Source organism: Asticcacaulis currens (genome assembly GCF_028550395.1).
In the GTDB taxonomy this organism is placed as follows: Bacteria; Pseudomonadota; Alphaproteobacteria; order Caulobacterales; family Caulobacteraceae; genus Asticcacaulis; species Asticcacaulis currens.
Genome location: NZ_JAQQKW010000003.1, coordinates 225,478 through 281,094 on the forward strand (window position 1 = coordinate 225,478; position 55,617 = coordinate 281,094).

Consider the following 55,617-nt stretch of genomic DNA (forward strand, 5'->3'; position numbering starts at 1 on the left):
CTGCCGACGGGCTTAGACCCACCTTTTCCCCCAGTTCCGCCGCCGTGGCCCGCGCGTCATTGCGCAAAACCTTGATCAGCTCGCGGTCAAAAGAATCGAGATCGGAAAATTTATCAGCGTTCGCCATGGAATTGAGAATATATCCCGCAAATCGGCAGCACAAGCCACATAATTGCAAGAAAATCCATCGAAATTCGTATCATTATCTACCACATAAGCGCACGCCGAAAAGTGGATCCCGGTTTTCGGGGTTTCGTGCGCGCCGAACTAAAACGTGATCACAAAAGTGACGGAGGAATCCCATGAAAATCAGCGTGCCGAAGGAAATCAAGAACCACGAATACCGCGTCGGGCTGACGCCGGGGAGCGTGGCCGAACTCACCCACCACGGGCATCAGGTGTTTGTCGAAACGCAGGCTGGGGCCGGCATCGGTTTCAGTGATGCCGACTATCAGGCCGCCGGAGCCACGATCGTGGATACCGCCGAAGCGACGTTTGCGGCGGGTGACCTGATCGTCAAGGTCAAGGAACCGCAACTGCACGAATGCGCCTGGCTGAAACCGCATCAGACTCTGTTCACCTATCTGCACCTCGCCGCCGACAAACCGCAGGCCGAGGCGCTGATGGCGTCAGGCGCCACCTGCATCGCCTACGAGACGGTGACCGAGACGCAGGGCGGCCTGCCGTTGCTGCGCCCCATGTCGGAAGTGGCGGGGCGTATTTCGGTGCATGTCGGGGCCAGCTATCTGCACAAGGCCTATGGCGGGCGCGGCGTGCTGATAGGCGGCGTGCCGGGCGTCGAACCGGCGAAGGTCGTCATCATCGGCGCGGGCGTTGCGGGTATCAACGCGGCGCAGATGGCCGCCGGGCTTCAGGCAGACGTGACCGTATTTGACGTCTCGGCGCACAAGCTGATCGAGATCGACCGCCTGTTCCACGGCCGCGTCAAGACCGCCTATTCGGCACGCGCCGCTCTGGCCGCGGCCGTGGCCGAGGCCGATCTGGTCATCGGCGCGGTGCTGATCCCCGGCGCGGCCGCCCCCAAGCTGGTGACGCGCGACATGCTCAAGACCATGAAGCCCGGCGCGGTGATGGTCGATATCGCCATTGATCAGGGCGGCTGCTTTGAAACCTCCCACCCGACCACGCATCAGGATCCGATCTTCCTCGTCGATGGTATTGTGCACTATTGCGTCGCCAACATGCCGGGGGCGGTGGCGCGCACCTCGACTCTGGCGCTCAATAACGCCACCCTGCCCTTCGTGATCAAGATGGCAAAGCTGGGCGTCGCCGAAGCGCTGAGCGCCGATGCGCACCTGAAGGCCGGGCTCAATGTCGCGGGCGGGCATATCCGCCACGCCGCCGTGGCCGAGGCGCTCAGCCTGCCGTTTGTTGCCTGATACCCAGGGTCATTGGAAATGACCCTGGGTATGCCTTTCAAGCCTGTCTCATGTCTTTGATACATATGAGACAGTCTCGGTTTTTCAACGGACGGATGCGGTCAGCATCTTCGGCCGTTGGCATGACAGGGTGCGGCGTCCTGCCGCACCTTCGGGCGGCTTTTTTCACCCGCAAAGTCTGGCAATCCGGCCCGCGCACCCTATCTACAGCTTACCAGTCGGTCAGACGTCCCCCCCCCCTGAACTGTCCGGCTGAAGATGGCGCTTGAGACTTCCCCCCTGGTCTCAAGCGCCTTATTTTTTGCCTTGTCTTCGCCTACCGCGGCCAGGGCGGCAGAGCATGGGTCATCAGGTGCCAAAGGTTATAACGCGCCGCCTGTGCCGGACGCGCATTGTTGCGGTCCGTCGGTTCGGGCAAGACCACGGCGGGCGAGGTCTTCATCGTCTGCCCCGGATAATAGTCCATGTGATCGAAATCACGGTCCACCGCCGGATCGAGCCACAGAAAGGTCGAGGGGATCTGATAATTGGCGACATTGGCCGGGCGCGGGCTGGCCCCTGTTCGCCCCAACGCGGCCGTGAGCGGTGCGTCGATCTCCCCAAAGGCCGTTGCCGCGAAATTACCGGGCGGATAGGCCAGCATCAGCACCTTGTCCGCGCGTGAGGCCAGTACGGAGATCCGTTCGGCCTTAACCTCCACGCCCTTATAGCGCTTGGCAAAGGCGTCGGCATTGACCGCCGGGGCCGTCAGACACACTTCGCGGAAGGGGCGCTTGACCGCCTTGAGGCACTCCAGTCCCACACGCGCCCCCAGACTGTGTGAGATGAAGTTCACCTCCGCCGCCGCACCGCAATGGGTATCGACAAATTCAGCCAGCCGCGTGCCCGCCGCCCTGGCATCCTTGTGCTCCCACATATAGTTGATGGGCGTGGCCGACTCGCCGGGCCACAGTACGCCGATCACCAGATAGCTTTCATTGAGGCTGAGGAACTGCCGCACCCCGGCCAGAGCGTTGAAACTATCCCGGAATCGCACATTGTAGCCGTGTGTCACAAAGACCAGCCGCCGGTTGGCCACATGGGCCGACAGAAGGGCCACATCTGGATAGGTCTGCACCCCGGCGGCGAAGGGCTCGATCACCTTCCCATCCGGTTTGCTGACGTAATGCAGCCGGGCGCTTTTCAGATCAGCCACCGTCGTTGTTCCCGGATCGGGGCCGCCGCGCACATCGAAAAACCACACGGCCTAACCCTTGTTCGTTACGGTTTTCAGGGCATCGCTGGCTGCCCGCAGGGCCGAGGTCAGGTCCTTGGCAATCGGGGCCAGAGGCACAGCCAGCAGGCCGAGAAGGGTCGCGCCCGCCCACACCACGCCGTCCGGCACCGTGGCGTCCGCATAAGCAAAGGCTGCGCCACAAACCAGCGCCAGCAGGATCGACACCCCCGCCGCCGATAACCGGGCCTTGGCGCGATAGTCATGGTCGGCCAGCTCAAACGCCGCCTCCAGCCGCGCCCGCACCAGCGCATCAAACCGCCCCAGTGCATCGAAGGCCTGTTGCGTTTTCACCGGATCAAAGAGAACAGGCGGCACCGCTGCCTCTACACCACCCGCCGGAGAGGGGGGCGGTGGCGGATTGCGGATCAGCGTGACGGCGTCTTTCAGGCTGCTGACATCGACGGCCCCTTCGCCTCTGGCCAGGGTCGCCCCCGCATTCAGCAGACGATCCAGAAGCGCCTGCGGGTTGTCGTCGTTCAGTCCCAGACGCACCATGGCGATGACCGTATTAATCTGCTGATCACGCGGCGTCCCGTTGAGCCAGTAACCCCGCAGCACCGGCTCCCATTGCGGCCCCAGCGCCACGCGCAGCGCCGGCTCCAGCGCCTCATAAACCGCCCGGATATGCCTGTAGCCGCAGGCCGACACGCCTCCATTGGGCAACAGACCGCGCGACGCATCGACCAGCGCCGAGGCGGCCGTGCCGACCGCGCCGGTGGCCAGGATCACGGCTCCGACATGCTCGATAAGCTGAGTAGCGACTGTGGAATCGGCCATGACATCCCCCGCTTGATAAATGCAACCTTAAGATGATAACCCCATTATAAATCGTCTGTAAAGCTTGCTTTGTGGTCTTATCCTTGTCACAGGCTCACACAGGGAGGACAGATAATGACCGATATTTTTGCGGCCACGCTCGACGATCTGCCGCGCGTACAGGCGCTGGCGCGCGACATCTGGCCGGAATGTTTTGCGGGCATCCTGCCGCCCGACCGCATCGGCCCGATGGTCGAGGCCATCTACGCGCTGGACACCCTGCGCGACGACATGCAGGTACGCGGCCATCGCTACTGGCTGGCGCAGGTCGATGGGCACGACGCCGGCTACGTCTCCGCCTATCAGGAGGGTGCGCGCCTGTGGCTGAAGAAGCTTTATCTGCGCCACACCTGCCGCGGCGAAGGCACGGGTAAGGCGCTGATCGCGACCGTCCTGAAGGCTTTTCCCGACGCCCGTGAACTGGCCCTCTATGTCAATGACGGTAATGCGCCGGCCATCGCCTTCTACCAGGCGCAGGGCTTTGAGATAGAGGCCACGGTCCCCGTGCGCATGGGGCCGTTCGACTTCACGGACCATGTTATGCGCAAGGCGCTCTGATCCGATCCGAACACGCCCTGAAATAATATTTCACATGCCGTGAATTTCATGGCACCTTGTCCACAGGCGTACATCGCCAGCATGGAGGAATGGACACAGGGAAGACCTAAAGGCGCCCTGTTCGGGTGGTACGACGCGAGCCGCTGCCCAGGAAACGGAGGTCACAGATGCCGAACCCCCCGAAAATCCGCCGCATTCGCACGGACGAGCTGTTTATCGTGCGCGATCTGGCCATGCTGATCTGGCCGCGCCTCTACCGCAACGTCGTCTCACCCGTGCAGATGGACGCCATTATCAGCGCTCTTTTCGATCTAGACACGCTGGAAGAAGATATGGACGACCGCGGCCATATCTATTGGGTCGCCGAAGTCAACGGCAAGCCCGTGGGTTTCCTGTCCGCCGCTGCCGAAGCCGATCACGTCAGCGTCCATAAGGTCTATGTCCTCGAGGACTACCGCGGCTGCGGCATCGGTAAGGCCCTGATGCAGGCCGCCCTCGGCCATTTCGAAGACACCCGCACCCTGTCACTGATCGTCCCCAAGGACCACGACCACGGTATCGGCTTTTCGCTGAAGTCCGGCTTCACCTTCGATCACGAAGAACCCACCCGCGTCGGCGGCTATGACCTGACCAACTACGTCATGCGCAAAAGCCTTGATACCGCGGTAACATCGTAGGGTCAGAATTCTGGATTTCAGATTCCGGGGTTCAGGTTCTGGGGCCAACTGGCCCCAAACCCCGCAACGCCCCCTTTATACTTCCCTGCCTTTGGCGGGGAGGGGGACCGTGCCGGCAGGGCGGGGTGGTAGGGTGTCTTCCTTCAATAATGCCAGCAGTTCCCAAAAAAATAGCGCTAAGAGCCCGCCCGCGTCAGCGCCTCCAGCGACGGCCCGCCCAGCCAAGCCTTCCAAACGAAGACCAGCGCCCCGTGCAGCAGCACCGCCGGCCATAACGACCCGGTACGCCAGCGCATCAGCGCGCACCCCAGCCCGATCAGCCAGGCATTGAGCAAAAAGGCCGGCTGCAAAAAGAAGCCCGCGCCCGGCAACAACACCAACGCCTCAAACACGTGCCACAGTACGAAGATCAGCGTGGCCATGCCGATCCACAGGACGGGCCGCCTCGTCTCCGCCTGCGCCGGGATCATCAGACCGCGAAAAGCCAGTTCTTCGCTGAATGCCGGAACCAGCATCACACTGAACCACAACCCCAGTAAACCCGCCTGAGGCGACGCGACCCGTAATATACCGCTGCCGAAGCCGATCACCGCCACGGTCAGCGTCACCGCCGCCGACACCCCCGCGCACCACGCCCAGTCCTTCGGCGACGGCCAGACGATCAGGCTGCGCCCGGCGCCCGTTACCCGCTCGCGGATCAGGCGCAAAGGCGTCATTTGTTCGCCTCGGCCTCCTGCGCCGCCTTGTGCACGGCCAGTAGCGCCTTGCCCTTGCTCTTATCGGCCCCGGTCATCTGCCCCTCCAGTGCCTTGAGCTTCTCTTTCGCCTCTTCATTCTTTTTCTCGGCCGACAGGCTGTACCACGCGAAGGCGCTGCCGCGATCCTGCGCCATACCCATGGCGTTTTCTGCCATAATCCCCAGTTGCAGCATGGCCGATCCATGCCCCTTCAACGCCGCCTTTTCAAACCAGCTTTTGGCATCCGAATAAGAGGTCTTTACCGACAACCCTTTGAGGAACATGTAGCCGACATAGTACTGCGCATTGCTATCGTCCTGATCCGCCGCCTTGCGGAACCACTTATAGGCCTGATCATTATCGGCTTCGAGGAACTCGCCGGCAAAGTACATGTAACCAAGGCTGTATTGCGCCTGCGCATTGTCCTGCATGGCCGAGAGGCCGAACCATTTGAAGGCCTCGGCCAGGTCCGGTTCGACGTCCTTACCGTAATAATAGACGTCACCCAGTTCGTACTGCGCGTTGTCATCGCCCAATTTCGCTGCCTTGATCAGCCATTCCCGGCTTTTGGCCGCGTGCTTGCTCAGGCCTCCGCGTCCCTCATCGTAAAAGACAAAAACCTTATAGGCCGCGCCGGCCTGATCCTTGGCGGCCGCCTGCTGATACCATTTCAGCGCCTCGGCATCGCTCTTGTCGCGGCCTTCGCCATATTCGTACATGATCCCCAGATCGTACATGGCGTCGGCGTCACCCTTGTCCGCCGCCGTGCGATAATGCTCATAGGCGGCCGCGAAATCGACCTTTTCACCATGCAGGCCCAGCACCGCAATATTGCCCAGTTGCGCGTGCGCCCCGGCATGACCCTGCGCGGCGGCCTTTTTATACCATTCGATGGCCTTGGCATTGTCTTCGGCGACGCCATAGCCGCCGTCGTAGTAGAAGGCGGTGCGGAACTGCGCTTCGGCCATCCCGGCCTCAGCGGCTTTTTGCGCCCATGTGAAGGCCTCGGTCCAGTTGCGCTCCACCCCCTTGCCCGTGAAATAGAGCAGGCCCAGCGCGTACATCGCCACCGGGTCACCCTTTTCGGCGGCGTCCTTTACGGTCTCAAACGGCTTATCGGAGAAGGCTGTCGGCGCGGGCTTATCAAAGGCCTGAGCGGCCAGCGCCGCATCGCCCACGAACAGGCCACCCGCAATCAACAGCGCGGAACAGAAGATTTTCAGAGACATAGGAGGCTCCCCCCGGAACGATAACACCTCTCCCTTGTGCCAAACCTGCGCCGGAAAATCCAGTCCGATCCGATTAGGGTCTCAGCTTAACAAAAGGTAACCTTGTCCCCCTTTTGCAAGCGCCCAATTTCGCCTATGTGTAGAGCCTACACACCGGGCTTTAAGGGAGCTACCCTCGTGATCAAGCTGAAGCGTATTCTGGGTCTGTTTGCCGTCGCGGCCGCCGCCGTAAGCCTGACGGCCTGCGACGTAAACCGCATCCCCACCCAGGAAGAAAACGCCAAACGTGCCTTCTCCGACGTGCAGGACGCCTATCAGCGCCGCAATGATCTGGTGCCGAACCTCGTCTCGACCGTGCAGGGCGCGGCTATTGCCGAACGCGGCACCCTGACCGAAGTGGTTGAGGCGCGCGCGAAGGCCACCAGCGTTACTGTCGATGCCTCGACCCTAACCGACCCGGCCAAGTTCCAGCAGTTCCAGCAGGCGCAAGACGGCATGTCTTCTGCGCTCGGCCGTCTGATGGTCGTGGTGGAACGTTATCCGGACCTCAAGAGCCAGCAGAACTTCACGACCCTGATGTCGCAGCTTGAAGGCGCGGAAAACCGCATCTCTATCGCGCGCCGCGATTTCAATGCCGCGGCCCAGACCTACAACACCACCCTGCGCTCCTTCCCGCAGAATATCCTGGCCTCGACCATCCATTCCGGCTCCAAGCCGATGGAGTATTTCAAGGCCGCGCCGGGTGCCGACAAGGCCCCGAAGGTGGACTTTTCGGGGCTAAATAACGCCGAAGCCTCCAAGTAAACGCCTGAACGGAAGGCCGTCCCATGTCTCTCCCCGCCTCCGCCCTGCGGATCAGGACCGCATGGACGGCCTTTATACTTGTCTGTCTGGCCCTGTGGGCCTCCGCGGCCTTCGCTGCGCCGGACTTCCCCAAGCTGACCGGGCGCGTCGTCGATCAGGCTGAGCTTCTGACCCCCGAAGTCGAGGCAGACCTGACCGCCAAGCTGGCGGGCCTCGAAAACGCCACCACGGATCAGGTGGTCGTCGTCACGGTCAGCAGCCTTCAGGGCTATGACATCGCCGATTACGGCTATCAGTTGGGCCGCGCCTGGGGCATCGGTCAGAAAGAGGCCCGCGCCACACCGGGCGCCGAGTCCGAAGCGGGCGGCCAGTTCAAGAACAACGGCGTCCTGCTGATCGTTGCGCCTAATGAGCGCAAGGTTCGTATCGAGGTCGGTTACGGCCTCGAACCGGTCATTACCGACGCCTACTCATCGCTGATCATTCAGAATGCTATCCTGCCGGCCTTCCGCGACGGCGATTACCCGACCGGTATCGTCAAGGGCACGGACGAGATCATCGCCCAGCTTTCGGCCGATCGCGGCACCGCCATCGAAAAGGCGCGTCAGATCGAGCATCAGCCGGTCCACAAGGGCGAACGCTTCCCGGTGTGGATCATCATCGTTGTGGTGCTGTTCCTGCTGATCTTCGGGCGCGGCTGGCTGCCCTTCTTCATCCTTGAGGCCCTGCTGCGCGGCGGCGGTGGCGGCGGCTGGAGCGGCGGCGGCGGGGGTGGTGGCTTCAGCGGGGGCGGCGGCAGCTTCGGCGGCGGTGGTTCGTCGGGTAGCTGGTAGAGGGAAAGACGGACATGCCTTTGAACATCGACCACGCCCGCATCAATGCCGCCATAGCCCGCACCGAAACGCAGACGGCCGGTGAAATCACCTGCGTCATCAAGAAAACGGCGCTCGACTATCCGGAAACGCCGCTGATGTGGGCGGCGGCTTCGGCCTTTATCCTCCCGCTGATCTTTTTGGGCTTAGGCATTTGGCCGCACGACTGGCTGGGGCCGGTCTTAAGCGCCCTTGCCGGGTGGAATGCGCCAAATGTCACGGGCGAATTGCTGGCCGCCGAAGCCATCATCTTCTACGCCCTGACGCAGCTTATCCTGTTTGCCGCCGTCTATCTGCTGGTCAGCGTGCCGAAGGTGACGCTGTGGCTGACGCCGCGCTTTATCACCCGCCGCCGCGCCCATAAAAAGGCGCTGGAGCAGTTTCTGGCGCGCGGCCTGCACCTGACCAAAGCCCATACCGGCGTGATGATCTTCTGCGCGCTTGAGGAACGCTTTGTCGATGTGATTGCAGATGAGGGCATCTATTCGCGCGTGGACAAGAGCGAATGGAACGCCACGGTCGCCGCTCTGGTCAGCCATATCAAAAAGGGCGACTTGACGACCGGGTTTGAGGCCGCCGTCGAACGTTGCGGCGTGGTGCTGAGCACGCACTTCCCGCCGGGTGCTGAGAACACTAACGAATCTCCAGACGTGCTGATCGAGATTTAACCCCAGCGCCAGCGTGTTTTCACTATGGCGACAGCAAATCCTATCACGATTAGTGCCACCTCCGACCACACGAGCCAGTCACGCCACGGCTACTCCAGCTTCGCCTGAAGATTCGCTGGATCGCCAAACACAAAGAAAAGCAGCAAACCCTCGAGGACTAACAGGAGCAAGCCTTGCAATCGAACCGGATACAACACCCCCGCTAAGGGATATTTGACCGAATGAAACCATGAGTCATCATGCGTTTGCTCACGGCGCTCCCACAAAGGTGCTGGCTCTTGCATGATTAATCCCCCTTCGGACTGAAAAGGTAATCCTGTTTCCGAAACCCAGCAAAGCGATTTTCACATCGTCGCTCTCTCTCCTCCCTGTTGCGAAACAATGGGGAGGTGGCAGCCCGCCGGGCTGACGGAGGGGGACGGCGCCACAGGCAAGCCAAAGCTCAGTCGCCGATCGTTCGAGCCATCCCCTCCGTCAACTCACTTCGTTTGTCGCCACCTCCCCATGCCTTTGGCATAAGGGAGGAGTGAAGAGGCGAATATGCGACTGGCCTTCCTCACTGATCCCGTGTACACACCGCCGCCCTTTTGTGTGTCTCTGGCGGAACCTCCCATGTCTTTGCGTCCCTATTGCGGTATAGACTTCGGCACCTCCAATTCGGCGGTCAGCGTCGGGCGCGGCGATCAGGTGCAGCTTGTCCCCGTTGAAGGCGATGCCGTCACCCTGCCCTCGGCCCTCTTCTTCAATACCGAAGAAGACCACCTCAGCTTTGGGCGCAAGGCGATTGCCGAATATCTCGATGGCTATGAAGGCCGCCTGATGCGCGCCCTGAAATCCGTGCTAGGCAGCCATCTGATCACTGAGACCACTCAGGTCGGCACCAAGCGCAAAAACTTCCGTGAGATCATTGGCCTCTACATCGCGCACGTGAAACAGGCCGCCGAACGCCACGCCGGTGAGCGCATCGAAGACGTGGTGCTGGGCCGTCCCGTGCACTTTGTCGATGACGATGCGGAGGCCGATCAGCGCGCCGAAAACGAGCTGCGCGGCATTGCCGAGGCGCAAGGCTTCAGGACCATCCGCTTCGAATACGAACCTCTGGCCGCCGCCCGCGATTACGCCAGCCGCCTCAGCGCGCGCGAAACCGTGCTGGTGGTCGATATCGGCGGCGGCACGTCGGACTTTTCGGTCCTCAGCCTGTCGCCCGACCATTCGGATATTCTGGCCAATACGGGCGTGCATATCGGCGGCACCGACTTTGACCGCCTGCTCAGCATGGATACGGCCATGGTCGATATGGGCTGGAAGTCGAAGCTGAAAAGCGGGCTCGACATGCCGGGCCTGACCTATCATCAGCTTTCGACTTGGCACCTCATCAACTTTCTCTACACGCAAAAGGTCATGCACAGTGTGCGCGAACTGCACCATCTGGCCGAACGCCGCGACCTGACGCAGCGCCTGATCAAGGTGCTGGAAGACCGCATGGGCCACGCCATCGCCAGCCGCATCGAAGCGGCCAAGATCGCTTTGTCGGCCGATGAGGTCACGCACATCGACTATGACGATATCGAAGCCGGCTGGGTGTCAGACGTGACGCGCGAGACGCTGATCACGGCCACGGCGCGCGAAGTGGCCAAGGTGGTGGCCACCGCCTTGCTGTGTGTGGAAAAGGCGGACCTTAAGCCGGACGCCATCCATACCCTGTTCATGACCGGCGGTTCGACCGCCATGCCGGGCTTTGAGGCCGCTATGCAGGCTGCCTTCCCGGCTGCCAACATCAATTACGGGGACCGCTTTTCAACGGTGGCGTCGGGTCTGGGTCTGGCGGCAAGGGTGGCCTTTACAACGTGATTGAAGCTTAAATTGCGCAGCCTGTTCAGGCCATGGGAGTTTTGCGGATACTAAAGACAAAGAGTATCAAGAACACAATCACACTGCCTGAGGCGATGTATTTGCCCCATTCGAAGCCGCGTTCGATCAATGCGACACCTGTGCCGACACCGCCACCGATGCAAAGTACTTTCCCCAGAGTCAGCAGATAACCCTGCCAAGTGATCGGCCACCAGAAGCCAAACGGTCCCCACTTGAACAGAAATCATGCCCCTCGAATTTTAGGCGTTGGACGCTCCTGATCCTACAAGGGTTTGGATTTCGAAAATTCAGCCATGAGTGGAGTTTAACTAAGCACGATCCTCTGTCAATGCGCGTGAATAGAGCCAAAACCCGTTCCGGTGCGCTGCTTTACAGACCTTCTCCGATACGGCATTGAGTCACGGCCATAAATTTCAGGTTTCAGGGTTTGAGGCCTTGCCATCCTCCCCCGGCTTCTGTATTAACGCGCTAACACAGTAACACACATGACTGACAAGCCCGCCAAGACCCCGCAATCCTTCGCCGCTGATGAGGCGGAGCTGGTCCGCGCCCTTCTGACGCTCAAAACGCCCGAAGAGGTGCGCGCCTTTCTCGACGACCTGTGTACACCGTCAGAGATCCGGGCCTTTGCCGAACGCTTTAAGGTCGCGCGTCTGCTGGATGAAAACGCCCTCTCCTACCGGGACATCTCGGAACGGACCGGGGCATCGACCACCACCGTCACCCGTGTGGCGCGCTTCCTGCGCGATATGCCGCACAAGGGCTACCGGCTGGTGATCGACCGATTGAAACAAGAAAGTCACTAAAGTCCTATGCCTTCCGAAACCCTCAGACTGCGTATCGCCGTTCAGAAATCCGGCCGTCTGGCCGACCGTTCGCTGGAGCTGATTTCCGGCGCGGGCCTGCGCGTCATGAAGGGCGCCAATGAGCTCCTGTATCGCATCGAGAACCAGCCCATCGACCTCCTGCGCGTGCGCGACGACGACATCCCGACCTTTGTCGCCGATGGCGTCGCCGAACTGGGGATTGTCGGTTACAACGTGCTGGCCGAGCACTTTCCGGAAGATGACCTCGAGGAGCGCATCGTCATGCGCCTCGGCTTCGGCAAGTGCACGCTGAAGATCGCCGTGCCGGACAGCGTCACCTATGAGGGCCCCCAAAGCCTCGAAGGCAAGCGCATCGCCACCTCCTACCCGAATATTCTGGGCAAATGGCTGAAGGACCGGGGCGTCAGCGCCACCATCGTTGAAATGCGCGGCGCGGTCGAGGTGGCCCCGCGTATGAAGATCGCCCACGCCATCTGCGACCTTGTTTCCACCGGCGCGACGCTGGAAGCCAATGGCATGAAGGCCGTCGATCTGGTGCTGGCCTCCGAAGCCGTGCTGATCAAGGCACCGCACGCGCCGCCCGTTGATCTGGCGCACGTCTATGACATGCTGCTGCGCCGTTTCGATGGCGTCACGGCGTCGAACGGGGCCAAATATGTGATGCTCAACGCGCCACGTGAACACCTGAACGAGATTATCGAGCTGATCCCCGGTGCCGACGCCCCGACCATCATGCCTTTGGCCGGACGCGAAGACACGGTGGCGGTCCACGCTGTGTGTCAGGAAAATGTCTTCTGGGACACGCTGGACAAGCTCAAGGCGGCGGGCGCCTCGGCGATCCTCGTCCTGCCGATCGAAAAAATGATGAAGTAGGTGTCGCGGACACCCTTTTAGTTAGGCCTGCGGCACCGCAGGCGGGTATGCACCATGAAGACCTTTATCTGGAACGATCTCAGTGCTTCTGAGCGCAGGACGGCGTTGTCCCGTCCGGAAAACCGGCGGGACGCCCGCGTGCTCGAAACGGTGAAGACCATTTTCGACGACGTCGAAGCGCGTGGGTTTGCCGCCGTCACGGACTGGGCGACGCGGCTCGACGGTCACTCCCCCGTGCGCGTTGAGCTGACGCGCGGTCTGGTCGATGAGGCGCGCGCCAATCTGAGTGCCGAAGACATCGAAGCCATGGAGCTGGCGGTCGAACATGTGCGCGCCTTCCACGCCGCTGAGCTGCCGTCCGCCGGGCCGGTCATCGCGCCATCGCAAGGCCTGTCGCTTCAGCGCGTCTATCGCCCCATCTCGACCGCAGGCCTCTATGTGCCGGGTGGCACCGCGCCGCTGTTTTCGACCCTGATCATGACCGCCGTGCCCGCTCTGGTCGCCGGTGTGCCCAACAGAGTCTGTGTTACGCCACCGGCCAAGGACGGCTCGCTGCACCCCATGATGATCGCCGCCGGGGCCGCTGCTGGTCTTGAGGCCGTGTGGCGCGTCGGCGGGGCGCACGCCATCGCCGCCATGGCTTTGGGCGCGCTGCGCGACGTCCCGGCGGCGGACAAGCTGTTCGGGCCGGGCAACAAGTACGTCGCAGAGGCTAAACGTTACGCCACCGAGCGCATCTCCGGCATCGCCATCGACATGCCTGCCGGGCCTTCGGAGCTGATGGTCATTGCCGACGCCTCGGCCAATGCGAAGCTGATCGCCGCCGACCTTTTGTCGCAGGCCGAACACGACGCCGATGCGCAGGTGGTGCTGGTGACGCTGGAGGCTAATCTGATCGCTGACGTCGCCGCAGAGCTTGAGGCGCAACTGGCGACCCTGCCGCGCGCCGCCATTGCCCGCGCCTCGCTGGAGCAGGCGCGCCTGTTTGTCGTCGATAGCCTTGAGGCCGCAGCCGAAGTCGCCAATCTTTACGGCCCGGAACACCTGGCGCTTCAGGTGGCCGATCTCGACGCCCTGATCCCGCAACTGACCGCCGCCGGCACCGTGTTCGCCGGGACCTATGCCGCCGAAACCTTTGGCGACTATGCGGCGGGTCCCAGCCACGTCCTGCCGACCGATGGCGCAGCACGGGCGTGGGACGGTATCACCATCCGCTCCTTCCTGACCAGCTTTGTGGTGCAGCGCGCCACCAAACAGGGCGCGGCGACCATTGCGCCCGCCGCCGCGCGTCTGGCGCGTCTGGAAGGCCTCGAAGCACACGCGCTGGCGGCAGATTTTCGGCTGGAGGTTTAACCCATGTTCGCGTCTCCCTTCACCGCCCTCAATGCCCAAGGCTCCGGCCTCGAAGCCTCGCCGCCCTCGCTGGAGCCGCTGCGTGAGCGCATGGCCGAGCTTTATGGCGTCGAGCCCTATCAGCTCATGGTCACGCGCGGCGCGTCGCACGCCACCGAAATCCTGATGCGCCGGCTGAAGGTCAATGGCTATGAGGCAGTCTTCACCGAGCCCTGTTATTCGGAGCGGCAGTACCACCTGCAAAGCCTGGCCGACGCCTATGGCCTGACGCTGAAACAGGCGACCAAGCCGCTGATGACGCTGAAGGGCGCGGGTATGTACGTCATCGACAACCCCGCCATGCCGGACGGCAAGGCGTGGGATCTGATCGCGGCGCGCACCCTGGCGGTTGAAATCTTCCCCGCCCTGCTGGTTATTGATGAGAGCTATTTCGACGTCTGCGACGCCCAGAGCCTGATTGAGCTGACCAAATCGGAATCGAACGTGGTCGTTCTGAAAAGCCTGTCCTTCCTGTATGGGCTGTCGGGCGCACGTGTCGGCGCGCTGATCTCCTCAGCCAAGACACTGAACGGTCTGATGCGCTTCTGTGAACCGGTGCCGCTGCCCACGCCGTCGATCCGCGCCGCCGAAGCCGCTCTGGCCCCGTCGCGCGCCTTAAGCGTGCAGGCCCGCATCGACCTGATTCGTGGCGAACAGGCCCGGATGCGCGACGCGCTGGAACAGGCATCCGCTGTGGTGCAGTTTCACGTCAATGACGGCCCCTTTGTGTTTATCAAGCCGAAGGACTTGATCCGCACCCAGACCCACCTGAAGAAATTTGGCGTTACGGCCAAGAACGCCTATGAGGGCCTGATCATGGCGCTGGGCGACAAGGCGCACAATGACCGCATTCTGGCGGCGCTCGGTGTCACTATCGAAGCCGGACGCCCGGCGCGGCGCGGTGAGGTGCTGCGTGATACCAAGGAAACGAAGATTTCGGCGCTGGTCGATCTCGATACGCCCAAGCCGGTCAAGATTCACACCGGCATCGGCTTCTTCGATCACATGCTGGATCAGGTGGCAACGCATGGCGGCTTCTCGCTGCAACTGTCGTGTCAGGGTGATCTGGAAATCGACGGCCACCACACCATCGAAGACTGTATGCTGGCCTTTGGTCAGGCTTTGAAACAGGCGCTGGGCGACCGCGTCGGCATGGCGCGCTTCGGCTTTGTCCTGCCCATGGATGAAACCGAAGCGAAGGTGTCGATCGACATTTCCGGCCGCGCCTTCTGCGTGTTCAAAGGCGAGTTCGAAGCCACTCACATCGGCGACTATCCGACCGAAATGACCGGCCACGCCTTCCGTTCGCTGTCCGAAGCCCTGGGGGCCTCTATCCATGTCGAGGTCGAGGGCGAAAACGACCACCACAAGGTCGAAGCCTGCTTCAAGGCGCTGGGACGTGCCCTGCGCATGGCGACCCGCATCGAAGGCGACGCCCTGCCGTCAACAAAAGGCATGTTGGCATGACCAGGGTCACAGACCCTGGACCCGTAAGTTTTGGAACGCGTTATGACTGATCCCTCTACCGCTAAAGTCGTTGTCATTGAATTAGGCTGCGCCAATACCGCCTCGGTGCTGTTCGCGCTGGAGCGTCTGGGCGCTGAGGCCGTGCTGTCGTCGGACGCGTCCGAAATCAGGGCCGCCCCGCGCGTGGTGCTGCCCGGCGTAGGCGCGGCAGGCTTCGTCATGAGCCGCATCCATGAGCTTGGCCTTTATGACACGATCCGGGGCCTGACCCAGCCGCTGATGGGAGTCTGTCTGGGGCAGCAACTGCTGTTCGACAGCTCCGAAGAGGGCAATGTCGAGTGCCTCGGCCTCATTCCGGGCCGAGTCGTGAAGATGGAAGCCCCTAAACCTCTGGTCGTGCCGCACATGGGTTGGAACCAGCTTCAGGCCGTGCGTGAAGACCCGCTAACGGCGGGTTTGAACGCGGGTGACTACGCCTATTTCGTACATAGTTTCGTCTGCCCGGTCACCGACCATACACTGGCGCAATCGACCTATGGTGCGCCGTTCGCGGCCATGGTGCGCAAGGGGAATGTCTGGGGCTGTCAGTTCCACCCCGAACGCTCCTCGACCGCCGGCGCGAAGATACTCGAAAACTTTCTGACACTTTGATACCTGCAACACTCACCCCGCCCCGACCCCCATTTGCTGCGCAAATGGTCCCCCTCTCCACCCCAGGGTGGGGAGGTAAAAAACGCCGCACGAAGGGCGCAGACCTGAGATGCGGTGGTGGCAGTTCTTCCCTTTTACGCTGCGCCGGAGTTACGGCATGATCCTCTACCCCGCTATCGACCTTATCAACGGTGAATGTGTCCGCCTCGCGCAGGGCCGGTTTGATGCCGTCACCAGGTACGACTCCGACCCGTTCAAGCGTCTCGCACTGTTCAATGAAGAGTTCGCGGAATGGGTGCATATTGTCGATCTCGACGGGGCGCGCGCTGGCTCACCGCAGCAGCACGAACTGATCGGGCGGCTCGCGCAGGCCTCGCGCGCCAAGATCCAGACCGGCGGCGGGGTGCGGTCGCGTGCCCATGTGCAGACCCTGCTCGATCAGGGCGTCTCCGCCGTCGTGGTCGGCTCTGCCGCTGTGAAAGACCCCAAGGAGGTGCGCGGCTGGCTGCGCGACTTCGGCAAGGAGCGTATCACGCTGGCTCTGGACGTTCTACCCACCAAGGACGGTGACTTCGACGCCGCCCTGCACGGCTGGACCGAAGGGTCGGGGATCTCGCTGTGGAAGGTGCTCGATGAATATCCGGTCGGCGTGGCGCAGCGCATCCTCGTCACCGACGTGTCGCGCGACGGCATGTTGATGGGCCCGAACATGGACCTGATGCGCGCCCTGAGACAGAAACGCCCGGACCTCGACATTCAGGCGTCGGGCGGCGTGCGCTCGGTCGAAGACCTTTATGATCTCAAGGCGCTCGGCGTACACGGCGCCATTGTGGGTAAGGCCATCTATGAGGGCCTGATCGATCTCAAAGCCGCGCTGAACGTGGGATAGCTTTTTAGTCGGGCTTTTAGCCCAAAACCGCTTCACACTTTTGGGAAAGCCCTCATATGTTAGCCAGACGCATCATCCCCTGTCTCGACGTCAAGGACGGCAAGGTCGTCAAGGGCGTGCAGTTTGTTGGCCACGAAGTGCTGGGCGACGCCGTCGATATGGCGCTGCGCTACCGCGACGAAGGCGCCGATGAGCTGGTGCTGTACGACATCACCGCCTCTTCCGAAGGGCGCACGGTGGATTACAACTGGGTGCGCGACATTGCCCGCGCGCTCGATATCCCCTTCTGCGTAGCTGGCGGCATCCGTTCGGCGGAGCAAGCCGTGAAGTGCCTCAATTCCGGGGCCGACAAGGTATCGATCAATTCACCCGCACTGGAACGCCCGGACCTGATCAACGAACTGGCCGAAATGGCCGGGTCGCAGTGCGTGGTGGTGGGGGTGGATAGTCGTGAACTGCCCCTCCCGAAAAGTGGGAACCGGTTTTCGGATACAGAGGGGCAGCCCGCTTTGAATAGCGACTATTACGTCCATCAGTATTCCGGTGATCCGGATAAAATCCGCGCCGCCGGGCGTCGCACGCTCGACTGGGTAGTCGAAGCGGCCGAGCGCGGGGCCGGTGAAATCGTGCTCAACTGCATGAATCAGGACGGCGTGCGCAAGGGGTACGACATTCGGCAGTTGCGACTGGTGCGCGACCTGATCGACATTCCGCTGGTGGCCTCTGGCGGGGCCGGTGCACCGGAACACTTTACCGAGGTTTTCGATCAGGCCGACGTCTCGGGCGCTCTGGCGGCCAGCGTCTTCCACAAGAAGATCATCCATATTCCCGACCTCAAACGCGATCTGCAAAAGGCGGGAATCGCGGTTAGGATATAGTTCGCGCCCGTCCAATCGCAGATTGGGCGGAAATAAAGCGAAAAAATCTCGCAGGGCCGCCCCGAGAGATTTCTTCTCAATCTGATAAAACGTGAAAACGTATCGAGGCATAGCCGAGAGACATTGTTCACGAGGAAATTTTATGCCCGAAGCTCACACACTGCCCAATCCCCTGACGCTGGCCGATATCGACGCTCTCGATTTCACCAAGGGCGACGGCCTGATCCCCGCCATTGTGCAGGACGCCGACACGCTTCAGGTGCTGATGCTGGGCTATATGGACCGCGCCGCCCTGAGCGAGACCTTGACCGATCGTCAGGTGACCTTCTTCTCGCGCTCCAAAAATGGCCGCTGGCGCAAGGGTGAGACGTCGGGCGACTTCCTTAATCTGGTCAACGTGACCACCGATTGCGACGAGGACGCGCTGCTGGTGCTGGCCCGTCCCGTCGGTCCGACCTGCCACACCAAGACCACCTCGTGCTTCGGGCATGAGACGGCGCCCGGTATCGGTTTTATGGGCCATTTGGCCGCCGTCGTGAAGGACCGCGCCAAGGCCCCGCCGGCCGACAGCTACACCGCCCGCCTGATGCAGAAGGGTGTCGCCAAGATCGCCCAGAAGGTGGGCGAAGAAGGGCTTGAAACCGCTCTGGCCGGGCGCTGCGGTGACCTCGACGAACTGCATAACGAAGCCGCCGACCTGCTCTATCATCTGTCGGTGCTGCTGATGGCGCGCGAAACAACGCTGGAGGCCGTGCTGGACATCCTGCGTGAGCGCCACGCAGGGCGGTAAGTCCTTTCCGCGTTTTCGGATTCGACAAGTGCTCGCTTGGTGTTAGAACGGGTAGGATAACGCCGATCCGAGCCTGCACATGCGTCGCCCTGCCTTTGCCCTTATCCTGCTTGCCCTTGCCGCGCTTTTGTGTGCGCCGGATATCGCGCGCCGTTTTATGGACATTGACGCGCCATGGCTGGGCTGGCTTCAGGTGGCGCTGATGGCGGCGGGCGTGATCTTGGCCGCCCGCGCGCGCTTGTGCGATGCGGGTAAGCCCGAAGGCTGGCTGTGGCAGGCCCTGCTGATCGTCACCCCCATCTATGCCCTGTTCGCCTCACCGGTGGCGGGCCTGTTGCCCATACCGAGCCAACTCAGCACGCTAGCCCTGATCGGGGCCAATGGCATCGTATTCGGGGGCCTGATACTTCTGGGACTGTTACCCTCAGGGTCGGGCGATAAGACCGCAAAGCCGCGTCACGCGACGGGTTACGGTGAGGTTGATTCGGGCGTGAGCCCCTTTCTGGCGACCTCACCGTCGCACAAAAGCGGTCACACCAGCGACTCGTCTGGTTCTGATGCCCACAGCAGCGCCGATTCAGGGGATGGCGGTGGAGATGGCGGCGGGGGCGACTGAGGTGCCGAGTGACGAAAATGCCACTTCAAGGGGCATTTCAACAGCCCGCAATCGCGCGGCTCGATCCTGACCCAGTATTGCCATAATGGCTCGGCATGAGGATAAGGGGCCACAGTTACGTATAAAAGGGGCGCCCCATACCCTGTTTAACAAGGTACTGGTTGCAATCGCGACCGATTTGCGGCAATGGTTGTCACAGTTCTGCTGTGCGTGCGGGGCGCTTATGGCGTCCGTCAACCCTGCCAGGGTCGGAATGAACCGCACATAGGGTGCTGATTTTTGTAAAGCGTAAGGCTGGCCGGGGCAGACCGGCGGGGAAATTCTGGACGCGCATCCATCATGTCGGCGCTGTTTGACATCATCATCGGCTTTATCACGGCCCTTGTTTCCGCCGCCTTCCTGCATTTTGGTGCCGGGGCCGCGCCGGAACAGCCCAAGCCTGGCCCCGTCAGCCAACCCCAGGCCGCGCCCACCTCCAACCCGTCTCCTTCTCCGACGACTCAAGCCGCTCCGATGACGCAACCGGTCGCCGACGCGGCCTCTACGGATGAGAAGGTCTCTTCGGCCAAGGCGGCCCCGGCCGTGGTTGCGGTCAAAGCCACGCCCAAAACGGGCGAACCGGCGGTTACGGCTCAGGTCGTGCAGGTCCGCGCCACCCATTCCGAACCCCAGGTCGCTCTGTCGCCGGTTGCGCCCGTAGCACCTGCCGCACCGCCTTCGCTGGCGCTGCCGCCCCTGCCGCTTGTGCCTGCCATCCGACTGCATATCGCGCAAATGAGTGCGGAGGATCAGGCGCGTATCGCCAGCGAAGTCGAAAGCGGCCTTCGCGCGGCCGAACACGCCGGTGCCTTTGAAGTGGCGGTTCGCGCCGACGATGTCAGTGTGGTCATCGACACCGCCAAAGCTGTTAAAGCCGTCAAGGCGGCACGCAAGGCCAGTGAGGCGAAACTCAGCGGGCCCTGCCCCGATAGCCATGGCGTACCCTCACCCACGCGCCTGCGCACCATCGTCGCGCAATAATACAGGGGCCACAGATCCTGACTGCATCCGGTCGGTGAAACGCCGTGCTGACTCACACTTGCGTCTGACGGCTCGTCATTTGACCGCGAAGTACAGATTTCCGCTTTTCCGGAAGCGGCGCCACGGATTTGTCGCCTGTTCAGCCCCATAAGCAGTTCCCCCTTTTTCGGAACAGACTCTAAACCATTTGCCTTATCAATGATCTGCGGCTAGCGTTTCCCCTTACGGGAGAACCCGGCTTTCCGGTGGTAAAGACCCTGGCGCAGGACAGTATTCTATGAAATCTCGCATTCGTCCCCCTCTAAACCTCTCGTCTTCCGAGACGCGCGGCCGCAAATCCAGACTGCGCCCGTTATTCGACGAAGAGACGGCCCCGGAGGCAGACGGTGCAGATGATCTCGACATTCCGGCCTCAACTGCGGCAGAGGCGACGGCCATGAGTGACGCCGAAGCGGACGACACCGCCTTGTTTGAACCGGACGCCCTGCCGGTAGCGGACATATTGGACATGCCGCTCGACCACGCCGACACCCCTCCGGCACCGGAGGCACAGGCACCGCAGGCACTGGCGGCGGAAATCGCGGACGCCCCGGCTGCCTCCTTGCCACCGCCCTCGCGCAACGAGACCCCTTCAGCCCTGACCTCGCCGCGCAAGACGGCGCCAGCCACCGCACCGGTCAGCCCGGTCGAGGTCCAGTCCGACGGCATTATGAAACTGTCGGGCGGATCGCCCGTGCCCTTCTGGGGCGGCGTGACGGTGATCAGCCTCGGCTGGGCCCTGTGCCTGACGGCCTTCGTGCTGGGGGCCGAAACCCAGATTTCCGCCTTCACGCTTCAGCCCTTCCGCATCGTTATTCTGGGCGCGCTGGCCCTGTTCCCCATCGGCCTGATCGTCGCCACGGCCTTTGCCTTGCGCCACGCGGCCGCCCTATCGCGCGAAGCCCGCCGCACCGCCGCGCTGGCCGATGCCATGGTCGCCCCGGCGGCCATTGCCGCCACCCAGACGACGGCGCTGGTCGAGTCACTGCGTCAGCAGGTCGAACAGGCGGTGCGCGCCGTGCGCGTCGCCCATAACGACCTCAATGACCTCAGCCTGCGCCTGAAAGGCGAAACGGAGTCCATGCTTGCGGCCGCTGAGCAGGCGCGCCAATCGACCCAGACCATCACCGGAGCCCTGTCCATTGAACGTCAGGCGGCAATGGATATGGGGGCGCAACTGGATGTGCAGGCGCGCGGCGTGATTGATGCCGTGGACCGTCAGGCGCGTATGGTCGCCGATGCCTCCGATCTGGCACAGACGCAGTTGCGCGAAGCCGAGGCCGCACTGGCGGCACGCGCCGCCGACCTCGCCGCCGTGGCCGCCGATACGCAGAATACGGCGCGTACCGTCGCCGAAGACCTTGATCGTCAGACCCTGCGTCTGGAAACCGCCGGGGCCGGCGTCGCCGATCAAATCCGCAGCGTCGAAGAAGGTCTGGGTCAGCAGCGGGCCGGCCTCGTCTCCGCCGCCCTGTCACTGCGCGCCGATCAGGAAGATTTCGCCGTCCATCTGGAAAACCAGCGCGCTCAGTTGTCCGAAGCGCTCAGTGTGACGCGCACCGCCACGATCGAGCTGGGCGAAAGCTCGTCACGCGGCGTCGATATCCTGCGCGATCTGGTGCTACACGCCCAAGAGCAGTTCCGACAGGTGCTCAATGGCGCCGAAAACGAGCGCACGGCGTTTGAAACGCGCATCCATTCGACCCTGTCCAACATCTCGGTCATGGCCGCCGATGCGCGCGATGAGTTGATCAACGAGACGCGTCGTGCGCTGGAACAGCTCAATATCGCCGCCGAAGACGCGCGCCGCGCCGCCGCCGATGCCGCCCAGACGGCGCAGGTCCGCGTCGATCGCCTCAACGAATCCCTGTTTGAGGCGGGCAAGAAGGCCGACGAAGCCTTCGATGCGCGCTTCAATTCGGCCCGCCGCCTGATCGAGGATTCCGCGGCCCTGATCGACGAAGCCGGCCTGACCGCGGCCGAACGTCTCGACACTGCCTTCGGTCATGCGCGGGACGGCATTAAGCAGGTCGAAATGGCCCTGAGCGACATGTCGGCGCGCGCTGATGAATTGCCGCTCCAGGCCAAGTCGCGTCTGGAGGAAATCCGCCGTGCGGTCGAAGACGGCCTGCTGGCCATGACCGAAGCGGCGCGCAAGGCGGCGCTGGAAACCGAAAGCGTCGATCAGGCGTTTCAGGAGCGGGTCAAGCGCAATTACGACATGCTGACGGAAGCGGTGCGCCTGATGGGCGTCATTTCGTCTCAGCCCCTGCCCACGCCACCGCCCGCCCCCAACCCCTATGTCGAACGCTTCGAGCGCCCGCGCGATAGCCTGAGCCCCCGCGCCGCCGAACCCCGCCCGACGCCCGCCCGCACCGAACGGCCTGAGCGTGCGCAACGCGGTCTCGACCCGCTGGAAGCGCCTCTGGATGCACCGCGCCCCCTCACGCCCGCGGCCTCGACGCGCACCGCACAACGCCCCGGGAGCGGCCTGTCGTGGCGCGACCTCCTCAACGGCATGGAAGGCCGTGAACCTGCGCCGCGTCCCGCGCCCGCCGCCCCCAAGCCTGAGCCCGCACCGAATCCCGTGGTGACCGACAATGCGCCGGACAATCTCGACGATCTGATGATTGCCGAAGTCGCCTCGATGGGCGTCGATGCGCAGGCCCTGCTCAACCGCTCGCGCCTCGAAGAAATCATCGCCGCCATCGTCGCCGACGATAACGAAGGCGCGCGTCTGGTGTTGCGCCGTATTGCCCCGGCGGCCATCCGCCGCCTCAGCCGTCGCCTGACGACTGACGCGACCCTGCGCGATCAGGCGCAGGATTTCGTTACCTTTTACGACCGCCAAATCAATATCGCCCTGCTCACCCGTGATCCGCGCAGCGCCCTGACAGAGATACTGGCCACGCCGACGGGGCGCACCTATCTTCTGTTCGACGCCGCCATCAGCGACCTTATCTGATGCTTCTGACCTGTCGCTCCGAAGCCTGGCCCATAGCCGGGCGCTTCACCATAGCCCGCGGCTCCAAGACCGAAGCGCACATCATCTATGTCGAGGTGACGGATGGCGCGTACAGGGGCCACGGCGAGGCGGTGCCCTATGCCCGCTATGGCGAAACGGTCGAAGGTGCGCTGGCCGCGCTTGACGCCGCGCGCCCCGCCATCGAAGCCGGGCAAACACCCGCCTTGACGGGGGCTGCAGCCAATGCGCTCGATTGCGCCCTGTGGGATTTGCGCGCTAAGGCGTCGGGGGTTCCCGCCTGGAAGGCGGCGGGTTTGCGTAGTTTCAGCCCGCTGAAGACCGCCTATACGCTGAGCCTCGATACGCCCGAAGCCATGGGGGCGCAGGCCGCCGCCAATGCCCGCCGCCCGCTGCTGAAACTCAAGATCGGCGGACCGGATGATCTGGCGCGCGTAGAGGCCGTGCGGCGCAATGCCCCCAAAACGCGCCTGATCGTCGATGCCAATGAAGGCCTGACGCGGGATAGCCTCAAGGCGCTGGCCCCCGAACTGAAACGCCTCGGCGTCGTGCTGATCGAACAGCCTTTGAAGGCGGGCGAGGACGACGCACTGGAAGGCTATAAATGCCCTGTCCCGCTGTGCGCCGACGAAAGTCTGCATACGCGCGCCGAACTGGATCGCTGCGCGCGCCTCTATGATGCGGTGAATATCAAGCTCGACAAGACGGGCGGCCTGACCGAGGCTCTGGCGCTGAAACGGGCGGCCAAGGATAAGGGGCTGAGGATCATGGTCGGCTGCATGGTCGCCACCTCGCTCAGCATGGCTCCGGCCATGATCGTGGCGCAGGGAGCCGACTTTGTCGATCTCGACGGGCCGCTGTTGCTGGCCAAAGACCGCGAGCACGGCCTGAAGATCACCGGTTCGATGCTAGAACCGCCCGAACCGGCGCTGTGGGGGTAGATTGGGGGGTTAAGCTCGGTCTTCTTCGCGCAGATACTCATTGACCGCGTAGCGCAATTCCCCGGCGTGCGCCGTCCAGCGTTCGGAGTGAATCGAGGTGTCGCCGATCTCGTCGATCAGGCGTCGAATGTCGGCCGCGTGCTGCCTGTTGCGCTCACCCCCTGCCGGGTGGGCCTCCAGATAGCCCAGCAACGCCGGTTTGAGCTGCTCGTAGGTGACGACGCGCAGAGTATTGTTCACCGTGTCGATCAGGTCGTCGAGCAGGGCCAGAATATTGTCGCGCGTCGGGGCAGTCGAGGTATCGTCGCGGATGAGATCGTCACGAATGGGCATCAGGCGGCCACCGTATCTTCGGCGACGGCGTTTTCGATGCTGCCGGTCAGGTCGCGGTCTTCGGTGACACGAGCAATATCGCCTATGGACACGACGCCGACGATACGACGGTTGGTGTCGAGCACGGCGAGGCGGCGGATCTGCTCGGCCTTCATGTGGCGCGCGGCGACTTCGACATGGTCGCTGTCCATGCAATAGACGATCCGATCGGTCATCACTTCGGACACCGGCGCGTCGGGGTTCAGCCCTTCGGCCAGACCGCGCACCACGATGTCGCGGTCGGTGACGGCCCCTTTCAGCCGGTCGTCTTCGCCCACGGGCAGGTAGCCGCAGTCGCAATCGCGCATCAGTCGCGCCGCGACGGCCAGCGGGGTATCCGGGCGGATAATCTTGATGTCCCGGCACATGACGTCCTTGATCAGCATGGTCCTCTCCTTTGGCGTTGAACCCAGAGGATAGGCGTGACCGCATAAGGTCTCGCCGTGGCGGCTATGGACTGAGCTAAGGTTCGGACAAAACGGCGATTTAGGGATTTTTGATCTTAAGCCGCGGAGCCAGAAAGGCGCAGACTATCAGTTGCAACTGATGGAATAGCATGATCGGCAACAGGATCGGCCCCAGTACGGCAGGGGGGAACAGGGTCCCGGCCATCGGCACGCCTGAGGCCAGCGACTTCTTCGATCCGCAGAACAGCACCACCACGCGGTCTTCGTGCGACAGGCCCATGCGCCCGGAAACCCACCAGGTGCCGCCCATGACAATGGCCAGAAGCCCGGCCCCGATGACGAAGATCAGGCCCAGATCGCCGAGTCCCACCTTCGACCACAGGCCTTCGACCACCGATGCGGAAAAGGCCGTATAGACGACCAGCAGGATCGACCCGCGATCGACCCGCCCTACAAGCATCTTGTGCCGGTCGAGATAGCCTTTCAGCCACGGCCGCATCAGGTGCCCGACTACAAAGGGCAGCAGCAGTTGCAGGGCGATATCCAAGATCGAGTCAAACGACACGCCCCCTCCCGTCGCATTCATCAGCAGCGCGACCAGCAGCGGCGTAATCACAATCCCCAGAATATTGGACAGGGAGGCGCTGCACACCGCCGCGGCGACATTGCCACCCGCTATGGCCGTGAAGGCGATGGACGACTGCACGGTCGAAGGCAGCAGGCAGAGGAACAGCACGCCCGACAGGATCATCGGGTCCATCACCGGTTTCAGCGCCACCTGCACCCCCAGCCCCAGCAGCGGAAACACGGCAAAGGTGGTCAGAAACACCACCAGATGCACCTTCCACGCCATCAGCCCGGCGAAGATGGCTTCGCGCGACAGCTTGGCCCCGTGCAGGAAGAACAGCAGCACAATGGCCGCGTCCTTGACCCAGCCAGCGACCACAGCGCTGTCGCCCCGCACCGGCAGGACGGAGGCCAGCCCCACCATGCCCAGCAGGGCCAGGATGTAGGGATCGAAGGTCTTGATCAGGTTACGGAGCGTAAAAGCAGGAGCATCGGTCATGCCCCCTTGTCGGCGTCTTTGGGCCGATAATCAAGCCGGCACGCCCACCTTTTGCGCCGCCAGCAGCGGCACGATCAGGTCGCTGACCGGTGTCGGGATGCCGTGCGCACGCCCTTTGCGCGCGATGACGGCGTTGCGCGCGTCCCATTCGGTTTCGCGTCCGGCGGCGCGATCGTCGTACATTGAATTGGTGTCGTCGGGCGCAGCGGCCATAAACCGTGCCATTTGGGCCTCAATCAGATCGTCGGGCAGGTCCGCCCCTTCGGCCCGCCCCACGGCCACACATTCGGACAGGATGGCGCGCGCGATTTCGGCAATACCCGGCTGATGGAAGACCTGCATGGTTTGTCCGGTCAAGGCCAGTATGGCCCCGCCCGGCGCGTTGACGCACAGTTTCTTCCAGTTTTCGCTCACATAGTCAGGCGTCGGGCACGCCGTGACAAAGCTGCCCGTAAACAGGCCGCAGAAGGCCTGCCCTTCCGGCGTATCGGCGGTCAGCAAGCCCGCCCGCCCCCGCCACTCGGCCACACCCGGTGCCGAGCGTCCTGCCGGAATATCCACCACCACCGGCACCAGCACAGTCCCTACGGGAACCACCGGCGTTACCCGCTCACGGTGCTCGACGCCGTTTTGCAGGATGGCGACGCGGGTGTGCGGCCCGACCGTGGCGTCGAGCCACGCCTTTGCCCCTTCGACCTGATGCGCCTTGACGCACAACAGCACCCAATCGGGGGGCGTAAGCGCCTCTGGCGCCGTCACCACGGTTGCCCGGCGGCGCGGCGCCATCTCACCGGCTTTGGCGACCTTAAGCGGCGCGAAGGCCTGCCGGGCGGCAAACACCACCTGATGACCGGCGTCGATCAGGGCCGCCCCGACGCTCAGACCGACCGCGCCGGGCCCGATGATGACAATGTTCGCCATTTTTTGAATATCCTTCCCCAGCGTGACGCTATCGTCGCTGACAATTTGACGATAACGTAAACTTCTTCTGCGGGGTGTGTGATGACCGACTTTGCCAAACGTTTCAAGCTGATCAACTATTATCCGCCGTTTATCGGGGCGGGCATCCGCGTCGTGCGCACCAATTCTGATTTCACCGAGATCGAGGTGCAGATGAAGCTGCGCTGGTGGAACCGCAATGTGGTCGGCACGCAGTTCGGCGGCTCGCTTTATATGATGTGCGACCCGTTCTTTATGGCCATTCTAATGACGCATCTGGGGCGCGGCTATATCGTCTGGGACAAGGCAGCGCGCATCGACTTCCTCAAGCCCGGCCGCGGGCGGGTCACGGCCATTTTCCGCATTGCCCTGGAAGAAATCGCGCGAATCCGCGCCGATGCCGACAGCCAGCCCAAGCTGGAGCCGGAATTTGAGGTTGATGTGGTGGACGACGCCGGCGTGGTGGTGGCGCGCGTGCACAAGACGCTGTATGTGAGGAAAAAGCCTCCGAAATAGCCGCACGAGTGACGAATGGTCTGGTTCGCCAGCGACAATACCGCCCCCATGCACCCCGCCGTTCTGGCTGCCCTCGGCGCCGCCAACGAAGGCCACGCGGCCTCCTACGGCGCGGATGACATCACGGCGCGCCTCAATGCCCGCCTGCGCGAGGTGTTTGGCAATCCGCACCTGAGAGCCTTCCCGACCTTCAATGGCTCGGCGACAAATGGCGTGGCGCTGGCCTCGATCATGCGGCCGTTCGAGGCGACGATTGCCACCCGCGACGCCCATATCCAGAACGACGAATGCGGCCTGCCGGAGTTTTTCACCGGGGCCAAGATTCTGATTGCGCCGGACGTGCTGGGCAAGCTGACGAGCGAAGGGATCGAGGCCATCGTCGCCCTGTCGCAGGATCACGCGCCGCACGCCGCGCGCCCGAAGGTGATCAGCCTGACCCAATCGACGGAGATCGGCACGGTCTATAGCGTCGAAGAGTTGCGCGCGCTGCGGGCTGTGGCCGACCGGCACGGCTTGCTGATCCATATGGACGGAGCGCGGCTGGCCAACGGCGTGGCGGCGCTGGGCGTATCGCCGGCCAAAGCCGTGACCGGCGTGGATATTCTGTCGTTTGGCGGCACCAAGGCGGGCGCAGCCCTGGCCGAAGCGGTGGTGATTTTGAACCCTGCCCTGATCCGCGACTTTGAATACTGGCACAAGCGCATGGGGCAGTTGCCGTCCAAGATGCGTTTCGTGTCGGCGCAGTTGCTGGCCCTGCTCGAAGACGATCTGTGGCTGACACTGGCAAGGCACGCCAATGGCATGGCGCAGCGTCTGGCCGAAGGTCTGAGCCAGCTTGCGGGGGTATCACTGGTCTATCCACAGGCGGCCAATGCCCTGTTTGTCACCCTGCCCCCGGCTCTGGCGGAGACCTTGCAGGCCGCCGGACACCGCTTCTATCCGTGGTCTCTGGCGGGGGAACATGTCTATCGGCTGGTTTGCAGCTTCGCCACGACGGAGGACGAGGTCACGGCGTTTCTGACGGATTGCCAGACGCACCTCCCCGGCCGCTGAGACCTTATCATGTCCAAAACCACCGCCGCAACCGCCGCCCTGCAAAAGGCCGGGATCGCCTTCGATCTCCACCCCTATGCCTATGACCCGGACGCGCCGCGCGTCGGCCTGCAGGCCGCCGAAGCACTGGGCGTCGATCCGTCGCAGACCTTCAAGACCCTGATGGCCGAGGTCGATGGCAAGGGCGTCTGCGTCGTCGTGCCCTCAGATGGCGAAGTGTCGATGAAGAAGCTGGCGGCGCATTTCAAGGGCAAGTCGGCGCAGATGATGAAGGTGCCCGATGCCGAAAAGGTGACGGGCTTCAAGGTCGGCGGCATCTCCCCTTTCGGCCAGCGCAAGACCCACCCGACCGCCATAGACGAGACGGCGCAGCTTTATGACCGCATCTATATCAATGCCGGTCAGCGCGGTCTGCTGCTCTCGATTGCACCCGACGACGCCGCGCATGTCCTTAATGCCGGATATGTGGATGTGATGGCGGAATAACACAACCCGTGATAGTGTCCCTGTGGTCTATCAGGAGGCACATATGGCGGATGGTAACCCCTTCTTCGATCCCTTCGGATTGTGGCGATTTGCGCCGCACAGCCTGACGCAGGACATATTGCGCGGCTGGTCGCTGATCAGCATTACTGAGAACAATTCGTCAGCGCCCGACACCGAAAGACGTATTGTCGAACAGGAAAGCTATGGCCGCCAGATCGGTAAGCTAAGCGCGGCAGTGCGGTGTCTGATCGACGACCTGCCCGCCGATCAGCGCGATAAGGAGGCCTATACGGAACTGCGGGCCTTGGTAGATCGCATCGACAAGTTGAAGGCCGAGAGCGCCTCCCAACGGCTAGACCGCTGGAAGGACGATCTGGCACGGCTGAAAACCCTCAATCCGGCGGAATATGAGCGACAAATCCGCGAGCTGAAGGCGCTGCTTGGATAAACAGACTGGCCTGCGCGCGAGGCGGCAATCACGTCGCCGTCTTGCCGACCGTCATGCCCTTTTGCACTGCCGGGCGTGTGCCGACCTTATCGAACCACGCCCGGATATGCGGCGTGTCGGTGAGCAGGGCCTCCTGCTGATAGAAGGTGCGCAGCGTATTGATCCACGGATAGATGGCCATATCGGCGATGGTGAAGTCATCACCCGCCACATAGGCATGTTTCGACAACTGCGTTTCCAGCACACCCAGCAGGCGTTTGGCTTCGTTGGTATAGCGGTTCAGCGCATAGGGCACTTTCTCCGGCGCAAAAACCGCAAAATGCCCCAGCTGACCGAACATCGGCCCCAGCCCGCCCATCTGCCAGTTCAGCCACTCCAGCACCTTATAACGGCCTTCGCCCGACGCCGGCAGGAATTTCCCCGTCTTTTCGGCCAGATAGACGAGGATCGCGCCGGTTTCAAAGACACTGATGCCCGTCTCTTCATCGACAATGGCCGGGATCTTGTTGTTGGGGGAGATTTTCAGAAAGTCCGGATGGAACTGCTCATCCGCGCCGATATTGACCGGCCTCACCTTATACGGCAGGCCCATTTCTTCGAGGGCGATGGAGGCCTTGAAGCCGTTGGGCGTGGTCCAGGTGTGCAGAACGATCATGGTCTTTTCCCTCAGTAGGTCTAAAGCGCTTTCCGAAAAGTGGGACGCACTTTTCGGATAAAAAAGCGCGTTCAAACAAAAATTTAGAGCGCTATTTCGATTCAGTCTGAACGAAATACGCTCTAATATGCCGAAGACATGGTCATGAAACCGCAAACGTCAAGGTTACGGTTTGACGACCATCAGATAGAAAACCACCACAATCGCCGGAAAGGCCAGCGCCCCAAGGCTCACCCACCACCGCTCATAGGTCCAGTAGAGCGGCGGCAGGGGCTCACCCGACGCATAGGCGACGTTCGCCAGATCGCGCATCCGTATCTGTATCCACACCACCGGCAACCAGCACGCCCCGGCAAAGAGATATAGCATCAATCCCCCCAGCACCCAGCCACCAAACAGCTCCAGCCCTCCCAGATGCACCAGCCACAGACCGCTCAAAAGCTGCACGATGACGGCGGGCGTGGTGAACAGCCAGTCGGCTATGACCACATGCCGCGAGGCAAAAGCGATGCCCGGCACCTCTTTGCGGCGATTGGCCATGAACATGAAAAAAGCCGTGCCTATGCCGGTGCCGAACAGGATGGTCGAGGAGACCACATGCACCCACTTTACCCACAGATATAGCATTGATCCCCCTCGTCTTCGCGCCTAGACTCCCTGTCATAGAGGCAGGGGATCGAATGGACAAGTCAGCGAAAACACCGCGCTCCTCCCCTGAGATCAGGGAGGACGCTCATACCCTGTGGCTGGTCTATGATGGCGACTGCGTGCTGTGCCGCTCCGGTGCGCTTGGTTATCGCGTCAACCGGGCCGTGGGGCGGCTGAAGACGCTCGATGCGCGCGGCGACCCCGACCACCCTATCCTGAAAGAGATTCGCGCCCGTCAGCTTGACCTCAATCAGGGCATCGTCGTGATCTATGGCCATCAGTGGCACCACGGGGCCGAGGCGCTTAACCGGCTGGCGCTTCTGGGGTCGAACAGCGATGGTCTCAACCGTTTCATTGCCTGGATGTTCCGTTCGCCGCGCCGCACGCGCTGGCTCTATCCGCTGCTGCGGGCAGGGCGCAATCTCAGCCTCAGACTGGCCGGAAAGACGCAGATATGAGGCCCACCTTCGCCGCCATCTTTGCCGAGCAGTGGGAGGCCCTGCCCCCGGCGCTCAAGGCCCACTACGCCAACCGCCCGTTTACGGGCGACCACGTGATCGTCGAAGGGACGCTGGATATTGAAATGCACCCGTTGCTGCGGCGGTTTTCCTGGCTGATCAAGGCGACGGGCATGTTGACGCCCTATGAGGGCAAGGCCGTACCGGTAAAAGTGCATTTCCGCTCCGAACCCGACAGCGATGCCTTTGTGTTTGAGCGCATCTTCCGTTTCGCGGGGCGCGATCCCGTGACCTTCCGCTCGCGCATGATGTCGAAACGCCCGCACCACGTGACGGAATACATGGCCACCGGCATAGGCTGGCAGGCCCATTACGATTATCACGAGGGGCGCGTGCGGTTGCGACACGCCGGCTATGTCTGGCGCTTGTTCGGCCTCGACATTCCCCTGCCGATCAGCGGTCTGGCCGGACGCGGCGATGCGTGGGAAGAGGCCACAGGCGACGAGCGTTTCCGCATGCATATGGAGCTGCGCCACCCGTGGCTCGGTAAGCTCTACAGCTATGGCGGGGCCTTTCGCGTGACGGAGATGCGTCTTGACGGGTAAGGTGCTGATCCTAGGCGGCTATGGCAATTTCGGCAAGCGCATCGCTGCGGGCCTGATCCGCCGCGACGTGCCGGTGATCATCGCCGGGCGCGATGCCAATAAGGCCGAAGCCTGCGCCCGGTCGATGGGGGCGCAATGGGCGGCCTTCGACCTCAATAGAGGTTTGTCCGAAGCCCTGCGCACGCATAAGACCAGCGTCGTGGTGCACACCGCCGGGCCGTATCAGAACGCCGACTACGGCGTAGCCGAAGTCTGCATCGCGGCGGGGGTACACTATGTCGATCTGTCGGACGCGCGGGATTTCGTGGTGGGCTTTAACCGGCTGGACGCCGCAGCCAAGGCGGCGGGCGTGGTGGCCATCAGCGGCGCTTCGACCGTTCCGTGCCTGTCCTCGGCCGTACTGAACCATTTCCGCGACCGCTTTGCGACACTTGAGGCGCTCGATTTCGGCATCTGCCCCGGTCAGGGGGCCGAGCGCGGGCTGGCGACCACGGCGGCCATCCTGTCCTATGTGGGTCAGCCGCTGAAACCCTTTGCGGGGCATCCGAAGGCCTATGGCTGGCAAGGCTTGCGGCGGCACGTCTTCCCTGATCTGGGGCCGCGCCTGATGGGCGATTGCGATATTCCCGATCTCGACCTGCTGCCCGCCGCCTATGGCCTACGCTCGATCCGTTTCGGCGCCGGGCTGGAACTGGGTTTCATACACCTCGGCCTGTGGGCCCTGTCTTGGGGCGTGCGCTGGAAGCTGCTGCCATTCCCGCTGCCGAAGCTGGCAAGGCCCCTGCTGAAGGCCGCCGACCTGTTCGATCCGCTGGGCTCCGACGATGGCGGCATGTTTATGGTCGTGTCGGGTACAGGGCTGGACGGGCAGCCGCTCCGCCTCGACTGGCACATCATTGCGCGCAATGGCGACGGGCCGCACATCCCCTCGGTCCCGGCCATCCTGCTGGCCGAACGTCTGGCCAAAGGGAGCGGCCCCGCCCCCGGCGCGCGCTCCAGCCTTGGTCAGATTAGCCTCTCCGACTATCTGGCGGCGCTGGAACCATTTGATATTGTCACGGCTTAGATTTCTGAGCCCGCATCTGCTGGATATACAGGAGTTCGTTCTTGGCCAGTTGACTGCTTCCATCAAACTTCAAAGAGTCCTTATAGGCAAACTCGGCTTCATCCCATTTTTGAAGCTCAACGAGGGCATAGCCCTTGTGTCGCAAAACCTTCGCCCGTGTGTAATCCGTCAGATTAAAGAAAGGATTCTCAAGCGCCTTTTCGGCCTCTGCCAGACTTTCCGCATTTCGGCCACTCTGTGCCAAACAAAAGAGATATTCGCTCAGAATAGCTTCGTTCCATGGATCACGCTGGCGACCATCAACCAGAATCGTCACACAGCGAGTGTAGTCCTTGCGGTCCGCATAAACCCAAGCCAATCCGTAAGAAATAAGGGCAAAGGGCGACGCGGGTTTTGCGACAATCTCTAACTTCTTGCCATCAGGGTTTGCGTTCTTTTTAGCCGCAGTTTCAAGCAACACGCCTAATACGAGTTGCGAAGGAAGATTATCGCTGTAAATAAAAAGGCGTGTATCGCATTTTTCCGCATAATACGGCGGAAGCGGTGCTTCGCCGATGGCCGTTTCCATTTCCGGAGCCAAAGCCCTGAGCGCCGAGACATCGGCCTTAACGAAAGCCTTTTGAAGTTTTTCGGCTACTTTCGCCGCCCGTGCTTCCGCCTTTTCGTTGTGTGTCTGACAGGGCGCGATATTTAGAAAATCAGACTGCGGCGTCTCTTCTGCGCGCACCGTGGCCGTAGTCAGACAGAGGCCGATAACCGCCCAGGAAGTGATAGCCAATTTCATAGAAAAGCCCCCCGTTTGTTAAAACAGGAGGCTAAACTCATCCCGGAAGGGTGGCAAGTGTACTTACAACCCGCCGCGCAGATAGTCCGTCTTACCCAGTTCGACGCCGTAGTGACGCAGGATGGCGTAGGCGGTCGTCACGTGGAATAACAGGTTGGGAAGGACAAACCCGACCACATAGCTGTAGCCCGTAAAAGGGATTTCGCGGTTCGGCAGTTTCAGCACCACGTCGCGGCTTTCGGCGCCGTCAAACAGGGCCGGATCGACGGATTCGATATAGGCAATGGTTTTGGCCAGACGGTCTTTCAACTCGGCAAAGCTCGTTTCCGTATCAGCCATGGACGGAATCTCCGTGCCGGTCAGGCGCGCCACAGCCCCCTTGGCCGTATCCGACACCGACTGGATCTGACGGCGCAGAGGGTGCATGTCGAGCGCCAGACGCGCCTCGATGACGACCGACGGGTCGATCTTTTTCGCTTCGGCAAACGCCTCGGCCTTGCTGAGGATATGGGTCAGGTTCTTCATCGCGTTGATAAGAACGGGCACGGTCATCGAATAGATGGAAACAGGCGGTATCTGGGTCATGGACAGTCTCTTAGGGGTGCCCGGTGCGGCACTTCACCCCAGATGGGCAGGGACCGATTACAATCAAGGCCTCTAGATCATTATGCTTTCCGGTGGAAACATAATGATCCAGATTTTGTTTAGTCCCTCGCCGGGCGGTGGCTCCGCCACCTTGGCCGCCGCCTCAATGGCGGCTTGAGGGGAATGATCAGAGCGATCATTCCGCTCTAATCTAATCAGACGACAGAAATCACCTTCAGCGGCCCGACGCGATCGGCCTCAGCCTGAGCGGCGAAGGTGCCATCGACCGTGACCTTGTACTCCCGCGCGGTGATGGTCGAAACCGACACCCACTCGCCCGTCGCCGCTTCCGGTGTTAGAGTCAGGCGCACAAAGCCGTTGCGGTCGGTCGAGGCGGCCAGCACTTCGTCGTTCTGATCCGCCAGCACCTTGGCGAGGCTGAAATTGGGCAGCAGATGATCGAACCATACGGTCGGGCTCGAAATCGCTGTAACGCCCAGCTCGACCGCCACGCGCTCGCCTTTGGCGTCATGCAGTTCATTGGCCCAGGCCTGATGGCTGTCGCCCGACAGCACCACGGCGCGCGCCCTGGCGTCGCGGATCAGGCCATAGAGGCGCTCGCGCTCCGCCGGATAGCCGTCCCAGGCGTCGAGATTTAGCGGCAGCGGGTCTTCCGTCTGGCTGAACAGGTCGATCATCGGTCCGATCACACCCGCGACATTGGCCGGCAACATCTTCAGCATGGCCGCGATGCGCTCTTCGCCATAGAGCGCCTTGAGGTCCGGGCCCTTGACCTTGGCCATCACCACCTGATTGCCGAACACCTGCCAGCGCACGCCATCGGCCACCGAGGCTTTCAGGCCCGTCTGAAGCCACTGACGCTGCGTGGCCCCCAGCAGTTCGCGCGACGGCGCATTCAGTTCGGCGCGGAAGGCGGCGTAATCGGCCTTGCCCGCCGCATCGCGCTTGAGATCGGTCTGGTAATCGAGCTGCTTGGAACGCGCCAGAAAGCGCGTCTCGATCATGAACAGTTCGGCCAGTTGCCCGAAGCGGAACGAGCGGTAGATAGCCTCAGACAGCATACCCGGCTGCGGGTCACGAATGGGCATCCATTCGCGGTAGGCCTTCAGCGCGGCGGCCTTACGCACATCGAAGTCGCCTTCGGTATCCGGCTGATGGTTTTCGGCCCCATGCATCCACGGATCGTTGCACATTTCGTGGTCGTCAAAGACGCAGATCCACGCGGCGCGGGCGTGCGCCGCCTGAAGGTCGGCGTCGGCCTTGTACTGGGCGTGGCGCGTGCGATAGTCGGCCAGAGTGACGATCTCGTGCGGCGGCTCAGGGATACGGCCCAGCAGACGACCATTGCCCATGCCGTAGTCGTTCAGGCCCGCGCCGTATTCGTAGATGTAGTCGCCCAGGTGCAGGACGGCATCGACCTCTTTCAGATCGGCGATGGCGCGATAGGCGTTGAAATAGCCGTTGGAGAACAGCGAGCACGACGCAACCGCCAGCACGACGCGATCGGTCTGCATCGGCAGGGTCCTGGCCTGACCGACAGGCGAGGTCACGCCCTGACAGACAAAGCGGTAATAATAGGTCCGGGCGGGCTTAAGACCGGTCGCATCGAGCTTGACTGTATAGTCACGGCCGGCATCAGTGACCAGACGACCGGTGCCGGTCAGCTTGCGGAAATCGTCGTGCTCGGACATCTGCCATACGACTTCGGTAGCGGCCTCAAGGCCCGACACGCGCGTCCACAGGATCAGGCGGTCGCTCAAGGGGTCGCCCGCCGCCACGCCGTGCGCAAAATGCGCGCCCTTGATCGGGGCCAGACCGGAACCGGATACGGCCGGAGCCGCCCCCATCAGACCGAAAGCCATCAGCGCCTTACGGCGGCTTACCTTATATGTCGCGCTCATCTGTGCCGTCCCCTGCCATGAGTACAGGACCGCCCATAAGCCGCTTCGGTGACAGGGTTATTGCGCCTGCGTGACAGTTTTGTTCACAGACTTATACACAGGGCAGATGCCTCTGAATGGGTACGCCCCCGACTGGCAGGTGCGGGCCGTCGGTGCGAGTGAAACGCACAGACGTGGGAGCCACGAGCCGCGCACAGGCTGTGCTGGCAGACCCCCACCACCGCATCTAGCCGCGTAAACGCGGCGTCGTGCGGTCCCCCTCCCCAGTAAACTGGGGAGGTATAAGGGGGGCTAGTAATTGATGCGCAGCGTCACGCCGACCATGCGCGGTTCACCGGCGATAAAGGTTGCGATACCGAGGTTGTCGCCCGTATTGCCCGCATCCTTGATATAGGCTTCGTCGGTGACATTATCGGCGAAGACTTCGACCGACCACGGCGCGTTCAGCGGCGCGTAGCCCAGACGCAGGTTCAGGAGGCCATAGGCGTCCTGTTTCTCGTCCTGCTTCGTGTCGGCCACCGGACGCAGGCCCGGCACCGCCGGCTGATACTTCGGCAGGTCGTTATTGTCGTCAAAGACGATTTCCGACTGCCACGTATAGGTCGGGGTGAACCAGAAGCGGGCGTTTTGCGTGTTGAACTTGAAGCGCCCGCCCAGCGACAGGCTGTGATCCGGGTTCAGGCGGAAGTGGTTGCCTTCATAGAGGCCGTTGCCGAAGCGGGCGTGGCTGTAGGCATAGGTGACAAACAGATCCGCCCCCGGCGTCAGGCGATAATAGGCCTGGGTCTCAAGGCCATAGGCATCGGCCTTGCCGGCGCTGACCGTGATCAGCCCGCCGCTTTGCGTTGCCACCTGCGTCTGGAAGTTCTCGTACTTATAGCCATAGACCGCCGTGTCCCAGCTCAGACGACCGTCCAGCAGGCGCGTCTTCAGGCCCAGTTCAAGGCTATCGACGGTTTCGGCATCGGCATAAGTAAACTTCGGCGCGGCCAGCGGCGTGCTGCCCGAATCGCCGCTGAGCACCTTGGGCTGACGGCCGCGCGCCGCCGAGACGTAGGCATTGAACGTATCGCTGAAGGCATAGCGGGCGACGAGGCGGTAGGTGATGCCGTCGTCCGAAAAGCTCTGATCGACGCGGGTGCCATTGCCCGGCGTCGACTGCTTGAAGATACCGACCGGCGGCAGGCCCGCGACCACGGCCCGCACCACAAGCGGCGTCACCTGCGCGGTCCAGGCGTTGATCTGCGCCGCCGACGGCGCGGTGCCCGTAGCCTGCACGTACTGGGTGACCAGTTGCGTCACCTGCGTTTGCACATTGGCCGTGATCACCGGCGTAACGGCCGAGGACGCCGCCAGCACAGAAGGGGTTTCGACCGAGGCCGCATAGCCCGACACCTTGTCGTCCTTGGTGTAGCGCAGACCGGCACTCAGTTCGAGCTTCGGCGTCACGCGCCAGGTGAGGTCGGCATAGGCGTCAATGGACTCGGTCTTGCCGAAGTTGGTCGAGGATTCGCGGTGCGCCGGGTCGATATAGGGGGCCAGCGGACCGAAGGCGGTCGGAGCCACCGCCGCAACCACCGGCAGCGGCAGGGCGTTCGGACGCGGCAGGTTGTTGGTCAGGAACAGGCCCGCGACGCGCTCATCAAACTGCATCGGCACGGCCGTCGAGGCCTCTTCCTTGAAATAGCTCAGGCCCGCAAACCACGAAACGGCCCCGCCCGCATCATAGTTGAGGCGCAGTTCCTGCGACCATTGCTTGCCCTTTGCGTCTTCGGCGACCGCCAGAATGGGCAAGGACATGCCGTCCGGATCAAACACTTCGGAGGCCGAGAAGCGGCGATAGGCGCTGATCGACGACAGGCGATAGGCGTCCGACAGACGCCATTCGCCCAGAAGCGTCGTACCGCTCACCGTGCGCTCCAGACCCAGATTGCGGTTCTTGAACCCGGCGCCATTGGCCAGGGCCGCGCCGGAGGTCGGCGACAGGTCGCCGATAATGGCCCCCGTGGTCGGATCGGTCGGGGCAAAGGTGCCCGACTTAAAGCCTGTTCCCGGCGCCGAATCCTTCTGATAGTTGGTGATCAGGTCGAAACGCAGAGCCTCGGTCGGACGCCAGGCGGCGGTAAAGCGCAGGGCATCGCTGCCCAGACCGTTGAAGTCATCACCGCCCAGCAGGTTTTCGGTATAACCGTCGCGGTGCTTGGCGCGGCCGGATAGGCGCACGGCCAGTTGGTCGTTCAGCGGCACATTAACCATGGCATCAACCATACGATAATTATAGTCGCCCACGCTGATCGCCGCCTTACCATCCAGCACCGGCTTGGCCTTGGCCTGAATGATATTGACGGCCCCGATCAGAGCACCGCGCCCGAACAGGGTCGATTGCGGGCCCTTGGCCACTTCGACGCGGTCGAGGTCGAACAGCTCGACATATGCTCCGCGCGAGCGCGAGATCGACACGCCGTCCTGAAACACCGAAACGCGCGCTTCGCCGGTCGCTGCGCCCGAATCGGAGGTGATGCCGCGCATCACGAAGCCGGGATTGTTCGGCGACTGATCCTGCACCTCAAAGCCCGGCACGAACAGAGACAGCTCGGCAAAATCCGTGACGCCGACATCGGTCAGGAAAGACGCGTTAAGACCCGTCACCGCCGCCGGCACGTTGAGCAGTTTCTGCTCGCGCTTTTGCAGCGTCACCACGATTTCCGGCACGCTGCCTTCCTCGGCACCCGCGCTCGTCCGGGTTTGGGCCACGGCAGGCGCGGCCAGCATCAGGGCCAAAAAAGAAACAGAGGCAAGGCGCAGAGCAGACATGGACAGCTTCCTTCGTCAGGTCGAAACGACAATGTGAAGACCGCTTTATCGAACGCTTATGACAGTGAGGTTGCAGCCGTCACAATTACGCCCCCTTCTTGCAGATTGCTGCGGCCTGTCACGCAAAAGCGACAATTGCTGTGGCAAGTGTGAACCCCGGCCTCGCCGAGTCGTACTAGATAGTCTCGTTATTTTTTCGCATTCCCCTCTTGCCAGTGGAAACCGTAACTCTTATAGTTACGCTTATCGCAAATCTTTCTCTCAAAGGAGCCCGCCATGCGTCACGTCTTTAAGTCCACCCTGCTCGCCGCTGCCCTGCTCGCCGGCTCGCTGACCCCGGCCTTCGCTGCCCCGGAAACCTATGCGCTCGAAGCGACCCACACCGAAGTCGTCTTCTCGTGGACGCACTTTGGCTTCTCCAAGCCCACCGCCAAGTTCATGAACGCCGTCGGCACGCTGGTGCTGGACGAAGCCGCTCCGGCCGCCTCGTCGGTCGAAGTCAGCTTCGCCATCGACGGCCTGAACACCGGCGTCGCCGCGCTGGACGGTCACCTGAAGTCGAAGGACTTCTTTGACGCCGCCACCTACCCGACCGCGACCTTCAAATCGACCAAGGTCGATGTGACGGGCAAGGACACGGCCAATGTCACCGGCAACCTGACCATCCACGGCGTCACCAAGCCCGTCACCCTGGCCGTCAAGCTGAACAAGATCGGTGCCAATATGAAGGGCGTGAAGACCGCCGGCTTTAGCGCCACGGGCCAGATCAAGCGTTCGGACTTCGGCATGGGCGCCTATGTCCCGGCGGTGAGCGACGAAATCACCCTCGTCATCACGGCCGAAGCCAACAAGAAGTAAGACCGGTTTACGGTACGTTTTTTCAGGGGGTGCGGTCACGGCCGCGCCCCTTTGTTTTATTCAGGTGTCCCATGACGTCGCAACATCCTCTGCCGACCCTCTATATTCCGCATGGCGGCGGCCCGTGCTTCTTTATGGAGTGGAACCCGCCGCACCTGTGGGACCGCATGGGCGACTATCTGCGCGACATCCCTCATCAGGTGGGGCAGCGCCCGAAGGCCATACTGGTCATCTCGGCGCACTGGATGACCGAACGCTTCACGGTGCAGACCAAGGCGAAGCCGGGGATGTTGTTCGACTATTACGGCTTTCCGGACCATACCTATCGGCTGAGCTATCCCGCCCCCGGCTCGCCTGAACTGGCCGAGCGCGTCATTGCGCTGGCGGCAGAGGCGGATATCCCGGTCGATCGTGACGCCACCCGCGACTACGACCACGGCGTGTTCGTGCCCTTCCTGCTGATGTACCCCGACGCCGACATTCCGGTGGTGCAGCTTTCGATCAAAAGCAACTGGGACCCGCAGGACCATATCGCGCTAGGCAAGGCGCTGGCCCCGCTGCGCGACGAAGGCGTGCTGATCGTCGCCTCAGGCATGAGCTTCCACGACCTCAAGGCGTTGATCCGCCTGAGTCTGGCCCATGAGCCGGTCAATGGCTCCCACCATTTTAATGACTGGCTGAACGACACGCTGACGGCCCACACGGGTGAGGCGCGCGAAGCCTTATTGCGCGACTGGTCAAAGGGCGCAGGCGCGCGTATCGCCCACCCGCACGAGGACCATCTGGTGCCGCTCTTCGTGGCCGCCGGTGCCGCCAGCGACGCGAAGGCGGTGCGGACCTATGACGAGACGCTGCGCCCCATGAACACAGCGGTCAGCGGCTTTCAGTTCGGCTAGAGCATTCGTCGGCTAAGTTGAGCCGCCGAATGCTCTAAGTTTTTGTTTGGTCGCGCAATTTTTCCGAAAAGTGCCAAGACGCTTTTATGGCACTTTGTCGGATTGCGCTCTAGCTTGGCAGCTTTTATACGATGAGCGTCAGTTTCGCCACTTCCGGGTTTGCGTATGGGCGGCCATAATCCGTGTATGAACGGAGGTGTCGCATGTACGATCTTTATATCGCCAATAAGAACTATTCCTCGTGGTCGCTGCGCCCTTGGGTGCTGCTGAAAACGCTGGGGATTCCGTTTACGGAACACCTGCACTATTTCTCGACCCCCATCGGCGAGAATGTGCAGTTTAAGGCTTTTTCACCTTCATCTCTGGTGCCCGCTCTGCATGATCAGGGCCTGACTATCTGGGACTCGCTGGCCATAGCGGAGTATGTTTATGAGGCGCATCCCGCAGTGTGGCCTGCGGATCGTGAGGCGCGCGCCTTTGCCCGTTCAGCCGCGGCAGAGATGCATTCCGGCTTTTCCGTTTTGCGCACCATCTGCACCATGACCTGCGGACTGCGGGTGAAACTGCACACGATCAGCCCGGCGCTTCAGCGCAATATCGACCGCCTGGATGCGCTGTTCAGCGAAGGGCTGAGCCGCTTTGGCGGGCCGTTTCTGGCGGGAGACACCTTCACCGCGGTGGATGCGTTTTACTGCCCCGTGGCCTTCCGCGTGCAGACCTATGGCCTGACGCTGAGCCCTCCCGCGCAGGCCTACATCGAGCGCCTGCTGGCCCTGCCCTCCATGCAGGACTGGTACGCAGCGGCGTTGGCCGAAACGGCGCGCGAACCGGAGCACGAGGCCGAGGTGGCCGAGGTCGGCGTCGTGCTGGCCGACTATCGCGCGGTTTAAAAAGAGTTTGGCGGGAGGCTATCCGGACCTCCCGCCACGGCAGGAAACCTGCCGTTACACGCCGCAGCAAAAACGGCGCGTAATGCGGATCACGGTTTCGAGGAAACCGATCAGACCGGAAGTCTGGGGAGGGAGATAGATTTCAGAGGGAGTAGCTGCGCGCGCTGAAGGCGCAGGCCGGGCGCCCGGCGCGGACAGATCAGGCCGCGGCAATGGAGCGGCAGACGGGTCGGGGGTACGCATACTGATTACGCCTTGCACGGGGTTGCAAACAGGTACGCCATACTTAGCATACCGTATAATCCAGAATAATGACGTTCTCTTAATGTGCGATTAATGCGCGGAAAGGTTGAGACATCGCTATACCGATCACCCGGTCGGGATTGACTCCGAAGTCTATTTTGTTATATAGCAAAATACCGAAATAGAGAAGGGATGGCGCTATGCACCGCATCTGGGGATTTTTCGCGGCAGGCGTGCTGCTGGCCACGACGACCCATGCCGAGGAAGCCGCCGGGATATGGCGCGGCAAGCTGATGGGGCAACTGACGATCATCGTGCGCATTGAAAAGGAGGGTCAGGGCTATAAGGGCACGCTGCAAAGCCCGGATCAGTCGAAGGCCCTGCTGCCGCTGGATACAATCAGCGCCACCGCCGATACCCTCAGTTTTGATCTCAAACGCATCAATGGCCACTATGAGGGCCATTGGGATGACGCACAGAAGGCCTGGGTCGGCACCTGGTCGCAGGGGCAATCCCTGCCGCTTAGCCTCAGCCGCATCAACGAAAGCGATTTGAGCGTCAGTCACCGTCCGCAGGTGGACGCGGCCGAGGCGGCGCTGGCGCAATATCACGTCGAAAGCGTGCAGATCGCCACCCCGACGCCCGGCGTCACCCTGGCCGGCACCTATAGCGCACCAAAGGGCAATGGCCCCTTCCCCGCCGTGGTCCTGATCGCCGGTTCGGGGCCGAATACGCGCGACGAAACCGTGGCCGGTCACAAGGTTTTTCTGGTGCTGGCCGACGCCCTCAACCGTGCAGGGATCGCCGTGCTGCGCTACGATAAGCGCGGCATCGGCGGCTCGACCGGTGCCTATGCACAGGCCACCACCGCCGACTTTGCCGATGACGCTCAGGCCGCGGCTCACTGGCTGGGCGCGCGTAAGGACGTGAAGACGATCGGCCTGATCGGTCATTCCGAAGGCGGGATCATCGCCCCCCTCGTTGCCAACCGCACGCCGCAGGTGCAGTTTGTCGGGCTTCTGGCCGGTAGCGCGGTGCGCGGCGATCATCTGCTGCTCAGCCAGCAGGTCCTGATCGGACGTGCCAATGGTATGGACGAAGCGGCTTTGAGCCGGGCGCAGGCCACCAACCGCAAAATCTACGACGCGATTATCGCCGACCCGGCGCACGCCGAAACCACGCTACGCGCCATAGTCGCCGCCGAATGGCCCGCGGGAACGCCGGCCGACCCGGCGGTGATCGACGCTATCGTCAAGCCGGTTACCTCGCCGTGGATGAGCTGGTTCCTGCGCTATGACCCGCAAGTCGAACTGAAAATGCTGAAGATACCCGTACTGGCACTCACGGGCGAAAAGGACCTTCAGGTCGCCGCCCGTGACAATCTACCCGTCATGAAAGCCGCATTGGCGGGCAACCCAGATGCCACCCTCCGCGAATTGCCGGGCCTCAACCACCTGTTCCAGACGGCCGGGACCGGTGCGCCGTCCGAATATGGCGATATAGAGGAAACGTTCGCGCCCTCGGCTTTGAAAATAGTGACCGACTGGGTCAGTGAACGGACGCGGTAGAACTCTTTTTCAGCTCGTCTTCCAGCCACTCCATATCCTCGTCGCTGAGGCCGAAATGATGCCCGGCCTCGTGGATCAGGATATGGGCGACCAGATCAACCAGCGGCACGCCGGTTTCGGCCCATTCATCGAGGATCGGGCGGCGGAAAAGGTGGATCATCGGCGGCAGGTCGCCTGTGAACGTCTCGGTTTCCGCCGGTCGGCCAGTATAGAGGCCGGTCAGTTCAAACGGGTCTTCGATGCCCAGATCGGCCAGCAGGTCTTCGGCGGGGAAGTCCTCGACGATCAGCACCACGTCGCGCAGATACCCGGCAAAGGGCTCCGGCAGTTTGCTCAGCGTATCTCTGGCCAAGGCCTCGATGTCGTCCAGCGACGGCGGCGGTCCAAACGCGGTCTGGTTCATTCGGCGGCCGGACGATCGACAGCGTTTTCGGGATAAACCTCGACCGGCTTTTCGCCGTCCCACACCACCCAGTACTGCCCCAGCCGCCGTTTCCGCTCAATGGCTTCGGACACGGCTTCACGCAGCACCGTCAGGGCATGATTTGCGTAAGCCGACATATCTTCGCGGTTCATTTCACCTGCCCTGAGAAACGCTTCAACCCATCGAAAAGAGACGGGCTCGCCACCTGGCAATCCTCACCGGATTGATGAAAGATCACCTCTGCGCGGCCATCATCGTTCATGTAGCACACGCAGACGTCAGCCTTCATTCTATAATCAATCAGCAGATTGCGCAAACTACGCGGGAAAAGCCGTTCTATATCGGTCTGAGGTATATCATGTCCGCCATGCGCAACACGCTCAGCCACGCGCCGTTTAGAAACCGAAACGTCAGGCAACGCTAAATAATGAAGCTCAACCGTCCAGCCTTTGGCCCTTAACTGTTCGATCAGCCTCAGATAGGTTTTGCCGGACAGCGTCGTCTCAAATGCAAAATCCTCACGCACGGCAATCCGCGCCTCCATTTCTATCAGGAACAGCCGTGCCGCTGCTGCGGTCTGCTGCTCCGGATGAAAGGGCGACAGACCCGACGCGATGAGGCCGGCATTGATGGAATGTGCCACACCCACCGCAGGCAGGTACTTCAACGCAAATGTGGTTTTCCCTGCGCCATTCGGTCCGGCAATGATCAGACATCTGGGCATAGGCAACGCCTAAAACGCAAACGCCGCCGGGACAAGTCGTCCTGACGGCGTTCAAGGTGAGACTGTTCAGGCAGCGCTTAGGCGTCAATATCCTCAGGCAACCCCACCACATGGAAGCCCGCGTCGACGTGCACCACTTCGCCGGTGGTGGACAGGCCGAGGTCCGATGCCAGCCACAGGGCCGCCCCGGCGACGCCTTCCATAGAGGTTTCTTCTTTCAGCAGCGAGAACTGCCCCGACTTGGCGTGCAGCGAACGCCCACCGGAGATACCGGCCAGGCTGAGGGTACGCATGGCGCCCGCCGAAATGGCGTTGACGCGGATCTTCTTGGGGCCGAGGTCGCGGGCGATATAGCGCGTCGAGGCCTCAAGCGCCGCCTTGGCCACGCCCATGGTGTTGTAGTTCGGAATGACGCGCTCAGAGCCCAGATAGCTCAGCGTCACCAGCGAGCCGCCGTTCGGCATCAGCTCAGCGGCGCGGCGCGACACATCGACGAAGGAGAAGGCCGACACATTCATAGCCAGCAGGAAGCCTTCGCGGGTGGTGTTTTCGACGAACGAGCCTTGCAGTTCGTTCTTGTTGGCGAAGGCCACCGAATGGATCACGAAGTCGATTTCGCCGTAAATTTCTTTCAGCTTGGCAAAGGCCGCATCCATCGACGCGTCGTCGGTGACGTCGCATTCGATCAGGTGCTTGACGCCGATGGATTCGGCCAGCGGCCCGACGCGGCGCAGCAGGCTTTCGCCCATATAGGAGAAGGCCATGTCCGCGCCCTGCGCCGCCAGTTGCGAGGCGATGCCCCAGGCAATGGACTTGTCATTGGCAACGCCCATGACGAGGCCCTTCTTGCCCTTCATCAGCTCGCCCTTGGGGAATTTCCAGCCGTCTTCAGCCATATGTCTAATCCTATGAATACACCCACCCCGCTGCGCAGGGAGGGATGTGAATTACAAATCCGCCTGCGACAGGATAATCGAACCGTTGGTGCCGCCAAAGCCGAACGAGTTCGACATCACGGTCTCCAGCGCGCCGTCGCGGCGCTCCCTCAGGATCGGCATACCGTCAAAGGCCGGGTCGAGTTCCTCGATATGCGCGCTCTTGGCCGCGAAACCGTGCTGCATCATCAGCAGGCAGTAGATCACTTCCTGTGCGCCTGCCGCGCCCAGCGAGTGGCCGGTCAGCGACTTGGTCGAGGAGATCAGCGGAGACGCTTCGCCAAAGACGTTGCGCACTGCCCCCATTTCGCGCTCATCGCCCACCGGGGTCGAGGTGCCGTGCGGGTTGAGGTAGTCGATCTTACGGCCACCGGCCTGACGCAGGGCCTCACGCATACAGCGCTCCGCCCCTTCGCCCGACGGCGCCACCATGTCGTAGCCGTCCGAATTGGCACAGTAACCGACGATTTCGGCCAGAATATTGGCCCCGCGTGCCTTGGCCCGCTCATAGTCTTCCAGCACAACCGCGCCCGCACCCCCGGCGATGACGAAGCCGTCGCGGTTCTTGTCATAGGCGCGCGATGCGACTGACGGCGTGTCGTTGAAGTTCGAGGACATGGCGCCCATGGCGTCGAACAGATTGGACAGGGTCCAGTCCAGTTCTTCGGTGCCGCCAGCGAACATCACGTCCTGACGGCCCAGCATGATCTGCTCGGCCGCCGCCCCGATGCAATGCACCGAGGTGGCGCAGGCCGAAGAGATCGAATAGTTGATGCCGCGAATCTTGAACCAGGTGGCCAGCACCGCCGAAGGGCCCGACGACATGGCCTTGGGCACCGCGAATGGCCCGATGCGCTTGGGCGACTTCTTTTCGCGCGTCGTATCGGCGGCTTCGACGATGGTGCGGGTCGAAGGGCCGCCCGCGCCGAAGATGATGCCCGTGCGCTCGTTGGAAATATCGCTCTCTTCCAGACCGGCTGACTTTATCGCCTGCTCCAGCGACACGTGCCCGTAGGCCAGACCGTCCGACAGGAAGCGCGCCGCACGGCGATCAACCAGAGGCGTCCAGTCGCCGATGGTCGGTTTGGCGTGCACCTGACACTTGAAACCCAGCTCGGCATATTCCGGCGCGGCAACGATGCCCGATCTGGCGTCACGCAGCGAGGCCGCAACCTCATCTGCGCCCGTGCCGATGGATGAGACGATACCAAGACCGGTGATAACAACTCTACGCATAGTTCGCTTCCCTGTAGTCAGAGGGGTGCTTTTGATCAGACCAGATCCTTGGCGTCGAACAGGCCGACGCGCAGGCCCGACGCCGAATAGATCGGCTTGTCGTCAGCCAGCACCACGCCTTCGCCGATGCCCATGATCAGCTTGCCCGTCATGACCCGCTTCATATCTATCTTATAGGTCACCTTTTTGACCGACGGCGTGACCTGACCGGTAAATTTGACGTCGCCTACGCCCAGTGCGCGACCGCGGCCCGGATTGCCCGACCAGCCGAGGAAGAAGCCGACCAGTTGCCACATGGCGTCAAGGCCCAGGCAGCCCGGCATGACCGGATCGCCGATAAAGTGGCAGGCGAAGAACCACAGGTCGGGGTTGATGTCGAGTTCGGCTTCGATATAGCCCTTGTTGAAGGCCCCGCCATCCTGCGTGATCTGCGTGATACGATCCATCATCAGCATCGGCGGTGCCGGCAACTGGGCATTGCCCGGACCGTACATTTCCCCGCGCGAACAGGCCAGAAGGGCTTCATAATCGAAAGACGAAGGACGGTCGCTCATTGGGGCTCCGGATAGAATCTCACACACATATAGCTGTTATGCGGCGCTTAATGGCGCGTTCGTAACAGGCTGTAAAGATGCGTTACACGCATAGAGGCCGCGGCTCAATGGCTTTTCTTGTGAAATTTTACGGGCATTTGGCGTTTAACGCACGCCTTGCGAGGCACCCAGCCGCGTGAAGGGGTCCGGGCGTTTGCACGCCGCGCCCTCTTGCGCCCCCCACAGGCGATCCTGCGGTGCCCAGCCATCGACATTGCCGACCGACACCTTGCAATAACCCTTCTTGCACTTGTCGAGCGTCGCCAGAGAGCGTGGATTAAGCCGCGCCTTGACCTTGGCCGTGGACTTGGCCCCGCTCAGCAGGTCGATCTTCTGCGTACCCATCGACACCACGCTGCGCTGCGACTTCAGCATCGAGCGGTTCACCCAGGCAATGCCGCCGTCCGGATCGCAGATCATGCGCCATTCGCGGGTTTCGGAAATTATCTGCACCGGCAGATTTTTCTGACGATAGGTCCACAGGACCTTGTTTTCCTTGGTCGGGCCGGAGCGCGCATAGACTTCGTTGGACCGCAGCGACGCCCAGCGCGGCACCGGCTGCTTCGACGGCGTGTCGAAGGCCTCTTCGTCAGCGCTGCCCGCCTGCGCCAGCCCCGTCCCCGTCCCGACAAGGCCTGCCGCCAAAACAACCGCCCTCAGCCACCCCGACTTGACGCGGGGGCACGGCCTATGGTGTGGTGATTTTACTGCAAAAAATGGACTGAACAGGGTCGGCATCGGCAAAAGCGGACGATTGAAGGAGGCGTGGAAAGGTCTCAGACAGTTGCGTCGCAATGCTTCAGATTTGGTTAACCACGCCCTGAAAATCAGCCCCACAGACAGAAATGCCGCCAGAGGGTAAACGCATATTATGAACAAGAAACTGAAGGTCGTCATGACCGTGAAACTGCCCGACGGGGTGGAAACGCGGTTTCGCGAACTGTTCAACACCACGCTCTGGCTCAATAAGGACCCGATGCCGCGCGACAAGATGATCGAGGCGGCGCAAACCGCCGAAGTCCTCGTCTCTTCGATCAACGACCGCATCGACGCGGACTTTATCGACGCCTGCGGCGAGCAGCTCAAGATGATCGCCAATTTCGGCGTCGGCTATGACCATATCGACGTCGCCAGAGCGGTCGAAAAGGGCATCATCGTCACCAATACGCCGGGCGTGCTGACCGAAGACACGGCCGAAATGACCATGGGCCTGATCATCGCCGTAGCCCGCCGTTTCGTCGAAGGCGCTGAAACCGTGCAACGCGGTGAATTTTCCGCCTGGTCGCCGACATTCATGATGGGTCGCCGCATCTATGGCAAACGGCTGGGTATCGTCGGCATGGGCCGCATCGGTCAGGCTCTGGCGCGGCGGGCCCGCGCCTTCGGGATGCAGGTGCACTATCATAACCGCAAACCGGTGTCGCAGCGCATTTCGGACGAGCTTGAGGCCACCTACTGGGACGATCTGGACCAGATGCTGTCGCGCATGGACGTGGTGTCCATCAATGCGCCCGGCGGTCCCAACACCTTTCACCTTCTCGATGCCGAGCGCCTGTCGAAACTTCAGCCGCACGCCATCCTCGTCAACACGGCGCGCGGGCAGATCGTCGATGAAGAGGCGCTGGCGCACCTCTTGCGCGGCAATAAGATCGCCGGCGTCGGCCTTGACGTCTATGAGCGCTTGCCCGGCATCAATCCGGAACTGTTCGGCCTGCCCAATGCGGTACTGCTGCCGCATATGGCGTCTTCGACCATCGAAGCGCGCACCGATATGGGCGACCGGGTGATCCTCAATATCAAGACGCTTCAGGACGGCCACCGCCCACCCGATCGCGTCATCCCGGCGATGCTATAGTTACTCATGAAAACGTTTTGGCCTGCGGCCAAATACGTTTTTCATGGGTCGAGTATGAGAAAAAGACCCTCGGGGCGGCCCGTCGGGTCTTTTTCGCTTTTTATCCTCTCTCCCCGTGCACGGGGAGAGGGCCGGGCTGAGGGGCATGAAATGGCAAGTCCCCTGAAAATGCGTCGAAAAAAGTTTTTCACAGCTTTCCGAAAAATGCCCCTTGCAAAGGCCGCGGGCTTTTGTCTATAAGGCGCACCTCTTCGGCGGACACGCCGGTGGATAACAGAAACGAGCGGGTGTAGCTCAGCGGTAGAGCGCCACCTTGCCAAGGTGGATGTCGAGAGTTCGATCCTCTTCACCCGCTCCAATCTGTTTACAAAGCACAAAAGGCCGGATCGCTGATCCGGCCTTTTGTGCTTTGATACCCCCAACCCTTTACCGCTTATCCCCAGTCGCCGGATTGACAGTGTCTGTCATTCGCAGGAGGTTGGCGGGCAGAAAAGGGGGCCTTTCATGACATCGCCGAACACACGTCAGCTTCCGTTCGCTATCGCGTTTAGTGTCTTGTCTTTTATAACCGTGGCGCTGGGGGCGCTGACAATGCAACAGGCGGGGCTGAGCGCCGGGCTGTGGCTGCGTAACCCGGTGGCGTGGCTAATTGGCGGGGGTCTGTTCCTCGGCCTGAGCCGCGTTGTACGCCCGTCCGTGGCGCTTCTCTGGCCCGCCCTTATCCTTCTGGGTCTCTGTTTTGTCTTTCCGGGGCAAGACGGCGTTCACCGCTGGCTTTCCTTCGGTCCCGTTCAGCTCAATGCCGCCGCCCTGATCCTGCCGCTGGTGCTGACCGCCACCCCACCGGACAGACCGTCGCCGCAGTGGTTGATCGGTCTGGGCCTGATCGGCGCCTGTCTGGCGTGGCAGCCCGACCGTTCGCAACTGCTGGCCTTTGGCGTCGCTGCGCTGGTCCTGATCGCGCAGGTTTATGGCCCGCGTGCCCTGCTGTGGGCGGCGCCGGTTGCCGCACTGGCCCTTGGTCTGTGCCTGTGGCGGCCCGATCCGCTCCTGCCGGTCGCACACGTCGAAGGCGTGATCCACATGGCCGCCGCGCAGTCGCCGCTGCTGGCCGCCGCCCTTATGGCCGCTCTGGCCCTCACCGCCTTGAGCCCTCTGTGGCTGTGGCCCAACGAAAGCCGTCGCCCGCAGGCCCTGGCGCTAAGCCTCTATTTTGCCCTGAGCGCTGTGGCATGGCTTTACGGAGCCTATCCCGTGCCGCTGGCCGGGTACGGCCTCAGCTTTGTCCTCGGCTGGTGGCTTGGCCTTGCCGGGCTTTTTGCTAGATCGCGCAACGAAACCGCTTAAACACCGCTTGCGCCCCCCCTCAAAACGGGTACGTTTGTTGCAGCCGCTAAGTCCGGTAAAGACCGTCTTGGGCGCATTGTGTGCCGAAACGGGTCAGGTGGGAGTTTGTGCGCGCGATGCTTCTGGAAAGCGAAGCCGATTTGGTTGTGGTTCTGGGCATTCTGGCGGCGCTGCTGCTGGGCGTTGCGATCGTCGCCGGCATTATCGCCATCATCAAAACCTCACAGGTCCGTCAGTTTCAGGACCTTCTATTCAAGGCCGAGCGCAAGATAGATCAGCTTGAGCGGCGCATGTTCAATGTGCTCAACGCCGTGCCGGTGGCGCTGGTCGAAACCGATGCCTCGGGCAAGTTCATCTTCGCCAACAAGACCGCGCACCAGCTTCTGGGCCGTAAGGACAATGAGCTGATCGGTTTGCGTTTCCATTCGGCCACCTGGGGCATCACCTATCCCGACGGCCGCGTCATTCCGCCCGATCTCCTGCCCATTGCACGCACCCTGCGCGGTCAGACGGTGAAGGGCTTTCAGCACCTGATCGTCAATCACGGCAGCCGCACCAAGGTGCTGGTCTCCGTCACCTCCATGCCGATCATGAACACCAATGGCGAAGTGATTGGCTCAACCACGGCACTGGTCGAGATCGAAACTCAGACCGGCGAAGGCGTGGGCGACATCTCCGGCGTGTGGCGCGGTCACTGGTTCACGGCGGCACCGGTCCCCTTCTGGGGTCTGGATCAGAACGGGACGGTGCTCGACCTCAATCCGCGCGTCGGCAGCCTGCTCGATACACCGCGCGATCAGGCGATGAACGCCAATTGGGCCAAAGTCTTCGTGGCCGATGCCGACTTCCAGAAGGCCGTCGATTTCCTCGCCGACCTGCCGCCCGAAGGTCAGGGCAATGGTCGCCCCTCTTCCATCAACCTGTCGCTGAAGGACGTGCGCGGTCAGACGCACCCGGTCATCCTCACCGCCTGGATCGTCCATACGCAGGACGGCGAAGCGCAGGGCATTACGGTGGCCGCCATCCCGACCACGCAGACCCTTGCGCTCAGCGAAGCCCCCGCCCTGACCGCGCCTGCGGCCCCGGCCCTGTCCGACGATGCGCAGCAGGCGCTCGAAGACCTGCAAAAGGCCGAACTGGCGCGCGCCGCCCTCGGTGTCGGCGTGTGGTCCTACGACCCGGCATCGGATTCGATCGTCGAGGACGAAGGGATGCGCCGTCTGATCGGTCGCGAATTTGACGGTGGCCCGACGCGCATCACGGCCGAAGACCAGTTGCGCGCCAATGAGGTGTTCGGTCAGCTTATGTCGGGGCAGAGCGATACGCTTGATCTCGACCTGACCATTCCGCAGCCGGACGGTTCGGTTCGCCACGTCTCGCTCAAGGGGCAGGCGCAGATGGTCGATGGTCGCCGCGAGCTGTTCGGCGTTGCGCTTGACGTCACCCACGCGAAAGCCGCCGCGACGGTTGCCGTGCCCGTGCCAGAGCCGGTGATTATCGAAGACACGGCGAAGATCGAAGCGCTTCAGGCCGATCTGGCGGCGCTTGACACCGCCCGCAGTGACGCCGAGGCCGAACGCGATGCCCTGCGCGATGAACTGGAAGCCCTGAAAGACGCAGCTTCCAAGGCCGAAACCGCGGAACCCGGCGAAAATCCGGAACTGGAAGCCCTGCGCGCCGAGCTGGAAGCGCTGAAAGCCGAACCCAAGTCGGAACCCGAAGAGAGCCCGCTGAGCGCGGCCCTCGAAGCCTCTCTGGCGGAAATCGAAACGCTCAAGGCACGCGCCAGTGAGCTGACGGCGCTGGAAAACGAACTGGAAACCCTGCGGCAGGATTATGCAACCCTGGCCCAAAGCGCCGCCGAAGCTCAGTCAGATACACGCGATGCTGAAATCGAGGCCCTGAAGGCCGAGGTCGCCGAGTTGCAAGGCCTCAAGGCTCTGGAAGGCGAACTGAGCGCGCTGAAAGACGAAAAGGCCGAACTGGAGGCCGAATTTGCCGCGCTTCAGGCCGCGCCCGCTCCAGAAGCCAAGCCGGAACGCCAACTGAGCGACATCGCCGGAGACCTCAGCCCGCTGCACCGTCAGTGGAAGAGCGACGGCACCCTCACGCGGCTTTCGACCGGCTGGCAGGCCCTGACCGGTTGCGGCGCGCCTGAATTCTTTGGCGAAGGCTGGCTCGACAGCCTGCACCCGGACGATCAGGATCGCATCCATGCCGAGCTGGCCATGCATCTGGCGCAAAAGACGGCGGGTGAACTGTCCTATCGCGTCAAAACGCCCGCCGGTTTTGCTCCGGTGCTGGAACGACTGAGCCCGGTCATGGCGGACGGACAGTTCGAAGGGCTGCTGGGGGTGGCGTTCGACCTGTCAGCGCACCTGCCACCGCCGCCGCCACCGGAAACCGAGGCCGGACCGGACCGTCTGGAATATCTGACGCTGAAAGCCCGCACCGGACAGCTTGAACTGGAGATCGCTCAGTTACAGCTCGCCAAGCTGGAACTGGAGCGTCAGGCCGAACGCCTCGATACGGCACTGATCCTGTCGCAACGCTATGAAACGGTCGGGCGTCTGGCGGGCGATGTGGCCGCCGACTTCTCACAAATGCTGAACGTCATGAACGCCGCGCTCGACATGATCGGGCGTCAGGCCGACAGCCCGGACCTGCGCCGCCTGTCAGAAGCCGCCCTGGCGGCGGGCAAGCGCGGCGAGCGCCTGACGCGGCAATTGCTGGCCTTTACCACCGACGCCAAAGAGAAGGCGTAAGCCGGCGCGGCTGCTATAAAACCGTCGCAAAAACGGCCTATGGGCGGAGGTCTCAACCGTTACGCAGGATCGTTCATGACCGACAGCGCGCCGCTTACCTTTGGCTGGGAAGAATGGGTCGGCCTGCCCGACCTGGCCCTGCCCGCCATCAAGGCCAAGGTCGATACCGGGGCGCGCACCTCGGCCCTGCATGCGGTGGATATCGAGGTGTTCGGCACGCCGGAACGCCCGCGCGTGCGCTTCGTCGTCAATCCCGTGCCCGGCCGCTATGACATCGAGGTCGCCTGTTCCGCCGACCTCAAGGATCAGCGCGAAATCACCTCCTCCAATGGGGAGACGGAGTGGCGCTACGTCATCGAAACGCTTATTTCGATCAACGGGGTCAATCACCCGATAGAGGTGTCGCTGACCAACCGCGCCAATATGGCCTACCGTATGCTGATCGGGCGTCAGGCGCTGGAAAGCCTCGGCGCCCTGGTCGATCCGACGGCGGGGCAACGCCTGCCGGTTCTGTCCTACGACGTCTACAGCCGCGCCGATGCGCCCAAGGCCGTGAAACGCCCCCTGCGTCTGGCCGTGCTGACGCAGGATGCCGGCAACTATTCGATCCGCGCCCTGATCAAGGCGGCGCAGAACCGCGATCACGTCATCGAGGCCATCGAAACCTCGCGCTGTTATATGAACATCAATGTGACGCGCCCCGAAGTGCATTATGACGGCAAGCCGCTGCCGCAGTTCGACGCCATCATCCCGCGCATCGGTGTGCCGATGACCAGCTATGGCCTGGCTGTGGTGCGGCAGTTTGAGACGACGGGCGCCTATTGCCTCAACCGGTCTTCGGCAATCTCCGCCTCACGCGACAAGCTGCACGCGCTTCAGGTGCTGGCGCGCAAGGGCATCCCCATGCCGGTGACGGCCTTTGCCAAATCGCCCAAGGACACCGACTTTGTGGTGCAACTGGTCGGCGGCGCGCCGCTGGTCATCAAGCTGACCAAGGGGGCGCAGGGGCGCGGCGTGGTGCTGGCCGACACGCATCTGGCCGCTGCCTCGGTCATTTCGGCCTTCCGCGACCTCGATGCCGAACTGCTGACGCAGGAATTTATACGCGAGGCCGACGGCGAAGACCTGCGCTGCCTCGTCATCGGTTCAAAGGTCGTCGCGGCCATGAAGCGCAAGGCCAAGATCGGCGATTTCCGCGCCAACCTGCATCAGGGCGGCAAGGCCCTGTCGGTCGAAATCACGCCGGAAGAAGCCGACATCGCGGTGAAGGCCGCCCGCGCCTTGGGCCTTCAGGTGGCAGGCGTGGATATTCTGCGTTCGCATTCGGGGCCGAAGGTGCTGGAAGTCAATTCCTCGCCCGGCCTTCAGGGGATCGAAAAGGCCTCCGGTGTCGATGTGGCCGACCTGATCATCCGCCATGTCGAGAGCAAGCTGCGCCCGGTGCAGCACCTGCCGAAACAAAACCCGCGCGCCAAACGCCGGGAGTGAAACGAGCGGGGACGGGGTGGAAACCCTCTTTCCCCCTGCCCCACTCCATGCCATTTAAGCCCTATGAAGCGCTTTGGCCTAAAGGACGAGGATCTGAAACTGTGGCATCTGGTGACGGCCACGGTGCGTCCGCACGCGCTCAGCAAAAAGAAGCCCGCACCGGTCAAGCCACCCTTCGCCCAGCCTGAGATCGAGACGGTTACCATCAAGGGCCTGCCCGAAGGGCAGAACACCCTCTCCGCCCCGCGTATCGAGCGCCCCCTGCCGTTGGTGCCGTTCAAAATCGGTGAGGCCGTGCGCCCACAGAGCGGCTTTCGCCTGAGCGAAGCGACCTCTTTCGCGCCCGACCCGATCGAGCCCAAACGCAAGCGCCGCATCAGCCGCGAACGCGACCCCATCGAAGCGCGCCTCGACCTGCACGGCCTGAACCAGATTCAGGCCGAACAGCGCCTCAAAGCCTTTGTGCAGCAGGCCTGGGCCAATGACTATCGCGCCGTTCTGGTCATTACGGGCAAGGGCATGGCCGAAAACGGGATATTGAAACGCAACGCACCGGATTGGCTGTCCGATCCGGCGCTGGCGCACATAGTGGCCGGGATTTCACAGGCCCACGCCCGCCACGGCGGCTCCGGTGCGCTCTATGTGGCGTTGAAGCGACGTCAGGGCTGAACGACGACGCCCGACTCGTCTTCCGAC

General features: G+C 62.3%; 58 protein-coding genes and 1 tRNA gene (2 of these 59 cut by a window edge). 36 read left to right on the top strand and 23 right to left on the bottom strand.

The window, feature by feature from the left end; all coding sequences use genetic code 11:
- Positions 1-127 carry the 5' portion of an Lrp/AsnC family transcriptional regulator gene (locus tag PQU94_RS06445; RefSeq protein WP_013479302.1) on the bottom strand. 338 nt of this gene lie to the left of the window's left edge, so only the first 127 of its 465 coding nucleotides appear in the window; the start codon lies at positions 125-127; the stop codon falls past the left edge of the window.
- 175 nt (positions 128-302) lie between these two features.
- Between PQU94_RS06445 and ald the strand changes: the two genes are divergently transcribed.
- The gene (gene ald, locus PQU94_RS06450; RefSeq protein ID WP_272740646.1) at positions 303-1,400 is read left to right on the top strand and encodes an alanine dehydrogenase; all 1,098 of its coding nucleotides are present in this window, start codon (positions 303-305) and stop codon (positions 1,398-1,400) included.
- A gap of 316 nt (positions 1,401-1,716) precedes the next feature.
- On the opposite strand, the gene PQU94_RS06455 is transcribed toward ald, so the two are convergent.
- Complete coding sequence (locus PQU94_RS06455; protein ID WP_272740647.1) at positions 1,717-2,643, bottom strand: alpha/beta hydrolase; 927 nt, start codon at positions 2,641-2,643, stop codon at positions 1,717-1,719.
- A gap of 3 nt (positions 2,644-2,646) precedes the next feature.
- Positions 2,647-3,453, bottom strand: coding sequence for a hypothetical protein (locus PQU94_RS06460; RefSeq protein ID WP_272740648.1), 807 nt, complete (start codon positions 3,451-3,453; stop codon positions 2,647-2,649).
- A 114-nt stretch (positions 3,454-3,567) separates the two neighbouring features.
- On the opposite strand from PQU94_RS06460, the gene PQU94_RS06465 reads away from it, so the two are divergent.
- Positions 3,568-4,050, top strand: coding sequence for a GNAT family N-acetyltransferase (locus tag PQU94_RS06465; protein WP_272740649.1), 483 nt, complete (start codon positions 3,568-3,570; stop codon positions 4,048-4,050).
- Positions 4,051-4,217: 167 nt separating this feature from the next.
- On the top strand, positions 4,218-4,727 hold the full coding sequence (locus PQU94_RS06470; protein WP_272740650.1) for a GNAT family N-acetyltransferase: 510 nt from the start codon (positions 4,218-4,220) through the stop codon (positions 4,725-4,727).
- 176 nt (positions 4,728-4,903) lie between these two features.
- Here PQU94_RS06470 and PQU94_RS06475 read toward each other — a convergent pair whose 3' ends face one another.
- Both PQU94_RS06475 and PQU94_RS06480 read right to left on the bottom strand, forming a co-directional pair.
- Entirely contained in the window at positions 4,904-5,443 is a 540-nt protein-coding gene (locus PQU94_RS06475; protein ID WP_272740651.1) for a CPBP family glutamic-type intramembrane protease, read from the bottom strand.
- Entirely contained in the window at positions 5,440-6,693 is a 1,254-nt protein-coding gene (locus PQU94_RS06480; protein ID WP_272740652.1) for an SEL1-like repeat protein, read from the bottom strand. Before PQU94_RS06480 ends, PQU94_RS06475 begins: the two co-directional genes overlap by 4 nt.
- Positions 6,694-6,870: 177 nt before the next feature.
- Between PQU94_RS06480 and PQU94_RS06485 the strand changes: the two genes are divergently transcribed.
- From PQU94_RS06485 to dgcA, 16 genes are all read left to right on the top strand, one after another.
- Positions 6,871-7,497, top strand: a complete 627-nt coding sequence (locus PQU94_RS06485; RefSeq protein ID WP_272740653.1) for a LemA family protein — start codon at positions 6,871-6,873, stop codon at positions 7,495-7,497.
- A 23-nt stretch (positions 7,498-7,520) separates the two neighbouring features.
- Positions 7,521-8,330, top strand: coding sequence for a TPM domain-containing protein (locus PQU94_RS06490; RefSeq protein ID WP_272740654.1), 810 nt, complete (start codon positions 7,521-7,523; stop codon positions 8,328-8,330).
- Between the two features lie 14 nt (positions 8,331-8,344).
- Entirely contained in the window at positions 8,345-9,037 is a 693-nt protein-coding gene (locus PQU94_RS06495) for a TPM domain-containing protein (protein WP_272740655.1), read from the top strand.
- Between the two features lie 612 nt (positions 9,038-9,649).
- On the top strand, positions 9,650-10,888 hold the full coding sequence (locus tag PQU94_RS06500; protein ID WP_272740656.1) for an Hsp70 family protein: 1,239 nt from the start codon (positions 9,650-9,652) through the stop codon (positions 10,886-10,888).
- Positions 10,889-11,394: 506 nt separating this feature from the next.
- Positions 11,395-11,715 (top strand): YerC/YecD family TrpR-related protein, encoded by a 321-nt coding sequence (locus PQU94_RS06505; protein ID WP_272740657.1) that lies wholly within the window; start codon positions 11,395-11,397, stop codon positions 11,713-11,715.
- 6 nt (positions 11,716-11,721) lie between these two features.
- Positions 11,722-12,609, top strand: coding sequence for an ATP phosphoribosyltransferase (gene hisG / locus PQU94_RS06510; protein WP_272740658.1), 888 nt, complete (start codon positions 11,722-11,724; stop codon positions 12,607-12,609).
- Positions 12,610-12,663: 54 nt separating this feature from the next.
- A complete protein-coding gene (gene hisD / locus PQU94_RS06515) occupies positions 12,664-13,962 on the top strand; it encodes a histidinol dehydrogenase (protein ID WP_272740659.1) in 1,299 nt (432 codons plus the stop codon).
- Between the two features lie 3 nt (positions 13,963-13,965).
- Complete coding sequence (gene hisB / locus PQU94_RS06520) at positions 13,966-15,468, top strand: imidazoleglycerol-phosphate dehydratase HisB (protein ID WP_272740660.1); 1,503 nt, start codon at positions 13,966-13,968, stop codon at positions 15,466-15,468.
- A gap of 42 nt (positions 15,469-15,510) precedes the next feature.
- Entirely contained in the window at positions 15,511-16,119 is a 609-nt protein-coding gene (gene hisH / locus PQU94_RS06525) for an imidazole glycerol phosphate synthase subunit HisH (protein ID WP_272740661.1), read from the top strand.
- A 157-nt stretch (positions 16,120-16,276) separates the two neighbouring features.
- Positions 16,277-17,008: a 1-(5-phosphoribosyl)-5-[(5-phosphoribosylamino)methylideneamino]imidazole-4-carboxamide isomerase gene (gene hisA / locus PQU94_RS06530; protein WP_272740662.1), complete on the top strand. Its 732-nt coding sequence runs from the start codon at positions 16,277-16,279 to the stop codon at positions 17,006-17,008.
- Between the two features lie 56 nt (positions 17,009-17,064).
- Positions 17,065-17,886: an imidazole glycerol phosphate synthase subunit HisF gene (gene hisF, locus PQU94_RS06535; protein ID WP_272740663.1), complete on the top strand. Its 822-nt coding sequence runs from the start codon at positions 17,065-17,067 to the stop codon at positions 17,884-17,886.
- A gap of 142 nt (positions 17,887-18,028) precedes the next feature.
- The gene (gene hisIE / locus PQU94_RS06540; RefSeq protein ID WP_272740664.1) at positions 18,029-18,676 is read left to right on the top strand and encodes a bifunctional phosphoribosyl-AMP cyclohydrolase/phosphoribosyl-ATP diphosphatase HisIE; all 648 of its coding nucleotides are present in this window, start codon (positions 18,029-18,031) and stop codon (positions 18,674-18,676) included.
- A gap of 79 nt (positions 18,677-18,755) precedes the next feature.
- The gene (locus PQU94_RS06545) at positions 18,756-19,292 is read left to right on the top strand and encodes a hypothetical protein (protein ID WP_272740665.1); all 537 of its coding nucleotides are present in this window, start codon (positions 18,756-18,758) and stop codon (positions 19,290-19,292) included.
- A 339-nt stretch (positions 19,293-19,631) separates the two neighbouring features.
- Positions 19,632-20,312, top strand: a complete 681-nt coding sequence (locus PQU94_RS06550) for a hypothetical protein (RefSeq protein ID WP_272740666.1) — start codon at positions 19,632-19,634, stop codon at positions 20,310-20,312.
- A 277-nt stretch (positions 20,313-20,589) separates the two neighbouring features.
- Complete coding sequence (locus PQU94_RS06555) at positions 20,590-23,316, top strand: coiled-coil domain-containing protein (RefSeq protein ID WP_272740667.1); 2,727 nt, start codon at positions 20,590-20,592, stop codon at positions 23,314-23,316.
- Entirely contained in the window at positions 23,316-24,275 is a 960-nt protein-coding gene (gene dgcA, locus PQU94_RS06560) for an N-acetyl-D-Glu racemase DgcA (RefSeq protein ID WP_272740668.1), read from the top strand. The genes PQU94_RS06555 and dgcA overlap by 1 nt, the downstream gene beginning before the upstream one ends.
- A 9-nt stretch (positions 24,276-24,284) precedes the next feature.
- Here the strand turns inward: dgcA and PQU94_RS06565 are convergent, their stop codons facing one another.
- The 4 genes from PQU94_RS06565 to PQU94_RS06580 all read right to left on the bottom strand — a co-directional run bounded on the left by PQU94_RS06565 (position 24,285) and on the right by PQU94_RS06580 (position 27,041).
- The gene (locus tag PQU94_RS06565; protein WP_272740669.1) at positions 24,285-24,608 is read right to left on the bottom strand and encodes a hypothetical protein; all 324 of its coding nucleotides are present in this window, start codon (positions 24,606-24,608) and stop codon (positions 24,285-24,287) included.
- Positions 24,608-25,033, bottom strand: a complete 426-nt coding sequence (locus PQU94_RS06570) for a CBS domain-containing protein (protein ID WP_272740670.1) — start codon at positions 25,031-25,033, stop codon at positions 24,608-24,610. The genes PQU94_RS06565 and PQU94_RS06570 overlap by 1 nt, the downstream gene beginning before the upstream one ends.
- A 100-nt stretch (positions 25,034-25,133) precedes the next feature.
- Complete coding sequence (locus tag PQU94_RS06575; RefSeq protein WP_272740671.1) at positions 25,134-26,120, bottom strand: bile acid:sodium symporter family protein; 987 nt, start codon at positions 26,118-26,120, stop codon at positions 25,134-25,136.
- 30 nt (positions 26,121-26,150) lie between these two features.
- Positions 26,151-27,041 (bottom strand): 2-dehydropantoate 2-reductase, encoded by an 891-nt coding sequence (locus tag PQU94_RS06580; protein WP_272740672.1) that lies wholly within the window; start codon positions 27,039-27,041, stop codon positions 26,151-26,153.
- A gap of 81 nt (positions 27,042-27,122) precedes the next feature.
- Between PQU94_RS06580 and PQU94_RS06585 the strand changes: the two genes are divergently transcribed.
- From PQU94_RS06585 to PQU94_RS06600, 4 genes are read left to right on the top strand one after another with little or no spacing between them, the layout of a single operon-like run.
- Positions 27,123-27,575 (top strand): DUF4442 domain-containing protein, encoded by a 453-nt coding sequence (locus tag PQU94_RS06585; RefSeq protein WP_272740673.1) that lies wholly within the window; start codon positions 27,123-27,125, stop codon positions 27,573-27,575.
- A gap of 15 nt (positions 27,576-27,590) precedes the next feature.
- Complete coding sequence (locus PQU94_RS06590; RefSeq protein ID WP_272740674.1) at positions 27,591-28,628, top strand: threonine aldolase family protein; 1,038 nt, start codon at positions 27,591-27,593, stop codon at positions 28,626-28,628.
- A 9-nt stretch (positions 28,629-28,637) separates the two neighbouring features.
- Positions 28,638-29,114, top strand: coding sequence for a Cys-tRNA(Pro) deacylase (gene ybaK, locus PQU94_RS06595; RefSeq protein ID WP_272740675.1), 477 nt, complete (start codon positions 28,638-28,640; stop codon positions 29,112-29,114).
- A 43-nt stretch (positions 29,115-29,157) separates the two neighbouring features.
- Positions 29,158-29,562, top strand: coding sequence for a hypothetical protein (locus PQU94_RS06600; protein ID WP_272740676.1), 405 nt, complete (start codon positions 29,158-29,160; stop codon positions 29,560-29,562).
- Between the two features lie 28 nt (positions 29,563-29,590).
- On the opposite strand, the gene PQU94_RS06605 is transcribed toward PQU94_RS06600, so the two are convergent.
- The gene (locus PQU94_RS06605; protein WP_272740677.1) at positions 29,591-30,217 is read right to left on the bottom strand and encodes a glutathione S-transferase family protein; all 627 of its coding nucleotides are present in this window, start codon (positions 30,215-30,217) and stop codon (positions 29,591-29,593) included.
- A gap of 165 nt (positions 30,218-30,382) precedes the next feature.
- Positions 30,383-30,844 (bottom strand): DUF2269 family protein, encoded by a 462-nt coding sequence (locus tag PQU94_RS06610; RefSeq protein WP_272740678.1) that lies wholly within the window; start codon positions 30,842-30,844, stop codon positions 30,383-30,385.
- A 53-nt stretch (positions 30,845-30,897) separates the two neighbouring features.
- Here PQU94_RS06610 and PQU94_RS06615 point away from each other — a divergent pair, with 53 nt between their 5' ends.
- Genes PQU94_RS06615 through PQU94_RS06625 form a run of 3 tightly spaced genes read left to right on the top strand, consistent with a single transcriptional unit; the run spans position 30,898 to position 32,994 of the window.
- Positions 30,898-31,323 (top strand): DCC1-like thiol-disulfide oxidoreductase family protein, encoded by a 426-nt coding sequence (locus PQU94_RS06615; protein WP_272740679.1) that lies wholly within the window; start codon positions 30,898-30,900, stop codon positions 31,321-31,323.
- Positions 31,320-31,928, top strand: a complete 609-nt coding sequence (locus PQU94_RS06620; RefSeq protein WP_272740680.1) for a DUF4166 domain-containing protein — start codon at positions 31,320-31,322, stop codon at positions 31,926-31,928. Before PQU94_RS06615 ends, PQU94_RS06620 begins: the two co-directional genes overlap by 4 nt.
- The gene (locus PQU94_RS06625) at positions 31,918-32,994 is read left to right on the top strand and encodes a saccharopine dehydrogenase family protein (RefSeq protein WP_272740681.1); all 1,077 of its coding nucleotides are present in this window, start codon (positions 31,918-31,920) and stop codon (positions 32,992-32,994) included. Before PQU94_RS06620 ends, PQU94_RS06625 begins: the two co-directional genes overlap by 11 nt.
- Here the strand turns inward: PQU94_RS06625 and PQU94_RS06630 are convergent.
- From PQU94_RS06630 to PQU94_RS06645, 4 genes are all read right to left on the bottom strand, one after another.
- On the bottom strand, positions 32,984-33,778 hold the full coding sequence (locus PQU94_RS06630; protein WP_272740682.1) for a tetratricopeptide repeat protein: 795 nt from the start codon (positions 33,776-33,778) through the stop codon (positions 32,984-32,986). The two genes, PQU94_RS06625 and PQU94_RS06630, sit on opposite strands and share 11 nt — an antisense overlap.
- A 63-nt stretch (positions 33,779-33,841) precedes the next feature.
- Positions 33,842-34,363: a DUF1993 domain-containing protein gene (locus PQU94_RS06635; RefSeq protein ID WP_272740683.1), complete on the bottom strand. Its 522-nt coding sequence runs from the start codon at positions 34,361-34,363 to the stop codon at positions 33,842-33,844.
- Between the two features lie 215 nt (positions 34,364-34,578).
- Positions 34,579-36,285 carry an alkaline phosphatase D family protein gene (locus PQU94_RS06640; protein WP_272740684.1) on the bottom strand — a complete coding sequence of 569 codons (1,707 nt, stop codon included), beginning with the start codon at positions 36,283-36,285 and terminating at the stop codon, positions 34,579-34,581.
- Positions 36,286-36,576: 291 nt separating this feature from the next.
- Positions 36,577-39,099, bottom strand: coding sequence for a TonB-dependent receptor (locus PQU94_RS06645; RefSeq protein ID WP_272740685.1), 2,523 nt, complete (start codon positions 39,097-39,099; stop codon positions 36,577-36,579).
- A 276-nt stretch (positions 39,100-39,375) separates the two neighbouring features.
- On the opposite strand from PQU94_RS06645, the gene PQU94_RS06650 reads away from it, so the two are divergent.
- The 4 genes from PQU94_RS06650 (at position 39,376) to PQU94_RS06665 (ending at position 43,554) form a co-directional block, all read left to right on the top strand.
- Positions 39,376-39,957, top strand: coding sequence for a YceI family protein (locus PQU94_RS06650; protein ID WP_272740686.1), 582 nt, complete (start codon positions 39,376-39,378; stop codon positions 39,955-39,957).
- 71 nt (positions 39,958-40,028) lie between these two features.
- The gene (locus PQU94_RS06655) at positions 40,029-40,853 is read left to right on the top strand and encodes a DODA-type extradiol aromatic ring-opening family dioxygenase (protein ID WP_272740687.1); all 825 of its coding nucleotides are present in this window, start codon (positions 40,029-40,031) and stop codon (positions 40,851-40,853) included.
- Positions 40,854-41,056: 203 nt separating this feature from the next.
- On the top strand, positions 41,057-41,743 hold the full coding sequence (locus tag PQU94_RS06660) for a glutathione S-transferase family protein (RefSeq protein WP_272740688.1): 687 nt from the start codon (positions 41,057-41,059) through the stop codon (positions 41,741-41,743).
- Between the two features lie 443 nt (positions 41,744-42,186).
- Entirely contained in the window at positions 42,187-43,554 is a 1,368-nt protein-coding gene (locus tag PQU94_RS06665) for an alpha/beta hydrolase family protein (protein ID WP_272740689.1), read from the top strand.
- Here the strand turns inward: PQU94_RS06665 and PQU94_RS06670 are convergent.
- From PQU94_RS06670 to PQU94_RS06700, 7 genes are all read right to left on the bottom strand, one after another.
- Positions 43,535-43,957 (bottom strand): metallopeptidase family protein, encoded by a 423-nt coding sequence (locus tag PQU94_RS06670; RefSeq protein ID WP_272740690.1) that lies wholly within the window; start codon positions 43,955-43,957, stop codon positions 43,535-43,537. The two genes, PQU94_RS06665 and PQU94_RS06670, sit on opposite strands and share 20 nt — an antisense overlap.
- On the bottom strand, positions 43,954-44,130 hold the full coding sequence (locus tag PQU94_RS06675; RefSeq protein WP_272740691.1) for a hypothetical protein: 177 nt from the start codon (positions 44,128-44,130) through the stop codon (positions 43,954-43,956). Before PQU94_RS06675 ends, PQU94_RS06670 begins: the two co-directional genes overlap by 4 nt.
- Positions 44,127-44,702: an ATPase gene (locus PQU94_RS06680; protein WP_272740692.1), complete on the bottom strand. Its 576-nt coding sequence runs from the start codon at positions 44,700-44,702 to the stop codon at positions 44,127-44,129. The genes PQU94_RS06675 and PQU94_RS06680 overlap by 4 nt, the downstream gene beginning before the upstream one ends.
- A 77-nt stretch (positions 44,703-44,779) precedes the next feature.
- Entirely contained in the window at positions 44,780-45,598 is an 819-nt protein-coding gene (locus tag PQU94_RS06685; protein WP_272740693.1) for an enoyl-ACP reductase FabI, read from the bottom strand.
- Between the two features lie 51 nt (positions 45,599-45,649).
- Positions 45,650-46,873: a beta-ketoacyl-ACP synthase I gene (gene fabB / locus PQU94_RS06690; RefSeq protein WP_272740694.1), complete on the bottom strand. Its 1,224-nt coding sequence runs from the start codon at positions 46,871-46,873 to the stop codon at positions 45,650-45,652.
- A gap of 35 nt (positions 46,874-46,908) precedes the next feature.
- Positions 46,909-47,427 carry a 3-hydroxyacyl-[acyl-carrier-protein] dehydratase FabA gene (gene fabA / locus PQU94_RS06695; protein WP_126419517.1) on the bottom strand — a complete coding sequence of 173 codons (519 nt, stop codon included), beginning with the start codon at positions 47,425-47,427 and terminating at the stop codon, positions 46,909-46,911.
- 144 nt (positions 47,428-47,571) lie between these two features.
- Complete coding sequence (locus PQU94_RS06700; RefSeq protein WP_272740695.1) at positions 47,572-48,111, bottom strand: SH3 domain-containing protein; 540 nt, start codon at positions 48,109-48,111, stop codon at positions 47,572-47,574.
- 223 nt (positions 48,112-48,334) lie between these two features.
- Here PQU94_RS06700 and PQU94_RS06705 point away from each other — a divergent pair, with 223 nt between their 5' ends.
- From PQU94_RS06705 to PQU94_RS06730, 6 genes are all read left to right on the top strand, one after another.
- Positions 48,335-49,321, top strand: coding sequence for a 2-hydroxyacid dehydrogenase (locus PQU94_RS06705; protein WP_272740873.1), 987 nt, complete (start codon positions 48,335-48,337; stop codon positions 49,319-49,321).
- A gap of 283 nt (positions 49,322-49,604) precedes the next feature.
- Positions 49,605-49,679 (top strand) — tRNA-Gly (locus tag PQU94_RS06710).
- 146 nt (positions 49,680-49,825) lie between these two features.
- A complete protein-coding gene (locus tag PQU94_RS06715; protein WP_272740696.1) occupies positions 49,826-50,668 on the top strand; it encodes a hypothetical protein in 843 nt (280 codons plus the stop codon).
- A gap of 116 nt (positions 50,669-50,784) precedes the next feature.
- Entirely contained in the window at positions 50,785-53,433 is a 2,649-nt protein-coding gene (locus PQU94_RS06720) for a PAS domain-containing protein (protein WP_272740874.1), read from the top strand.
- 75 nt (positions 53,434-53,508) lie between these two features.
- Positions 53,509-54,921: a 30S ribosomal protein S6--L-glutamate ligase gene (gene rimK, locus PQU94_RS06725; protein ID WP_272740697.1), complete on the top strand. Its 1,413-nt coding sequence runs from the start codon at positions 53,509-53,511 to the stop codon at positions 54,919-54,921.
- Between the two features lie 63 nt (positions 54,922-54,984).
- The gene (locus PQU94_RS06730; RefSeq protein ID WP_272740698.1) at positions 54,985-55,590 is read left to right on the top strand and encodes a Smr/MutS family protein; all 606 of its coding nucleotides are present in this window, start codon (positions 54,985-54,987) and stop codon (positions 55,588-55,590) included.
- On the opposite strand, the gene PQU94_RS06735 is transcribed toward PQU94_RS06730, so the two are convergent.
- Positions 55,581-55,617, bottom strand: the final stretch of a protein-coding gene (locus tag PQU94_RS06735; protein ID WP_272740699.1) for a hypothetical protein. Its footprint extends 836 nt past the window's final position; 37 of the gene's 873 nt are visible here — the last part of the coding sequence; its start codon lies off the right edge, out of view — the gene reads right to left on this strand; the stop codon is at positions 55,581-55,583. The genes PQU94_RS06730 and PQU94_RS06735 overlap by 10 nt on opposite strands.

Excerpts from the sequence above, each read along its gene's own strand:
- ald (WP_272740646.1), top strand. The coding sequence starts at position 303 with ATGAAAATCAGCGTGCCGAAGGAAATCAAGAACCACGAATACCGCGTC.
- PQU94_RS06460 (WP_272740648.1), bottom strand. The coding sequence starts at position 3,453 with ATGGCCGATTCCACAGTCGCTACTCAGCTTATCGAGCATGTCGGAGCC.
- PQU94_RS06465 (WP_272740649.1), top strand. The coding sequence starts at position 3,568 with ATGACCGATATTTTTGCGGCCACGCTCGACGATCTGCCGCGCGTACAG.
- PQU94_RS06470 (WP_272740650.1), top strand. The coding sequence starts at position 4,218 with ATGCCGAACCCCCCGAAAATCCGCCGCATTCGCACGGACGAGCTGTTT.
- PQU94_RS06475 (WP_272740651.1), bottom strand. The coding sequence starts at position 5,443 with ATGACGCCTTTGCGCCTGATCCGCGAGCGGGTAACGGGCGCCGGGCGC.
- PQU94_RS06480 (WP_272740652.1), bottom strand. The coding sequence starts at position 6,693 with ATGTCTCTGAAAATCTTCTGTTCCGCGCTGTTGATTGCGGGTGGCCTG.
- PQU94_RS06490 (WP_272740654.1), top strand. The coding sequence starts at position 7,521 with ATGTCTCTCCCCGCCTCCGCCCTGCGGATCAGGACCGCATGGACGGCC.
- PQU94_RS06495 (WP_272740655.1), top strand. The coding sequence starts at position 8,345 with ATGCCTTTGAACATCGACCACGCCCGCATCAATGCCGCCATAGCCCGC.
- PQU94_RS06500 (WP_272740656.1), top strand. The coding sequence starts at position 9,650 with ATGTCTTTGCGTCCCTATTGCGGTATAGACTTCGGCACCTCCAATTCG.
- PQU94_RS06505 (WP_272740657.1), top strand. The coding sequence starts at position 11,395 with ATGACTGACAAGCCCGCCAAGACCCCGCAATCCTTCGCCGCTGATGAG.
- hisG (WP_272740658.1), top strand. The coding sequence starts at position 11,722 with ATGCCTTCCGAAACCCTCAGACTGCGTATCGCCGTTCAGAAATCCGGC.
- hisD (WP_272740659.1), top strand. The coding sequence starts at position 12,664 with ATGAAGACCTTTATCTGGAACGATCTCAGTGCTTCTGAGCGCAGGACG.
- hisB (WP_272740660.1), top strand. The coding sequence starts at position 13,966 with ATGTTCGCGTCTCCCTTCACCGCCCTCAATGCCCAAGGCTCCGGCCTC.
- hisH (WP_272740661.1), top strand. The coding sequence starts at position 15,511 with ATGACTGATCCCTCTACCGCTAAAGTCGTTGTCATTGAATTAGGCTGC.
- hisA (WP_272740662.1), top strand. The coding sequence starts at position 16,277 with ATGATCCTCTACCCCGCTATCGACCTTATCAACGGTGAATGTGTCCGC.
- hisF (WP_272740663.1), top strand. The coding sequence starts at position 17,065 with ATGTTAGCCAGACGCATCATCCCCTGTCTCGACGTCAAGGACGGCAAG.
- hisIE (WP_272740664.1), top strand. The coding sequence starts at position 18,029 with ATGCCCGAAGCTCACACACTGCCCAATCCCCTGACGCTGGCCGATATC.
- PQU94_RS06545 (WP_272740665.1), top strand. The coding sequence starts at position 18,756 with ATGCGTCGCCCTGCCTTTGCCCTTATCCTGCTTGCCCTTGCCGCGCTT.
- PQU94_RS06550 (WP_272740666.1), top strand. The coding sequence starts at position 19,632 with ATGTCGGCGCTGTTTGACATCATCATCGGCTTTATCACGGCCCTTGTT.
- PQU94_RS06555 (WP_272740667.1), top strand. The coding sequence starts at position 20,590 with ATGAAATCTCGCATTCGTCCCCCTCTAAACCTCTCGTCTTCCGAGACG.
- dgcA (WP_272740668.1), top strand. The coding sequence starts at position 23,316 with ATGCTTCTGACCTGTCGCTCCGAAGCCTGGCCCATAGCCGGGCGCTTC.
- PQU94_RS06565 (WP_272740669.1), bottom strand. The coding sequence starts at position 24,608 with ATGCCCATTCGTGACGATCTCATCCGCGACGATACCTCGACTGCCCCG.
- PQU94_RS06570 (WP_272740670.1), bottom strand. The coding sequence starts at position 25,033 with ATGCTGATCAAGGACGTCATGTGCCGGGACATCAAGATTATCCGCCCG.
- PQU94_RS06575 (WP_272740671.1), bottom strand. The coding sequence starts at position 26,120 with ATGACCGATGCTCCTGCTTTTACGCTCCGTAACCTGATCAAGACCTTC.
- PQU94_RS06580 (WP_272740672.1), bottom strand. The coding sequence starts at position 27,041 with ATGGCGAACATTGTCATCATCGGGCCCGGCGCGGTCGGTCTGAGCGTC.
- PQU94_RS06585 (WP_272740673.1), top strand. The coding sequence starts at position 27,123 with ATGACCGACTTTGCCAAACGTTTCAAGCTGATCAACTATTATCCGCCG.
- PQU94_RS06590 (WP_272740674.1), top strand. The coding sequence starts at position 27,591 with ATGGTCTGGTTCGCCAGCGACAATACCGCCCCCATGCACCCCGCCGTT.
- ybaK (WP_272740675.1), top strand. The coding sequence starts at position 28,638 with ATGTCCAAAACCACCGCCGCAACCGCCGCCCTGCAAAAGGCCGGGATC.
- PQU94_RS06600 (WP_272740676.1), top strand. The coding sequence starts at position 29,158 with ATGGCGGATGGTAACCCCTTCTTCGATCCCTTCGGATTGTGGCGATTT.
- PQU94_RS06605 (WP_272740677.1), bottom strand. The coding sequence starts at position 30,217 with ATGATCGTTCTGCACACCTGGACCACGCCCAACGGCTTCAAGGCCTCC.
- PQU94_RS06610 (WP_272740678.1), bottom strand. The coding sequence starts at position 30,844 with ATGCTATATCTGTGGGTAAAGTGGGTGCATGTGGTCTCCTCGACCATC.
- PQU94_RS06615 (WP_272740679.1), top strand. The coding sequence starts at position 30,898 with ATGGACAAGTCAGCGAAAACACCGCGCTCCTCCCCTGAGATCAGGGAG.
- PQU94_RS06620 (WP_272740680.1), top strand. The coding sequence starts at position 31,320 with ATGAGGCCCACCTTCGCCGCCATCTTTGCCGAGCAGTGGGAGGCCCTG.
- PQU94_RS06630 (WP_272740682.1), bottom strand. The coding sequence starts at position 33,778 with ATGAAATTGGCTATCACTTCCTGGGCGGTTATCGGCCTCTGTCTGACT.
- PQU94_RS06635 (WP_272740683.1), bottom strand. The coding sequence starts at position 34,363 with ATGACCCAGATACCGCCTGTTTCCATCTATTCGATGACCGTGCCCGTT.
- PQU94_RS06640 (WP_272740684.1), bottom strand. The coding sequence starts at position 36,285 with ATGAGCGCGACATATAAGGTAAGCCGCCGTAAGGCGCTGATGGCTTTC.
- PQU94_RS06645 (WP_272740685.1), bottom strand. The coding sequence starts at position 39,099 with ATGTCTGCTCTGCGCCTTGCCTCTGTTTCTTTTTTGGCCCTGATGCTG.
- PQU94_RS06650 (WP_272740686.1), top strand. The coding sequence starts at position 39,376 with ATGCGTCACGTCTTTAAGTCCACCCTGCTCGCCGCTGCCCTGCTCGCC.
- PQU94_RS06655 (WP_272740687.1), top strand. The coding sequence starts at position 40,029 with ATGACGTCGCAACATCCTCTGCCGACCCTCTATATTCCGCATGGCGGC.
- PQU94_RS06660 (WP_272740688.1), top strand. The coding sequence starts at position 41,057 with ATGTACGATCTTTATATCGCCAATAAGAACTATTCCTCGTGGTCGCTG.
- PQU94_RS06665 (WP_272740689.1), top strand. The coding sequence starts at position 42,187 with ATGCACCGCATCTGGGGATTTTTCGCGGCAGGCGTGCTGCTGGCCACG.
- PQU94_RS06670 (WP_272740690.1), bottom strand. The coding sequence starts at position 43,957 with ATGAACCAGACCGCGTTTGGACCGCCGCCGTCGCTGGACGACATCGAG.
- PQU94_RS06675 (WP_272740691.1), bottom strand. The coding sequence starts at position 44,130 with ATGAACCGCGAAGATATGTCGGCTTACGCAAATCATGCCCTGACGGTG.
- PQU94_RS06680 (WP_272740692.1), bottom strand. The coding sequence starts at position 44,702 with ATGCCCAGATGTCTGATCATTGCCGGACCGAATGGCGCAGGGAAAACC.
- PQU94_RS06685 (WP_272740693.1), bottom strand. The coding sequence starts at position 45,598 with ATGGCTGAAGACGGCTGGAAATTCCCCAAGGGCGAGCTGATGAAGGGC.
- fabB (WP_272740694.1), bottom strand. The coding sequence starts at position 46,873 with ATGCGTAGAGTTGTTATCACCGGTCTTGGTATCGTCTCATCCATCGGC.
- fabA (WP_126419517.1), bottom strand. The coding sequence starts at position 47,427 with ATGAGCGACCGTCCTTCGTCTTTCGATTATGAAGCCCTTCTGGCCTGT.
- PQU94_RS06715 (WP_272740696.1), top strand. The coding sequence starts at position 49,826 with ATGACATCGCCGAACACACGTCAGCTTCCGTTCGCTATCGCGTTTAGT.
- PQU94_RS06720 (WP_272740874.1), top strand. The coding sequence starts at position 50,785 with ATGCTTCTGGAAAGCGAAGCCGATTTGGTTGTGGTTCTGGGCATTCTG.
- rimK (WP_272740697.1), top strand. The coding sequence starts at position 53,509 with ATGACCGACAGCGCGCCGCTTACCTTTGGCTGGGAAGAATGGGTCGGC.
- PQU94_RS06730 (WP_272740698.1), top strand. The coding sequence starts at position 54,985 with ATGAAGCGCTTTGGCCTAAAGGACGAGGATCTGAAACTGTGGCATCTG.